The following is a 57,671-nucleotide window of genomic DNA, read 5'->3' on the forward strand; positions in this document are numbered from 1 at the left end:
CGCCACTCTTTAAAAAGGCATCTTCGGATGCCTTTTTTTATTTTCAGCGAGCGTTATCGGATAACGCTGTCATTGTCGTCATAAATACGCTGGCGTTGTCACGGTATCCCTCTACTTCATTACGCTGGTCTCTTGTTTATTCCCGCCTGCTTAATGGTATCTGTTCTCCGTCTTTCTCATCTCTTTTTTAATTCTCAGAAAACCGCCTTTTGGTGTCCATTTTTGTGCAGCCCGCGACGACCTGTTGCATCATATTCAGTGATTTACCGCCAGGTAAACTATTCCATCCGCCAGGATAATCCCCCATTGCTGATACGAATAATATTCTTAGGTAGTCAGCCGTTTTTTTCTTTTTTTTATTGGTTTTTCTTTTAGATAAATGAGGTGCGGAAAGGGCGTACAAATAAGATGGCTAAGAATTTATATATGCCAGCAAGCCGAACAAACCTGCTGATTTTTATGATGAAACACAACCTGTTTGTTATCTTTCTATGCCGTAAGGAATTATACATAAGGGAATGATATAAGGACGTTATAAAAAGTTAACGGGAATAGTGGTATCTGGCTCTGTTGTTGTGGAACAGGCTAAGGAGATTTGAGGTTTATTCGCCAGGTTAATCTGGTAGTGTGCACTCATCAATATTTACTACGTGTTATGTAATATTTGCTTATCTACCTCATTGGATTGGTTGATGAGGTCGGCCAATATGTATGGTGAGTCATTTACATCACCTGGCATTAATTTCTGGTTATTAAATTGTACTTCAGTAGTTAATTCTGAAGAGGTCAATGCTTTCTATTTTTAGTAAAGGAAGCCTGTTTCTCTGTTTTTATTACCCAATAAAAATGCGCAAACAGACCAGAGGGATTTAAAAAGATATCGAGTGTGCAATATGAACAAGATATACCGTGTTATCTGGAACAGCACCCTGATGCGGTGGGTTGTTACCTCTGAATTAGGACGCGCCAGAATCAAAAGGGCAGTCAGCAAAACGGTGAAAGCCGCAGGTCTGATGGCGGCAATGACGGCGGGTGCTTTTGCCGCCACCTGTGATGTTTCCAGTCTCAGTTGCGAGCTTGATAGCACCTGGAGCGCCGCAGCGAATAATTCCCAGAACGGCGCTGCAGTCATTTCAGATGGGAATACCTGGTCTGTTTCCGGGCTGAACACATGGGCAGCAGGAGATGCCTCATTTCGGATCATAACTACCCTCCAGGGAATTATTGACGCTGGTTATCGCGTAACGCTGGACGGTACGGCTGTGACGTCGTTATCTGACGCCGGGAATAAACTTATTTATCCTGGCCTGACCACGGCGGTGACCGTGTATGATCCGATCACCGCAAGCAACAAGACCGTCATGGTTTACAGTTCTGCGGCATTTACCGAACGGGACGCCTATACCTTCAGTCCTGGTATGAAGTTTGTTGTGGCGGATGCAGAACCCTATATTGACACCCGTCTGGCAACGGTGACCAGCGGTGTGGCAAATATCTCGTTGAATCAGAGCCAGTATAATCTTAGCGAAATCAGGGACAGTTCCCTGGTCTATGTCGATGGCACCACGGCAAATAATGCCGTCGCTAACTGGGTTTCACAACAGACCATTCGGGCCAGATTTCCTGATAATTTATCCGGGTATTCGACACCTACCACAGTAAATATCAACACTGATAGTTATTCGGGTACCTTCACCGCTTTTGACGGTACATCACATACCGTCAGTTCCCTGGACGATTTTAAAACCTGGAATAACTGGCTTGTCAGTAAGTTGTCCTCCGGAGAATTAGCTTATGCCAGTTATCAGAGTGAACTGCAAAAAGCGTACGTCTCCACTACACAGTCTTACCTGGTATCCCAGTCTCCGGATGGATTTGATGTTTCTGTCTATGGGGACCCTGATACAGCGTTCTTCCGTGCTGATGGTCAGAATGCCACGATAACCGTTGCTCAGGGTGGCTCAGTTGATTTGACGGTGAGTAGCAGCGCATTATTTAGACTTGTTCAACTGGATCATCACGCCACCTTTATTAATAACGGTACGGCGATGAGCACCGGTAAAATCGCTCAGGTATACAGTGGCTCATCCTTTATAAACAATGCTTTTCTGAGCCTTGGTGGGAATGTTACAACCGGTGAGTATCATAATATAGGTATTCACGTTGACGGTACCGGCAGCCATTTTTTAAACAGTGCGCAAGGGACGTACACCGTATCACCCCGTTACAACTACACCAATAAAGCCCAGAATAGTCATGTTGAAGGATTGATGGTAAAAAATGGCGCCAGCGCTGAAAACGCCGGAACCATTAATACCGGTTACTGGGCGAGCCCGGTCGATAAGTTTCAGACTGGGGATGTTTATGTCGCCAGAGCATATAGTGGTGCTTCTTTTGTCAACACCGCAACCGGCCATATCAATTTAGGTTACACCCAGGATGGCAGTAACGAAGCCTATCTGAATACCGAAAGTGCCGCCATCCGCACCGAAACCGGTGGCCGCGGTGATAACCAGGGGACAATTAACCTCAGCAGCCTGTCCAATGGCGTTTATGGTTTATATGCTGTTGATGGCACAACGTCGCTGACCAACAGCGGTGTCATTAACGTCAACAGCAACGGCGGAGATGGAGAGTTTGTTCCCTCTGAAAGTATCGGTATTTATTCCCTCAGTAAAACGGCGGGAACTGTGGGCAGCTCCGGCACCATCAACCTTAATGGCGTGAATAACACCGGGATAAAAGCGAGTTCCGGCGGGAAAGCGACATTATCCGGTATGCTGAATATTTCCGGTGGCGCAGAACTGTCAACCGGGCTGCGCAACTATGGCGTCTGGTCTGAAGGGGCGGGGTCACAAGTTGATATTTACGGCCAGGTTAACATGGATGGCGATGGTGCCATCGGTGTTCATGCCCGTGACGGCGGTAACGTGACCATTTCCGGTGCCGGGGCGGTGAATTTCAGTCGTGGTAGCAACCAGCTTGGCTATTACGTTTACGGGCCGACCGCCTCCATTACCAATAACGGCACCGGCGCTCAGGATGTCAGCACGCAGGATTCGGTGTTGTTCCGCGTTGACGGCGGGGCGGGTTTCACCGGCGGTGCCGGGGCGGCCTCGGTGCTGACGGCCTCCGGTCAGGGATCGACCACGGTGGTGGCTAACGGGACAGACAGCGCCAGCGGGAAGGTCTCGGCCTTTAACTCCGGCGGCATGACCCTCAATCTCTCGGGAGAAGAGACCACTGGCGTGGTCATTCAGGGCGGCGCGCAGGGCAAAATTTCGTCAGATGCCACCATCACTATGACAGCCACCGGTGCCGTCGCAGGGATTGCCGACGGCCAGGGTTACGATATCAACGGTAAAGCGGTGGGGAGTGCCATTGCTGGCGTCCTGACCGATGCCGCGCTGAGCGCCGGAGCGGCTGGCTTTGGCTCCGGTACGGTTCTGGTGACGGAAGCCGCGCTGAACTCCGCACTGGATGCGGTGACCGGGTACATTGCCCGTAACGGTGCGGAAGTCAGCAACGCCGGTAATATTGTGTTCACCGGGAATGACACCACAGGTCTGCTGGTTGAAGCGGGCGCTCGTGGCAATAACACGGGCAGCATCACTGTCGGTGCGGGCGGTACTGGCATCGTGGCGCAGGATGCGTCAGGCGCGAATACCACCGTGGTCAATACTTCCGGCAACCTGGTGCTGAACGGCGGTGACGTTTCACAGCGCACGACAGGCATCATTGCCAGCGGGGCAAACACCACAGTCAACATGACCGGCGGCACCGTGACAATGAACGGTAACGGCGCCACTGGCGTGCGGGCTTCTGAGGGGGCAACGGTTAACCTCTCCGGTACCGCCACCCCGAATTTCTCTTCCACGGCCACTGACCAGATCCTGTTTGCTATCTCTGGAGCCGGTTCCACCATCAACACCAGCGTCCCGGTGGGTACCGTGCTGGATGCATCCGGTGAGCGTTCCACCCTGTTCCGTCTCGAAGACGGCGCCGTGATGAGCGGTGACATTCAGGTTGCCGCCAGCGGCAAAGATGCCACGGCGGTGTACGCCACCGGTGCAGGTACCGATGCCGTTATCGGCAGTGGCAGTCAGATGGACATCAGCGGCAACGGTGCGACCGGGGTGTACGCCTCCGGCGGTGCCACGGCCACCATCGCAAGCGGCGCAACGCTGGCGCTGACGGGCAGTGGCGCGATAGCCGGTGTGGTGGACGGCAACACTTACGCCAGTGACGGTACGCTGATCGAAACCGGTACAGGGGCGCAACTGAATAACGCCGCCACCATTAGCTCCACGGTTGAGGGCGCGACGGCCTTTATTGCAAAAAACAGCGGTACGCTGGATAACAGCGGCAACATCCTGCTGACGGGGGCCAACTCCACGGCCATTCAGGTACTGGGGGGGAACGTTAACAATACCGGTAATATCACGGCCAGTGGCACGGCACTCTATGTCGGCACGGGTGAGCAGGGGCAGCCCTCCACCATCACCAATAGCGGAACGGTGCTGGCGACCGACGGTCGTGCCGCCATTGAACTGGCGGCAGGCAGTCTGAACCTGGTGGGCAGCGGTGTGGGTACCATTGAAGCCCGCGGCACGGCAGACGGGGTGCGGGTCAGCACTGGTGCTACCGGGCTGGATGTGACGGATGCGCACATTATTGTCAACGCAGCCGGAGCGACAGGGAACGGTATCGAAAACGCCGGCAACCTGGCGAACCTGCAACTGTCCGGTACCACCATTGATGTGGCAGACGGTGCCGGGGTACGTACTGCCGTCTCAATTGACAAAACCAACAGTGGCACGATTAACGTGAGCGGGGCAGGCGTCGGTATCGCCTTTGAAAACGCCGACGGTAGCGCCACAATCGGTGATCTTGACCTGTCCGGCTCAGCGGATCTGAACATTAACGTTACCGGCGCAGGGGGTTCCGGGATCCGCGCCAACACCATTGGCTCTGTTGACACGGCGGCAAATATCCATGTGAGCAATGAATTTGGTGGTGCAGCCCTGGTTCTCGGCAGTGGTGTCATAACGGCCACCAACCGCGGTTCGCTCAGTTCGGACAGTATGGTAGCGGCCGTGGTGGATACCGCCAATGCCGCGCACTTTACTAACACCGAGACCGGGGTGATCACTGCCTCTTCATCCGGCACTGCCGCGCTGGCGATGAACACTGACAGCGCGACGGTCGATAACGCGGGCATCATTAACGGTGACGTCATGATGCACGGTGCCAGCGGTATGGTGAACAACACCGGAGCCATCAACAAGAACATTGTGACTACCAGCGGCGATAATGCCATCACGGTGGATGGCGGTTTTGTTGCCGGGGATATTATCCTGAACGGCAGTGGTAACAACACCGTGCTGCTGACGAATGGTGCAGAGGTGAACACGGTGAGCGGCTCCGCAGGAAACGATACGGTGACGATCCAGGGGAACGGTAACACCTTTACTGCGCTCAACAGCGGCACGGGAACCTCTACGGCAGTGTTTGATGGTGTGACGGACGGCTTCCACATGGATGGCGTCAGTGCGCAAATCAACGACTACGACCAGCTCAACCTGCGTAACGGCTCGCTGCTCTTCCTCGATAGCGATTATGTCCTCGGGGGCAAACCGGCCGGGGGCGCTGGGGTCGATATCGATGCCACCTCTGTACTGGCGGTGAACGGCACGGGCAGCCGGGTGCTGGCCAACGCCCTGACTGGCAACGGGACGGTGGCGGTGGATAACAGCGGAGCATCGTTTGACTTTGCCGCCACCACCGGCAGCGACTTTGCCGGTATCGTGGACCTGAGCAATGCGACCCTGACGCTGGGCGATGTGAACACCTCCGCGCTGACCCATGCCACCCTGAAAGCCAATGCAGGGAGTATTACCACGGTAGCGGACGGTGAACAGGCCATCGGCGGCCTCACTTTCGCCGGTGGTGAGATGGTGTTTAACGGCACCGCGCCTGACCAGAAAGTGGCAACCAGCCATGTGACCACGGATACGCTGGATGCATCCGGTAGCGGTAGCGTACAGATTAACGTACCGGCGCCCTACGTGCCTGGCCATGAGACGGCGACCACCAGCTCCCTGATGACGCAGGATGACGCCAACATCGGGCTGGAGCTTATCAGTGCGGGCATGGTCACCGGCAGCGGCGGCAACCTGGTGCTGAAGGATCAGAATGGCAACACAGTGACGTCTGCAACCCAGGTGGATATTGCCCAGAGCGGCAACACCGTGGCGAAAGGCACCTACGATTATCGCCTGACCACGACAGGCGAGTCCGGCAACCAGGATGGTCTGTATGTTAACTACGGCCTGAAAGAGCTGGAACTGCTGCAGGACCAGACGTTGATCCTCGACGCGGATCCCGGCGCAACCGGCGCAGCGGCGGACCAGTCAGCCCGAATAACTGGCAATGGTAACCTGGCGATCCGGGCGGAAAACGATGGACTGCTGTCTCTGTCAAACAGTGGCAACGACTATACCGGTGAAACCACCGTTCTGAGTGGCACCCTGCGTACCGATGCGGACGGCGTGTTGGGAAATACGGCCCTGCTCGCTATCAATGATGGCGCGAAAGTTGACCTGAACGGCACGGTGCAAACGGCCGGTGCACTGGTCGGTTACAATGACTCGGTGCTTGATTTTAATGGCGGCTCCCTGACCTTGCGCAGTGGCGGCATCAGCAGCGGCAGGCTGTACGGCGGCGGCGAGCTAAATGTCGATGGCGGTGTGCTGATAATCGACGGCGCAAACGGCGATCTGAGTGTTATTACGTACATCGACAATGATGCAGAAGTGAACATCACGGATGGCCTGGCTGCGGGGACCGGCGATATCCGGGATGAGGGCGTACTGACGCTGACCGGCGTTGTGGGACAGCTTGCGAACAACATTAGCGGTGTCGGTAACGTGAATGCGACCGGCGGCACGAACGCGGCAGTTAATGGTGACAATAGCAGCTTCAGTGGCGTGTTCAGCATCGACAGCGGCAGCAACCTGACCGTCGGCGAACAGCGCAACCTGGGCACCGCCGCGGTCAACGATAACGGCATGCTGACCGTGGAGACGGGCAGCGACTGGACGCTCAACAATAGCATCAGCGGTAGCGGTAACCTCACGAAAACGGGGGCGGGCACTCTGACCCTGACCCAGGATTCAGCGGCGTATACCGGAACAACAGATATCACTGTAGGTGAACTGGCGTTGGGCGGCGACGAAGAGACGGCGGTGAATATGGCCAGCCAGCTTGTTAACGTCCACGACAGCGCATCCTTTACTGGTTACGGCAGTACCCGTGGCGATGTGAATGTCATGCAGGGCGGTGTGATGCAGATGACCGGGTTCACGACAGGCGGCAACCTGACCAACAGTGGCTCTGTTCTGCTCACTCGTCATGATGGTCAGCCTGGCAACACCCTGACTGTTAACGGCAACTACAACGGCAATAACGGTTTGCTGGCCTTCAACACCAAACTGGGCGGCGATGATTCGCCAACAGACAAACTGACGGTACATGGCGACACGGCAGGCAATACCCGGGTTAGCGTGACCAATATCGGCGGTACCGGCGCGCAGACCGTGAACGGTATCGAAATGATTCAGGTGGACGGCAGCTCAGCAGGTAACTTCGCCCTGACATCCGGTACGGTTGAAGCCGGCGCGTATGTCTACACGCTGGCAAAAGGCAGCGGTGCAGCGAATAAAAACTGGTATCTGACCAGCAAATGGACGGGTTCAACGCCGCCGCCACTGCAAGTCGTTGACCCGGACGGTCCGTCAACACCGCCTGTTGTTGATCCTCATGGACCCTCAGTCCTGAGGCCCGAAGCAGGTAGCTACATCAGTAACCTGGCCGCTGCAAATTCGCTCTTTGGTCAGCGCTTGCATGACCGTCTGGGCGAACCGCAGTACACCGATGCACTGCGTAACGGGAAGGAGAAGGTCAGCAGCATGTGGATGCGTCACGTCGGCGGCCATGAGCGTTCTTCGGCGGGTGACGGCCAGTTGAAAACACAGAGCAATCGCTATGTTCTGCAACTGGGCGGTGATATTGCCCGGTGGAGCGCTGACGGTGCTGACCGCTGGCATCTGGGCGTGATGGGCGGCTATGCGAACGAGCACAGCAATACCCGCAGCAACCGCGTCGGGTACAGCTCGGACGGTCGCATCAGCGGTTACAGCGCAGGCCTGTACGGTACCTGGTACCAGAATGACGCAGATAAAACCGGCGTCTATGTGGACAGCTGGATGCAGTACAACTGGTTTAACAGTTCGGTGGAGTCCGACAATCGTGAGAGCGACAGCTACAAGTCGAAAGGGCTGACCGCCTCTCTGGAAGCCGGTTACACCCTGAAAGCCGGAGAGTTCTATGGCAGTGAAGGCACGCTGAACACCTGGTATGTCCAGCCGCAGGCGCAAGTCACCTGGATGGGCGTGAAAGATAATGCGCACACCCGACGCGACGGCACCCGCATTGAAACTGAAGGCAGTGGCAATATTCAGACCCGCCTTGGGGTGAGAACCTACCTGAACAGTCACCACAAAATGGACGAGGGTAAAGGGCGTGAGTTCCAGCCGTTCGTGGAAGTGAACTGGATCCACAACACCGACAGCTTCAGCGTGAAAATGGACGGTCAGCGCGTGAGCCGCGACGGTGCTGCGAATCTGGCGGAAATCCGCACCGGTGTAGAAGGTAAATTGTCAGACAACCTGAGCGTGTGGGGCAATGTTGGCATGCAGGTTGGCGACAAAGGGTATAACAACACGCAGGGAATGTTGGGTGTGAAATACGGCTTCTGATGCCGTACATAAAAGGGACGGAAACAGGACCATGGAAGGTCTCTCTGCTAAGCCCAACCCGCACTGCCACCTATAAAAAACGTATCAACAAAGGCCGTAAGGCCTTTTCGTTGGTCAATCGCCAGATATAACCCCTTTTCTGCAAGCTGTTTTTCCTCTCGATCTTTCCTCCGTCGCCCACAATATTGCATAACGACAGGAACGCCTTTTGAAATCGCCCCGGCTGTGCGCCCGGTGATGTGAGGATGACAGATGCGAAGCATATTAATCAGCGTTGATAAATTTGACGCCTACACCCCCCATAGCGCCGAACTTCTTGATATCGCCGAAGCCTTGCTGGCGGCAGGCTGGCGCGTGGACGTTATTAGCTGCGCGGCAGGGCAGACGCTGACGGGTGAAATTGAACGCCTGATGGCGACAGGCCGCTTTGCGGTGATTACCGATAAGCAAGGTGAGCCGGACGCCCGCTATGACATTATCTGGATCTACCGGGGATTCTTCAGCGAAAAACTGCTTAATGCGGTGAGCGAAAACCGCCTGGCAGGCGCAATGGTGTTCCGCCATTACAGCGATTACAACGATCTCTATATCCCGTGGGGCGTGGCGCTGGAAAACCAGTTTGCCGCACTGACGCTCGATCTCTCGCCACGCACTTCTGCGCTGTTGCTGCAAACCGGTGTTGATAGCGCCCAGTTGAAAACCTTGCCCTGGTCCGTACCGGCCCGTTTCGGTCAGTTTGTTCGCACGCGCGAAGCGCAGACGTTGTCCCGCGTGCTCTATATCGCGCCGAAAATGTCTGCCGAAATGTATGAAGTGCAGCAGAAAGCGCGAGAGGCCGGGATTCAGATTGACTGGTTTGATCTCAGTCAGCAGGTGCAACGCATTGAACCGGCGTGGCTTGAGCAGTATGACGTGGTGATTGGTAATGAAGAGAGCGTGCCGAAAGCATTGACGCTGGGGATCCCGCTGTTCCTTGCCAACGAAGGGTATGTCGAAGGGTATCTGACCGACGAGAATATGGCGCGCCACGAGGCGGAACACTTCTGCGCATTAACGCTGCGTAACTGCCCGGATGCGGACGAATGGGTGGATCTGCTGAAAAATGGCTATGCCAATGCACGCGCCTGGTCACAGGCGCAACGCGCCTATTTTGCCACTAAATGGGATCTGGACAGCGCACTGGCGGCGCTTTTCGCCCAACCGCTGACGGAAAAAACACGCACGCTGGATGAAAAATCCCGCTACACCCTCAATTTTCACAGCAAAGCGGTGCTGGCACAGCAGCAAACGACGGCTTATTCCTTTAACCGTTGGCTCGACGATCGTCAGATAAGCGACGCGCGGCGCGAAGCATTACGCACGTTTGCCGGCGCATACCCGGAGAAAGCCAGCATTGGCGTTGTCATTCTCGGTGAGGATGACGCCAGCGCGCAGACCCGGGCTTCGGTAGAGAGCCAGTCGCTGGCGGCTGTCTCCATTGATGTGATTGCCAACGATACCGCGTGGCCAGCGGCGGTTAACGCGCTGTTGAGCACGCGCAGCGCTGACGCATTGTTGCTGATCCCGGCCGGTTACACGTTGCGTGACGACGCGTTGCTGCGCTTTGCTGAACAGCGCCTGCAACAACAAAATGCCTGGCTGTTTTACGCGGATGAAATGACGCGGGCGGAGAACGGCGAACCGGTGCTGACTTTGCGCCCGGACGTGAATATTGATCTGCTGCGCGGCGTGCCTTACGTCGGGCGCGTGCTGCTCTTCTCCCGTGATGTTGCCCTGCAACTGGGCGGACTGAACAGCCATTTTCCGCAGGCAGCAATGATCGATTTGCTATGGCGTTTTGTCGAAGGGCAGGGTGCTGCGGCCCTCGGGCATGTGGCGGAAGTGCTGGTAGAGAGCCCGCACCCGGCTGCACAGTGGAGCGATACGCCGGACGTTATCAGCGAATGCCAACAGATCCTGCTGGCGCATCTGCAACGCCTTGGCATCAACGCCACGCTGGAAGCGGGTCTGACGGAAAATATTAAGCGGGTGCGTTATCAGTGGGATGCCACACCGCGGGTGTCGATCATTATTCCTACCCGCGATCGTTTTGCGCTACTGAAGCGTTGTATTGAAAGCCTGATGGAGAAGACCCGCTATCAGCACTATGAGTTGCTGATTGTGGATAACCAGTCCGTGGAGGACGATGCGTGCCGCTTCCTGAACGATCTGGCGGCGCTGGGGCTTGAGCAGGTGCGTATCCTGCGTTATGACGCGCCGTTCAACTTTGCGGAAATCAACAATGCGGCGGCGCAGCAAGCGCGCGGTGATGTGCTGGTATTCCTCAACAATGACTGCGAAATCATTGATGGCGAGTGGCTCGATGCCCTGCTGGAACAGGCGCTGCGCCCCGAAGTGGGGCTGGTGGGCGCGCGTCTGGAATACCATGATGGCCGTATCCAGCACGGCGGTTACCTGCTGGGTGTTCAGCATGGTGTGGAGGTGGCGTTTGAAGGGGCAGATGGCCAGAGCAATGGCTTCCAGCACTATCTGAAAACGCCGCGCAACCTGGCGGCGGTGAGCGCCTCCTGCATGATGGTGCGTAAAGAGGTCTTTTTCTCCCTGAATGGTTTCACGCAGGAGCGGTATCCGCTCTATTTTGCCGATGTGGATCTCGGTCTGCGCGCGCAGAAACTGGGTTACCTTAACGTCTGGACCCCATACTCTCGTGTCAGACACATGGGGGGCGCAACGCGTCTGTTGGGCGACAAGTTCCAGGTTCAGGAGCGCCCGCTGCTGCATGATTATGCCGCCCTGCGCCAGGAGTGGAAACAGGGGTTACTGGCCGAGCCGTCTTACCATCCTTTAATGCAGAAAATGGGCAAAGCCTTCACCCTGAGCGACAGCAGCGCACGGTTGTTTCAGCCGTTGCCGGGCCGTCCGTTACCGGTGGTGCTGGCGCATCATATTAACTGGGTTGGCGGTGGCCATCACCGGGTGATGCAGCCGTTTAAGGCCATGGAGCGCCACCTGATGCTCGAAGGTGGGCTGATCAACACCATCCCGGGTGTAATGGAAGTGGCGCAACTGCAACCGGATGTCATTCTGCTGGAGTTGATCACCGGCAGTCGTTTCCCGGATATCTTTAAACAGCTCCGCGAAGTCAGCGAGGCGAAAATCGTGCTGGAGTATGACGACTATCTGCTGAACGTGCCGATTAAAAATGGCAACCGCCAGCACTTCCCGCAGCATATGATCAAAAGCTTCCGGAAAGTGATGGAGAGCGCGGATTGGGTCGTGGTCTCCACCGCGCCGCTGGCGGAGGCGTATAACCGTTTCCATTCGGATATCCGTATTGCGCAAAACCGTCTTGCGCCGCATCAGTGGGAGCATTTGCGTAGCGAGCGCAACACCGGGAAAAAGGTGCGCGTTGGCTGGGCGGGCGGCAGTTCGCACTCTGGCGACCTTGAGATCCTGTTGCCGTTGATCAAAGAGCTGGAAGGGCAGGTTGAGTGGGTGTTTATGGGCATGAAGCCGCGCAATGTGCAGTGCGAGTTTCACCCTGGCGTGCCGTTTGAGATGTACCCGGAGAAACTGGCGAGCCTGAATCTCGATCTGGCGCTGGTGCCGTTGCAAATTAACCAGTTCAACGAATGTAAGAGCAACCTGCGTCTGCTGGAGATTGGTACCTGCGGTGTGCCGATTATCGCCACCGACATTGAGCCTTATCGTTGCGGTCTGCCGGTGATGCTGGTGGAGAACCGCTTCAAGGACTGGATGAACGCCGTTCAGGTTTACATCAACGATCCGCTGCTGCGCCAGCGCGACGGGGATGCCTTGCGGGAAGCGGTGCTGAACCACTGGTATCTGCGCGATGCCGGGCTGGATGACTGGCGTCTGAGCTGGCTTCCGGCAGGAGCATAAAAGAAAAAGGCGCGGCAAAGCGCCTTTTTTTCCGCCGGTTAGCGTGTTTTCCAGTAATCAACGAAACCGTCTTTACCAAACAACCATGTAGTTTGCAGTTCCGCGTTGATTTTCTCCACCTGCGCCTGTACTTCGCTGTAGGGCTGGCGCAGCAGTACCCAGGCTTTACTGATCGGGCTGTAAATCGAAGACTTGTATCCCCACTGCGCCATTAACAGCTCCATGCTCTGGTTGGTGTGCACAGCAGTATGTACCGGCGTGTCAATGTAGAACCAGTTCGGATCCTTCGGTACGCGCTCCACGACCACGGTGTGAATCATCAGCGCTCCGGTATCGGAGACCAGATCGTTAACCGCATCAAGGTCGGCCCGCGTCAGCACATGTTCAAACATGGCGGAGTTGATCACCAGCGACCACGCCTTTTCAGGCGGGTTGTCGATGTAGTGCTGGATCGGGTTTTTGACGTACTTATCGTAGCAGGTGATCCTGCGGTCAAAGTATTTACGTTGGATATGACTCAGCGAACCATAACCGGCGGCATAGTCGAGAATCGCGCTGTCATCGATAATATGATTGCGCGCCAACAGTTCAATCATCATGGCCTGGGCGGCGTAAGGCGGTTGGTTAAAATCGTGCGTCTCACGGCCTTCGGTTTCAGCATAATGATGAAAGTCGTGATTCAGTTTTTCCCACGCCTTTTCGGGTAACGACTGGTGCGTTCGTGAACTCAGAAAATGGCACACCGGGCATTCATCAAATTGCACCGGGACCAATTGCTGTGTGAAGTTGCGTGTTGAAGGGGCCAAATATTCCTCCTTCTCAAAATATAACGTCATTTCCGTGTCACAAATGAGACATGCATGCTTTTGCATAAATATCCTGTTTACGTTGTCGTTCTTCCTGATGAAGTGCGGCTGAAGCCGCCGTCGGCTCAGTTGCCAGGCAGCCAGTTGCGCGCGTGATGAAGCAAATTCTCTCCCCGTAGCATGCCGTGTTCGCGGACCCAGGCTTGCAGCGCATCGCCCTGTTTCCACGTTGCTGCTAAATCGTGCAGATGCATCTCAATGGCATCACGCCATTTCTTCGGCGAGTTAGCCACGCGGGTCACCGGCAGCGTATTGCGATAGCAGATGTTGTCGCTGCAAATTACCGGCACACCGCAGGCGCCATACTCCAGCAGGCGAACGGCGCTGAGGTTACGGTTAAACAGGCTATCCGCCAGTGGCGCCAGCGCCAGGTCGAGATTCAGTGAAGCCAGCTTGTGCGCATACACTTCGCTGGCCCAGGCCGCGTGATACTCCTTCACGTGTGGGCGCAGCGCTGGCGGGCAATAGCCAAAAAAGATCCAGTCAACGCGATCGGCGAGCTGGCTTATCAACGGGTAAATCACATCCAGATCGGCGCTGCGTTCCGCACTACCGATCCAACCGACTCGCGGTTTTTGCCCCACGCCGCGCAGGCTGGTTAGCCCGGCCCACAGCGCAGGATCAAGACGGGTTTCCGCCACACGAATATCGGCATTCCAGCCCGCGCAGGTTTCAGCCAAGACTTCACTGGCCACGACGAGGCGATCTACGCTGGCTGCGGTTGCACGCAACGCGTGCTGAAGATCGGCCGGAAACTTCTCCCGAAGCGGTGACTGGGCCGGTAACGCCGGGAGGTACTCATCGATATCGAAGACGGTAAACACCGGGGCAATTTTGCGCAGGCGTTGCAGCCACTCTTGCAGGAACGGTGAGCACTGACGTGACAATATCAGCGCATCCGGTGCGTAACGCACAATCTCGGCATAGGGGGTGGCGCGATACGCGTTTTGCCCGTCCGCCAGCGCTGCGTCTTTCAGTCGGTCCAACGGTAAGACCAGACGCGATTGGGTGGCGGGCTGTTCGCTCAGCGGGTAAGTGATAAAACGCGGCAACGGTTTCCAGTGCAGCGGTTGCCAGGTATCGTGCTCGCCCAGGGTGAACTGGAAGCCTTCGCCATCCAGCGTCAAATTGGGGTTATACGCCGGGTCATTGGCAATCAGCGGCATCCATTTTTCATACATCGCATCCTGTTCACCCATAAAGCGAATGCGTTTCTTCTCCTGCGCGGTTTTATCCACTTTGTTCTGGCTGACGCTGCCTTCGTGCATCACCATGGCGTGTGGTGTCCAGACAGTGAGATAACCGGCTTCGCGAACTTTCAGGCACAAATCCACATCGTTATAGGAGACTTTAAATTTCTCTTCATCCAACCCACCAACCTGGTCGTAGACCGATTTGCGGATCAGTAAACAGGCGGCGGTCACCACGTTGTAGTTTTGGTCGACCTGTAAGCGGTTCATATACCCTGAACGTTCCAGATCGCTGCCGATAAACGGGTGATCCGCCGGGCCGCGCAGACCCAGAACCACCCCCGCATGCTGGATTTTCCCGGTCGGGTAGAGCAGTTTTGCGCCGGTAATACCCACTTCCGGGCGCAGGCCGTGGTTCAGTAAACTGTCCAGCCAGCCACCGCTGATGATGGCGGTATCGTTATTGAGCAACACCAGGTACTCGCCACGGGCTTCCCGCGCCGCCATGTTGTTGATGGCAGAGTAGTTAAACGGGTAAGGATAACGCAGCACACGAATGCGTTCCGGATCGATAGTGGCGATGCCTTCCAGCCACTGTAAGGCTTCCGGCGTTTCGCTGTTGTTATCAACAATCAGCAGTTCATAGTTACGGTAGGTGGTCTTTTCCAGCAGGCTGGTTACGCAGGGGATCAGCATGGAGAGCTGATCTTTGGTCGGGATAATGATCGACACCAGCGGCTGCTGCGCGTGGTGATAGCGCAGGGCATACAACCCCGGTTTTGGGGCTTCGACGCGGCCCTGCGGGTAACCCCGGTGATGCAAATGCTGGGTCAGGATCGCCAGTTCTTCCGGCTGCGTTACCTGAATGGGATCATGACCGATAACAAAAATCTCTGGCAGATGACCGGCGAACTGAATGCCTTTTTGTTCAATCAAGCGCACGATGTAATCAAACTGCCACGCCTGCTGATAACCGGTATTGAAACCGCCCAACTCCAGTACGGTGGCGCTGCGGAATATCCAGTGACGCGCCATCTCTGACGGGTAGCTGAGCAGCAGATCGAGATTAAAATCGGGGCGAAAAGCGGAGCCAATCAGCTCGCCATCAACAGACTGATAAAACTCATCGCCGTATACCGCATCGCAACCCGCTGCACCGTCCAGCGCCAGGTCGAACATCAACATCCCGCCGCTCTGTAAGGTTTCGCCAGCCTCCAGACACAGCATCCAGTCTCCGGGGCGGGCAGTGAGATACTGATTGACCGCCGTGGCCCACATAGCCTGTGGGCAGACCAGCGCCGGCGCGCTTGCTGGCGCTGACGGCTGATCATCGCAAATCACCACCGGGTTGAGGCTCAAGCCGAATCCCTGGTATGCCGCGATGCTGTGAAGGGTTTGTTCGCAGGCGGCAGTGTTGCCTCCCTGCTGGAAGACGAACACCGTGAGCGTCTGTGCCGTGGCGCGGGCCTGTTGAAATGCATCGATCAGTGGGCGGTATTGCGAGGGCAGGGTGCGTGCCGCCAGCCATTCGCGGATCTTTCCACTGCGAAAGTGCGTGAGCGAATGCTGAGCGGAGGTCAGCATCGCATGGTGGATATTGACCTGTTGAAACTGCTCTGGCGCGTCCATGGGCGCCACGCGCACCCACTGGTTCTGCTCCGGTGTGCCTTTGTACCAGCCCAGTTCACGGATAACGATAGGCATTCGGGTGTAGGTGCGGGTGACCTGCGCCTGGCGCGACTGGCTTAATTGACTTTGCTGGCTACCGGAAATGCGGAACGCAGAAAGCGTTTCAGCGACAAACGCCAGGTTACCCAGGGCCAGCAGCTTCAAGGAAATGGTCATATCGGCAAGGAACGGCATCGCCTCGCCTTTCAGGAAAAACAACCCCTCGTCAAAGGCGACCAAATCCTCGCGGTAGCACAGTATCACGCTGGGTTCGCCGATAAAATTGACCAGGGTGTCGGCAAAGTAGGCAATGACATCGCGGCCATCAACGATCATATCGTCGGCGAACGGGGCGGCGGTGGCGACAATATCCGCCAGCGGCTGGTCATATTCATCCACACGCAGACGGCGTGAGGTGGCGAGTCGGTTATTGGGGGCCGACGTCAGCGCGGCGACAAGACGGGTGATGCAGTGTTCAAACAGAATATCGTCGTCGTAGAGAAATTTAACGTATTTGCCTTGCGCCTCACGCACACAGCGCAGGCAGTTGTTCTCTTCACCCAGTTGTTTTTCATTTTTGAAGTATTTCACGGGTGTGTGGCTGTTGCGGGCGTAACGTTCACTGATCAGGCGAATGGTATCATCCCGGCTGTCGTCGCAGATGATCACCTCGCAATTCGGCCAGCTTTGATTGAGCGCGCTGCTCAGGGCGGTTTCAAAGAAATCGGGCTTATAAGCCGGGATGATGATACTCACCAGATCATGTTGGTTCATTGTTTTTCCAATTGAATTTCCCTTTCCGGGAAGCCATCACCGAATCGTGGTTAGAATTTGACATAATTTCAGTGCGTTCCAGCCGTCAAATATCCAGCGTTTTCACCCTCTTTTTAGGGGATAGCGCCGTCGTGGGCGCAATTGGCACCTGAAATGCCGTCTGTTTTACCGATAAGCGAATCCGCCCCCTCGCTATCATGCAATGACTCATTGATTAACGTGCAGGTCTGCATATGGGCGATAACATCTTTGTCACGAGTCCGCTTTTGCCTCCTCTTGAGGAGTTCATGCCCTACATGGAGAAGATTTGGCAAAATCGCATCCTGACTAACGGTGGCGCTTTTCACCAGCAACTCGAAGAGGAGCTGGCGAACTACCTGGGCGTAAAACACGTATGCCTGTTTTCCAACGGTACGCTGGCGTTATTGACCGCGCTGCAAGCGCTGCGCGTTACCGGCGAGGTGATCACCACGCCTTACTCGTTTGTCGCCACCTCCCATACCCTGCTGTGGAATGGCCTGACGCCCGTCTTCGCCGATATCGATCCGCAGACATTTAATATTAGTCCGGAACGCATTGAAGAGCTGATCACCCCGCAGACCACCGCCATCATGCCGGTGCATTGCTATGGCATTCCCTGCGATGTTGACCGCATTCAGCAGATTGCCGATGTTTACGGGCTGAAAGTGATTTACGACGCAGCGCATGCATTTGGCGTGCGTAAAGATGGTGTCAGCATTCTCAACCATGGCGATTTGTCGGTACTCAGTTTCCATGCCACGAAAGTGTTTAACACCTTCGAGGGGGGCGCGATCATTTGCCATGACGCCCGCACCAAGCAGCGCATTGATTATCTGAAAAACTTTGGTTTTGCCGGGGAGACGCGTGTTGTTGCGCCGGGCATTAACGCCAAAATGAACGAGATGGAAGCGGCGTTTGGCCTGCTACAACTGAAATACATCGACGGCGCACTGGCGGCCCGCTCGACGATTTATCAACGTTACTGTGAAGGGTTGCAGGGCATCCCGGGCATCAGCTGGTTTGACGCCGCCGGGCGTTTTGACTGGAACCACGCCTATTATCCGGTGCTGGTGGGCAGTGACTATTCGCTTACGCGTGATGGGTTGTACGATGCGCTGAAGGCGGAGGGGATCTACTCGCGCCGCTATTTTTACCCGCTCATCAGCTCTTTTGCCATGTACCGCCATTTAGCGACCGCTTCGGTGGATCATTTACCGGTCGCCAACGCGATTGCCGAGCAGATCCTTTGCCTGCCCATCTACCCGGATTTGACAGAAGCCGATCAGCTGCGGGTGATTGATATCATCCGTCGGCATGCGCAGAAAACAAAAAAGTCCGGTAAACCCGTTCGCCACGTTGCCTGATAAAAAAACGCCGGTCATCCGGCGTTTTTTTGCCCGCAAGCCGATTAACCAATGGCGACGGTTCGCGTCAGCATGGCGACCAGATCATAACCATCCCATTGCAGGGTGAAATCCAGCGTGCGGCCAAACGGCACCACGCGGTCAATGCCCTGTGGTCGACGTGTCGCCAGCCATGCAGTCACCGTCGCATTCTCAATGCCAAACGTCGCCAGCGTCTGGCAGCGCTCGCCGCATACCGGCACGATCTCATCCAGCGATTCGGCGACATACTCGAGGAAAAATCCGCAGTTACCGCGTAACTCCATCACTGCGCTATTCACTTCGGGCAGTTCAATACGCACTAGCAGGTTGTCGTCTGCGGAAACCTTTTTAACGCCGGGCCACGTTGCACCCAGCAGACAAAGCCGCGTCAGTTTATTGACGGCCGCAACCGGCTCCAGGTGGTAAAAGCGCGCGGCGAAGGCATGAAAGTGTTGCCAGAAGAGTTCCCGTGCGGCCTGCGTCTCTTTTCCCAGCCAGACCACCAGCGAGGGTGAAGAACAGGCGTTCTGGTCATTGAGCAGGGTGTCATTAAAGAACGCCCGCGCCAGCTTCTCTTTATCCGCATGCGCCAGATAGCGATCCGCATCAATGGCGGCAATGGAATAGCGGTCGGCAAAGGCTATCTCCCGCGCGCGTGGTTTTAGCGGCGAGCGACGGATCTGCGCGATGGTTTCATCGCCACCCCAGATAATGCGGGTATCGCACAGTGCGGAAAGGGCGTCATTGATCGACTGCTGGCGTTCATAACGCAGCAGGCAGATATACGGCGCCAGTGCCGGATGCTGCATTAAGGCGGCAGCCAGCAGGCGCACAATGATCGCCACCTGCGGGTGGTCGCGCCCCGGTAAACGGACAATATTGGCATTTCCGGTCAGCAGGCCAGTCAATAACGAGTAGGCGAAGTTAGCGGCAACATTCCCCGGTGCGATATGAAAAACGACACCGCGACCATAGCGGTTGGGCAGATCGCCGTATGCTGCCTGCATTTGCGCCAGCGAGGCTTCCCGGCACCAGAAACCGAGGCTCACCACATCCGGCCAGGCTTTTGCTTCCGCATCTTGTAATGTCAGCCGGGAAAAGGTGTGCAACAGCGCCAGAATTTCCGGGGCAAAGGCCGGATACGTTGCCCGTTCCGGCATCGCCCGTAACTGTGCTTCGTCACCCAGAATGAAGGTCAGATCGTTAAAACTCTGCTGCATATGTGTCGCTACACCCGCGTAATTCGGCTTTTTTCAGCCGACCAAGGATCCGGAAATATTTGCCTTTGCGCCCGCATGGGCAGTCATCTTCGCCCAGTAATACACCTTCATCTTCCGTCAGCAACGCGTGGCCAGGGTAAGATTCGGGCAACAACGACAGCACCTGAATAATCCCCGGCTGGCCGACGGGCGCACAGGCGAAATTGTGTGGGTCGCGAATAATCACATCCGAGAAGATCGACGCGTGCAGGTGGCCCTGCTCGCATTGCATATAGATACAGCCAGTTTGTTCAACCATGCCGTAGTAATCATGCACCGCTGGTAAGCCGCAGACATCCTGCAACCGGCGGGCGAAGTCCGCTGGCGAAACCGCTTCATGCTGCAACTTTTTCCAGCCGCCGCCGTGGATCAGCAGCGCATTGTCCAGCGCCAGTTTTTTACCGCTCGCTGCCAGCGCTTTATAAAAATGCTGCCAGACCATAAAGGTGAAACCGAACAGCAGAATGCGTTTACCCTGGTGTTTTTCCAGGAAGGCTTCAATCACCGGAATATTCAGCGCCATGTTTTCATCCAGCGCCCAGGCGCGATCGGCGCCAAACAGCGAGAAGCCGAGGATGCCCGCGCCGCGAGCGGAAAATTGCAGCCGGTCTTTCAGCACATCCGGTGAGTCGATAACCAGCATCGGTAACCGGCTGGCGCCCGTGAACTGGCTGACAATCTTCACCAGCACTTTTTGCTGGTAAGAGGCGGTGGTTTTATCAAGAAAAATACGCGATACCTGCTGGCCGGTGGTGCCGGATGAGGTCATGGTTTTGACCACCTCATCGTCCGGGATGCTTTTCAGCGCCAGCGATTTAAACAGCGACACGGGCAGAAAAGGCACATCCTCCAGCGCAACAATCGACGCCGGATTCACGGATTGTGCATCGAGCATACCGCGGTAGGCGTCACAGCGGTCGTAATGGTGCGCGGTTAACGCTTGCAAGCGCGCCAGCAACATCGCTCGCTTTTCCTCACGGGCCAACGAGTAGGGGGCAATGTTGAGGATCTCGTTAAACGGCAGGGACATGATCTTTCAGCTTATGGTAGAGCGTTTTGCCTGCCGGGTTTTTGGGGATCTCGGCGAGGGGGATCACGCGAAATGCCGACGCGTGTAGTTTGCTGATGTCTGCTGCGTATTGTTTGGCTGCTGTCGCGAGCGATGCATCGGTAATAAAGATGCACAGCAAGTCGTCGCGGCCATCGCAGGCGATTGTCGTATCCGGAAACGCCGTTTTCAGTAGCGCTTCCATTTCGTCCAGCCCCACGCGGTTGCCGAAAATTTTCAGGAAACGTTTTTTGCGCCCGACAATACGATAGAACCCGTCGCTGTCGACCGTGGCGATATCGCCGGTATGCAACCGACCGGCAAAGTCATCGCCAAGAGCCAGATCTTCACCGCGTTCGGCATAGCCCAGGGCCACGTTTTCGCCGTGGTAGATCAGCTCGCCGTGCATTCCCGGTGTGGTCACCGGCTGGTTATCATCTCCCAGCAGCAGGAATTCGCCACCGGGGATCGGTTTGCCGATAAAACCGTACCGCGCGGCGGCATCTTCCGGCGGCAGCCAGGCCATGCGCGAGGTGGCTTCCGCTGCGCCATACATCACGATAAAGCGTTTACCCTGTTGGGCGGCGAATTCGGTGTATTCCTGCTGCAATGCCGGCGCAAGTTTACCGCCTGCCTGGGTGAGGGTGCGTAAATCCGGCAGATCCATGCGCATAAACCGCAGCTTACGCAGCATCTCCCAGGTATAAGGCACCCCGGCGAAGGAGCTGGCGCGTTCCGTACGGACAAAATCCCACAGTTCACGCTGCATCACGCTATGCCCGGTCAATAGCAGGCTGCCTCCGGCATAAAGGTGGCTGTTGATGATAGAGAGCCCGTAAACGTAGTTCACCGGCAGACTCACCAGACCGCGCTCATGGCGATCAATTTGCAGATATTGTGCAATGCTGGCGGCGTTGCTTTGCAGATTGCGTTTGCTCAGGCGCACCAGTTTCGGGCTACCGGTTGAGCCGGATGTTGTCATCAGTAACGCCAGAGAATCATGGAGTGCCCATGGCGTTAGCCCGGTGGCGTGCAACTGATAACAGCCGTCTTGCGGCTGCCAGAGAAACGACGGGCGATAGGTATCGATCAACTGCTGCGCGAGGGACGTATCCAGCGCGTTGTCCAGCAATAGTGCGACGGCGTCCTGTTTCAGGCAGGCAAGATACCCAATGACGGTCTCCACCTGGTTATGGCAAAAAATAAAAACCAGCGCGCGTGGAGGAATACGCTGCGCCAGTTCGTCAACGCGCGCGGTGAGCTCGCCGTAGCTGAGGCTTATGCCGCGATCGTCTTTCAGCGCCAGCTGTGAAGCCGGGTGCTGGTGTGTATGCCAGAAAGCATTCATTGCAGTGCGTCCATGACCTGTGCTGTGAGGTTTTCCACCGTCAGACCGCTTTGTTCCAGCATCCAGCCGTAGTCACCGGCGTGCGGATAACCTTGCGGAATACCAAGGGTTAATTGTCTGGGGCGTTGTGTTTGCGCGCTAACGTATTCCGCAACGGCGCTGCCGAGACCGCCAATTATGCTGTGCTCTTCAATGGTCACCAGCAGCTTTTTCCCCAGATGCGCTGCGATAGCGGCTTCATCCAGGGGTTTAAGGGTATGCATATCAATAACGGCGGCATCAATTCCCCTGTCGGCCAGTTGCCCGGCGCTGGTCAGGGCAACATGCACCATACTGCCGGTGGCAATAATGGCGATATCTTTGCCTTCACGTAAGGTGATGGCTTTGCCGGGGATCAGCTCAAAATCGTCTTTGTAAACGATGGGCGCGCGCATGCCGCCAGTGAGACGCAGGTAGACCGGGCCATCATATTCAAGCGCCGCCTGGGTCATTTTGACGGTTGCTGTGCAGTCCGCCGGGGAAAAAATGGCGATGTTAGAGACGGCGCGGAGCATTGCCAGCTCTTCAATACCGTGATGCGTGGCACCAAACATCCCGGTTGCCAGGCCGGACGCCAGACCGACCAGTTTGACGTTTTCCTGCATATAGCCAAGATTCAGGCGTACCTGCTCGGCGGCGCGCAGCGTCAGAAAGTTAGGAAACGAGGTGGCGAAAGGCACATAGCCGCTTGCCGCCAGCCCGGCCGCGACGCCGATCATGTTCTGTTCGGCAATCCCCGTGTTGAAAAAACGTTCCGGGTACGTGGTGCTAAAGCGATCGAGGCCGGAAGATTTGCACAGGTCGCCGGACAGGGCGACGATACGATCGTTATCGTGTGCGAGTTCCAGCAGCGTCATCCCAAAGGTGCCGCGTGAACCGAGCATTGCCCAGGAGCGAATGGCGGCGGGTTTGAACTCAATCATGCTGGCCCCCATTCAGTTCACCCAGCGCATCGGTTAACTGCTGAGCAGAGACGCGATTGCGGTGGAACTCTTTATTGTTTTCCATAAACGACACGCCTTTGCCTTTCACCGTATTGGCGATGATCACCTTCGGTTTCCCATGATGCGGTGCGTTGAAAGCAGCCTGCAACGCGGCAATATCGTGGCCATCGCAAACCAGCGTTTCCCAACGACAGGCGCGCCACAGTGCTTCGAGATCCATCGACATTACGTCACGGGTAAAACCATCGGATTGCAGGCCGTTGCGATCGACAACCAGCGTCAGGTTATCAATGTTGTGGTGCGCGGCCATAAAGGCGCACTCCCAGATTGCCCCTTCGTTGCACTCCCCATCGCCGACCAGCACGTAGGTCTGCCACGCTTCACCTTTCAGGCGACGCCCCAGCGCCAGCCCGGTAGCGAAGGAGAGCCCCTGCGCCAGGCTGCCGCCAGAAAAGTCGATGCCGTACTCCGGGTGTTTGGTGGGATGAACCTGCAACACGGACCCGTTGATCTCAAACTCGTTGAGCTGCTCTTCGCTGATAATGCCGTACTCGCACAATGTGGCGTACAGCCCCAGCGCGGCATGGCCTTTACTCAGAATAAACTGGTCGCGTTCGCGGCGGGTGATGTTCTGTGGGTCATAACGCATGACGCTGCCATACAGCGTACTCAGAATGTCGGTCATCGACAGAGCAGGGGAGACGTGCACTCCGTCGCTCGGCGCGTGGTGCGCCACATTGACGATACGGGTACGAATGCGTCGGGCCGCATCCTGAATTTTTTGCGTCATTTGAGACCACCATCCACGCGAATTGTCTGGCCTGTGATATAGCTGGAGAGATCGCTGGCGAGGAACAACGCCGCCTGCGCAATTTCCGCCGGTTCGCCCGCACGGCGTAAGTCCGCGCCGTTTTTGGCATCTTCAACCACTTGCGCCGGCATGGTGAGCAGCATCTCGGTATCGGTGATCCCCGGCGCGATGCAGTTGGCGCGAATGCCTTTCTCACCCAGTTCAGCGGCAATGGATTTGGTCATGGCAATCAGCGCGGCCTTTGATGCGCCGTAGGCGGATTTGCCCGGATTACCGTCTTCACCGGCCGTTGACGCAATATTGATGATGCTGCCATGTTGATGGCGGGTCATCAGTTTGGCGATGTACTGGGTAAAGAGGTAGACAGAGAAGAAGTTCACTTCAAACTGGGCGCGTAGCTGCGCTTCGCTGGTCATCTGGAACAGACTGTTCAGCGTGATGCCGGCGTTATTCACCACGGCATCCAGCGGGCGCTTGTCGGACATAATGCGCTTGACCGCCAGTTTCATGGCCTCGTAGTCGGTCATATCAAAACCGAGCGGCCAGATTTGCACATCATGCTGTGCGGCGACCTGCGCCATTTCCTGCGTAAATGCTTCATCGGCTTCACGCGCGTGGGCGTAAATGTTCGCCCCACTGGCCGCGAACACATCCACCATGGCGCGCCCCATACCGCGACGACATCCGGTGATCAGTACTGTTTTTCCTTGCATCAACATGTTTGTTTCCTCAACCCATGCCGCCATCAACGCGGATGACCTGGCCTGTGGTGTAGCTGGATGCGTCAGATGCCAGCCACAACAGTGTGTTGGCGACTTCTTCAGCGAGTCCAGGACGCTTCAGCTCGCAGCGTGACATTTGCCGCGCCATCACCTCTTCAGACAGCGATGCCGTCATCGCCGTGCTGATGACGCCAGGCGCTACGGCATTGACGCGAACGCCTTGTGGCCCTAACTCAGCAGACATAGTCCTGGTCGCCGCAATCCACGCCGCTTTAGCGCTGGCGTAGGCCAGTTGGCCTGGATTACCGTCCAGCGCCGAAATGCTGGAGATATTAATGATGCTGCCTTTTTTCTGGCGCAGCATCAGACGGGCGATGTATTGGGTAAAGGCGATTTGCGAGAAGAAGTTGATGGTGAAGGTCTTTTGCAACTGCTCCAGCGTCACCATCTGGAAGTTGGCATCAAAATTTGCACCGGCGATATTCACCAGAATATCCACCGGTTTTTTCGCTTTCTGGATCGTCATCGCCGCCTGTTTTATCGCGTCGTTGTCGCTCAGATCGAAGTAAACCGGGATGATCTCGACCTGATAGTCGGCGCTAAGCTGCGCGATAAACTGGGTGAATTCCGGTGTTTCCGCCTGACAACAGGCGAAAACATTCGCGCCCGCTCTGGCGAAGGTTTCCAGCGTTGCCTTGCCGATACCCTGCAGGCAACCGGTGATAACGGCGGTTTTCGCTTTCAGCAACATGGCTTAGTCCTGAAGTTCAACGTCGTATTTCTTCAGGATCTCTTTGCCTTTTTCCCAGGAAGAAAATTCGATGATGTCATCGGTATCCATCATGATGTCGAAAGCGTCTTCCAGAGAGGCAATCATCGTCATATGGCCTACGGAGTCCCAGGAAGGGGTATCCTGGTATTTGTATCCGGCAAGAATCGCTTCATCCACTTCAAAGGTTTCGACAAAGATACGGTTATAGGTTGCTAAATTTGACATCGTGTTTCTCCAGAATAGCGTGGAAATTTCATTAATATCTGTGCCGCGCTATCGCTGACGACCGCGCGGTGGAATAGGTCGCTCAACGAAAGACTTTTTTGTCGTCGTTTGCGCGAATTGCTCTTGCCGGGTTCCCCATGGCAATGACGCCAGCGGCGATATTGGCAAACACGGCGGCCCCCATGCTGATGATGGCGTCTTCGCCGATGACGGTGCATTCGCGGATTACCGCGTTCATGCCAATAAACGTGCGCGGCCCCACCTGGCACTGACCCGCCAGATTGGCATAAGAAGAGATGACGCAGTCGTCGCCTATCTGGCAGTCGTGGCCGAGGCTGGCGTTGGGTTGCAGGTGCACGTTACGTCCAATCACCGTGTCGCAAGAGATAAACGTGCCGTAACAGACCACGCAGCCTTCATTAAAGGTGACCTCTGCGCTCACTTGCGCCCCAGGATGCACCAACACCGGCAAGGTAAAACCCGCGGCGCGTGCTTTGTCGGCCAGCTTCCGGCGCAAAGCAGGTTCGCCCACGGCGATCACCACTTCATGATCATTCGCCGTCAGACTCTCCAGCGTGACAACCGGGTGGCCTTTGAGTTGCCTGTCTGCGTGCAAGTCGTCGACAAAGCAGAATGCGTCCCAGCGCGGGTGGGTGGCGTTGATCTGCTTCGCCAGTTCGAGAACTTCTCTACCCAGCCCGCCTGCACCATAGATTGCCAGTTTCATCGTATCCTCGAAGTGCGATATTTCAGGGCATGACCGCCCATCTGCCTGACCATCTTGCTTGCGTCGGTGAGTCTCGCGCGGGCGTATAAGTGACAGTCGGGATCAATGCCTTAATGTAAATGACCGGGGGGTTCTGTCAGGGTGCGAATAACCATCATTTTCTCTCGCTTATTAGCGGATAGAAACGTGCAGAAACGTTGGTCAGCAGCTAAAATTTCAATTAGGGTAAAGAGGTTTGGGGCGGTTCGTTAATAACAGCGACAATGCCGGAGCGACATTTTCAATGTAAATGTGAAAAATGAAGCGTTTTAGCATTGTTCTTTTACCGCATTGATTATTCGATGTTTCTTCATTTTTGGATCCATTGAGTTCACTGCGATTCTTTTATTAATGCAAATAACCCCCCATTTCACCCATTATTCATCCGATTAAAACCACTCCAGAATCGGATAATCATGCCGATAACTCAATTAACGCAGGGCTGTTTATCGTGAATTCACTCTATACCGCTGAAGGTGTAATGGATAAACACTCGCTATGGCAGCGTTATGTTCCGCTGGTGCGTCACGAAGCATTGCGCCTGCAGGTGCGTTTGCCGGCGAGCGTGGAACTGGACGACCTGCTACAGGCGGGCGGAATCGGGCTACTGAATGCAGTAGACCGCTATGACGCCCTGCAAGGAACGGCATTTACCACTTACGCAGTGCAGCGTATTCGTGGGGCGATGCTGGACGAATTGCGCAGCCGTGATTGGGTGCCGCGAAGCGTCCGGCGTAATGCCCGCGAAGTGGCGCAGGCGATGGGGCAACTTGAGCAAGAACTGGGACGTAACGCGTCGGAAACAGAAGTGTCGCAGCGTCTTGGCATTCCTGTAGAGGAATACCGTCAGATGTTGCTCGATACGAACAATAGTCAGCTTTTTTCCTACGATGAGTGGCGGGAAGAGCATGGCGACAGTATCGAGCTGGTGACGGATGATCATCAACAGGAAAACCCGTTATTCCAGTTAATGGAAAGTAATTTGCGTCACCGGGTGATGGAAGCAATCGAATCGCTCCCGGAACGTGAACAACTGGTATTAACGCTTTACTATCAGGAAGAACTCAATCTCAAAGAGATTGGCGCCGTCCTGGAAGTAGGGGAATCGCGGGTCAGTCAGCTCCATAGTCAGGCCATTAAGCGCTTACGTACCAAGCTGGGTAAGTTATAGGTTGGTGATCCTGCATCGCCTCCTGGGGAAATGCCGTACAACGCATTGACAACCAGGAGTTATCATGACGGTGCAGCAACCTAAAAGACGGCCTTTAAGCCGCTACCTTAAAGACTTTAAACACAGCCAGACGCATTGCGCTCATTGTCACAAGTTGCTTGACCGCATCACACTGGTACGTCGGGGCGAAATCGTCAATAAAATCGCGATTTCGCGCCTCGATACGCTGTTGGATGAAGCGGCCTGGCAACAGGAGCAGAAAGAGTGGGTTGCGTTGTGTCGTTTCTGCGGCGATTTGCATTGCAAAGAGCAGAGCGATTTCTTTGATATCATCGGTTTTAAACAATATCTCTTCGAACAAACGGAAATGAGCCACGGTACCGTGCGCGAGTACGTTGTTCGTCTGCGCCGGCTGGGGAATCACCTCAGCGAACTTAATATTTCCCGTCAATTACTTGAAGAAGGCTTCCTCGACGAAAATCTGGAGCCCTGGTTACCCGCGACCAGCACCAACAATTATCGGATTGCGTTGCGCAAATACGCGCAGTTTAAAGCGCAGATGCGCTTCACGGCAGTGCAAAAAGTCGCTGTCGGCGCAATATCTGATATATATTGAAAAAGAATAACATGTAGCCGGGCCGTGCTTGAACTTACCGTCAGGCACCGCGCACTACAGTCAAATTCTTAATCGGGGTGACTATGAAACTAGCACTGTTGGGACGTCAGGCGCTGATGGGCGTGATGGCTGTCGCGCTGGTGGCGGGGATGAGCGCGAAAACCTTCGCGGCGGAAAACCTGCTCAGCAAGGTTAAAGAGCGTGGCACACTGTTAGTCGGTCTGGAAGGCACCTACCCGCCGTTCAGTTTCCAGGGCGATGATGGCAAACTGACGGGGTTTGAAGTGGAGTTCGCCGATGCGCTGGCGCAACACCTGGGCGTGAAAGCCGCGCTGAAACCCACCAAATGGGACGGTATGCTGGCGTCGCTGGATTCTAAACGCATCGACGTGGTCATTAACCAGGTGACCATCACTGATGAGCGTAAGAAAAAATATGACTTCTCCACGCCGTATACGGTCTCCGGTATCCAGGCGCTGGTAAAAAAAGGTCACGAAGCGGATATTCACTCAGCCGCCGATCTGAAAGGTAAGAAAGTGGGCGTTGGTCTGGGCACCAACTATGAAGAGTGGCTGCGTCAGAATGTTCAGGGTGTTGATATTCGCACCTATGATGATGACCCGACAAAATATCAGGATCTGCGCGTTGGTCGCATTGACGCCATTCTGGTCGATCGTCTGGCGGCACTCGATCTGGTGAAAAAAACGAAAGACACGCTTGCCGTGGCAGGGGATGCGTTCTCCCGTCAGGAAGCAGGCGTTGCGGTACGCAAAGGCAATGATGACCTGCTGAAGGCGATTGATACGGCTATCGCAGAGATGCAAAAAGACGGCTCCTTAAAAGCGCTGTCGGAAAAATGGTTCGGCGCGGATGTGACGAAGTAATCGTTGCCCGCAAAAAAAGGCGCTTAATCAAGCGCCTTTTTTATTTCATCAGTTTTAGCGTGCATAATAAAAATTAACATTCATCGTTTTCCGGTATCCGGAGGTTTTATGCCACTGCACAATTTGACCCGCTTTCCGCGCCTGGAATTGATTGGCGCACCCACGCCACTGGAGTACCTGCCGCGTTTTTCCGACTACCTTGGGCGCGAGATTTTTATCAAGCGTGATGATGTGACGCCTGTCGCCATGGGCGGTAATAAGCTGCGCAAACTGGAGTTTCTTGCCGCCGATGCCTTGCGCGAAGGTGCGGATACGCTGGTGACGGCCGGGGCGATCCAGTCCAACCACGTGCGCCAGACAGCGGCGGTGGCGGCAAAATTGGGGCTGCACTGTGTGGCGCTGCTGGAAAACCCGATTGGCACGACAGCAGAGAATTACCTGAGCAACGGTAACCGCTTACTGTTGGATCTGTTTTCTGCGCAAATCGAAATGTGCGAGGCGCTGAACGATCCCGTCACGCAACTGGATGAGCTGGCGACACGCCTCGAAGCCCAGGGGTTCCGCCCCTATGTGATCCCCGTTGGCGGCTCCAATGCGCTCGGTGCGATGGGCTATGTGGAAAGTGCGCTGGAGGTTGCCCAGCAGTGCGAAGGGGCGGTGGGTCTTTCCTCGGTGGTGGTGGCGTCTGGCAGTGCGGGGACGCATGCCGGACTGGCTGTCGGTCTGGAGCAACTGATGCCAGAGGTCGAACTGATTGGCGTGACGGTTTCCCGTAGCGTTGCCGATCAAAAACCCAAGGTGGTGACATTACAGCAGGCGATTGCGCGTGAGCTAGAGATCCAGGCCACTGCCGATATTTTGCTGTGGGATGACTACTTTGCGCCGGGATACGGCAGGCCAAATGATGAAGGCATGGAGGCAGTAAAACTGCTGGCGCGTCTGGAAGGCATTTTGCTCGATCCTGTGTACACCGGGAAGGCGATGGCCGGGTTGCTGGATGGTATTGAACAGAAGCGGTTTAAAGATAACGGCCCGATCCTGTTTGTGCATACCGGTGGGGCGCCAGCGCTATTTGCCTACCATCCCCATGTTTAACTCACTGGCAGAGCGCGCACAATGCAAGAGAGTCTGCAACTGGTTATCGATTCCGCTCCCTATCTGCTAAAGGGGGCGGTATTTACACTGCAACTGAGCATCGGCGGGATGTTCTTTGGGCTGCTGCTGGGATTTGTGCTCGCGTTAATGCGTATGTCGCCACTGTTAGCCGTACGCTGGCTCGCCCGTTTCTATATCTCCGTTTTTCGTGGCACGCCGCTTATTGCGCAGCTGTTTATGATTTACTATGGTCTGCCGCAGTTTGGTATTGAACTGGATCCGGTTCCCTCGGCAATGATTGGGCTTTCGCTGAACACCGCTGCCTATGCCGCCGAGACTCTGCGCGCGGCGATCTCTGCTATTGATAAAGGGCAGTGGGAGGCAGCGGCCAGCATTGGTATGACGCGGTGGCAGACATTACGCCGGGCAATTCTTCCTCAAGCCGCGCGTGTTGCGCTACCACCCCTGAGCAACAGTTTTATTAGTCTGGTGAAGGACACCTCGCTGGCGGCGACCATTCAGGTGCCGGAACTGTTTCGTCAGGCGCAACTGATCACCTCCCGTACGCTGGAAGTGTTTACGATGTATCTTGCTGCCTCACTGATCTACTGGGTGATGGCGACGCTCCTTTCCACGCTGCAAAACTATTTCGAACATCAGCTTAATCGGCCGGAGCGCGAGGCGAAATGAGTACGATCGAAATCAGAAACCTGGTGAAAACGTTTCATGGTCAAACGGTGCTGCACGGCATCAATCTTGAGGTGCAGGAGGGGGAGGTGGTGGTGATTATCGGGCCGAGCGGCTCCGGTAAAACGACCTTACTGCGCAGTATCAATTTGCTGGAACAACCCGATAACGGCACGATCCGGGTGGGGGACATTACCATCGATACTGCCCGCGCCATCAGCCAGCAAAAGGCGGCGATACGCCAGTTACGCCAGCATGTGGGTTTTGTGTTTCAGAACTTCAACCTGTTTCCACACCGTACGGTGCTGGAGAACATCATTGAAGGGCCGGTGATTGTCAAAGGCGAGCCAAAAGAGGAAGCGACCGCGCGCGCCCGTGAGCTATTAGCAAAGGTGGGCTTAAGCGGTAAAGAGATGAGCTATCCCCGGCGGTTATCCGGTGGGCAACAGCAGCGCGTGGCGATTGCCCGTGCGCTGGCGATGCGCCCGGATGTGCTGCTGTTTGATGAGCCTACATCGGCGCTGGATCCTGAACTGGTAGGGGAGGTCCTGACCGCCATTCGCCAACTGGCGCAGGAGAAACGCACTATGGTGATCGTCACCCATGAGATGAGTTTTGCCCGCGACGTGGCCGACCGGGCCATATTTATGGACCAGGGGCGCATTGTTGAAGAGGGCGCGGCAAAAACGCTATTTAGCGAACCGCAGCAGCCGCGTACGCGCCAGTTTCTGGAAAAATTTTTGTTACGGTAATAAGGAGCGATTCCGCCAGTGCATTTGACTGAATTGCATTAATTTAACTTAAGTTAAATTTGCTCGCGTTGGATTAATTGCATACAGATTATAAGGGCATATTTATGCCGCCCCGCATTGCGCCTGAAAAAACAGGCAGTTTTTCCTTCCTGATGTTGTTGTAAAACTCGTCAATAAATCCAATTTATTTCCAGATATCCCGATATTTTATATTCATAATTAAGTTTTATGTGTTAGTTTGTTGTATACAAAATAATGATTATTAAAACTCAGGGGTATTACCGGTCGGTATGCAGGAGAAAGCTTTTTTTACCTGGAGACGTGAAATCTTGTCACGTTTTCAGGAGATGACAACGGCGGAAGAGATTTATTCGGAGCTGCAGCGCCAGACGCAGCAGCTGGAATTTGATTATTTTGCGCTTTGCGTACGTCATCCGGTGCCGTTTACCCGGCCAAAGATTAGCGTTGAAAGTACGTATCCTCAGGCGTGGATGTCGCACTATCAGGCGGAGAATTACTTCGCCATTGACCCGGTGCTGAAGGCCGAGAATTTCATCCAGGGGCATTTGCCCTGGAGTGATAAACTCTTTCAGGATGCGATGACGTTATGGGATGCCGCGCGCGATCACGGTTTGCGCAAAGGGATATCTCAATGCCTGATGTTGCCGAATCACGCCATGGGCTTTCTGTCTGTTTCGCGTAATAATGTGTTTGGCAAAATGATGGACGAGGACGAAATTGAGATGCGCCTGCAAACACTGGTGCAGATGAGTTTGTTAATGCTTTCCCGTCTGGAGCACGAGATGGTGATGGCGCCCGAGATGAAATTCAGTAAACGTGAAAGAGAAATACTGAAGTGGACGGCGGAAGGGAAAACATCAGCGGAAATCGCGATGATCTTGTCTATTTCCGAAAATACGGTCAATTTCCATCAGAAAAACATGCAGAAAAAATTCAATGCGCCGAATAAAACGCAGATTGCCTGCTATGCGGCGGCGACCGGGATGATTTGAATTCTGCGCGTCAGACATCAGCGGCTGCCTGGTAACCCGGGCAGCCGTTTTTATTACTGGCGATAAGCCTGTTTAATCTGCTTAACAGTGCTGGAAAACACGGCAGCCTGCGTTTCATCTTCCAACTGGTCGATTTGTTTTTCCATTTTAAGAATGACGCGGCCTGCGTCAGCCTGACCCATTGCCTGCAGCATCAGTGTCATCAATGATTTCAGGCAGGAAACCTCCAGTGCCAGTTCCTTTGCATTATCAGCAGTGGAAAAATCCGGTGTGCTCAATTTATTTTCCTCATTACGTTGTCGCGCAACTGCGCGACGATCACTGTCAAAGCGGCGGAGTATACCATAAGGTCAGCAAAAGATAGCAGTGGTTGTTTTTTGATCGCCGCTGGCTGGTTTATTAAATTAAACTGCTGATGCATTAAAAACACACAGTTTTTGGGTCGCCCGAAAATATATGTTTACTTCAGGTTTAGTCAGAGTTAATTGTTGTTACAAATCCTGCGGGATAATTATCGATAGCAGAAAAACGATTTTTTGGTAACTTTATGAAAATTGGTGTTTAAATTTTTTCCCGCTGCGCTTGAGACCGGAAGAAAAGTTTCCGCTTTTTGTCGCTCTAATTTCCAGAAACGAGAGCGAAATCCGGTCGCCACTGTTTTTAGTCGTTCACTGTTAGGTAAAAAAAAGCTAATATACGGTGAATTAGTTTTCAGCAGCGTTATCCCTATTCCGGAGATACTCCTTTGATCAACGTACTACTTGTTGATGACCATGAACTGGTGCGCGCAGGGATACGACGCATTCTCGAAGATATTAAGGGCATAAGAGTCACTGGTGAGGTCTGTTGCGGTGAGGACGCCATCAAATGGTGTCGCGCCAACTCCGTCGATGTTGTATTGATGGATATGAACATGCCCGGCATTGGCGGCCTTGAAGCCACGCGCAAAATTGCGCGCGGCAATGTCGACACCAAAGTCATTATGCTCACGGTCCACACCGAAAACCCTCTGCCTGCCAAAGTGATGCAGGCTGGCGCAGCGGGCTACCTCAGTAAAGGCGCGGCACCACAGGAAGTGGTTAATGCTATCCGCTCTGTACATTCCGGTCAGCGTTATATCGCCTCCGATATCGCGCAGCAAATGGCGCTGAGCCAAATCGAACCCGAAAAAACGGACTCGCCGTTCTCCATGTTGTCTGAGCGTGAATTGCAGATTATGCTGATGATCACCAAGGGCCAGAAGGTCAACGAGATCTCGGAACAGTTGCACCTGAGCCCGAAAACGGTGAACAGCTATCGCTACCGGATGTTCAGTAAATTGAACATTCACGGTGACGTCGAATTGACGCACCTCGCCATTCGCCATGGTTTGTGCAATGCGGAGACGTTAACAAGTCAGTGACTGAAGTTTTTGATTCGAAAGCATTTCTTAAAACGGTTACCAGCAAACCCGGTGTCTATCGCATGTATGATACCGGCGGTACCGTTATCTATGTGGGTAAAGCGAAAGACCTGAAAAAACGGCTTTCCAGCTATTTTCGCAGCAACCTTGCGTCGCGCAAGACCGAAGCGCTGGTGGCGCAGATCCAGCAAATTGATGTGACCGTTACGCACACTGAAACGGAAGCGCTGCTGCTGGAACATAACTACATCAAGTTGTACCAGCCCCGCTATAACGTGCTGCTGCGTGATGACAAATCCTATCCCTTTATTTTTCTCAGCGCGGATACGCACCCACGCCTGGCGATGCATCGCGGGGCGAAACACGCTAAAGGGGAGTATTTCGGCCCTTTCCCGAATGGTTATGCGGTGCGCGAAACCCTGGCGCTATTACAGAAAATTTTCCCGGTGCGTCAGTGTGAAAATAGCGTTTATCGCAACCGTTCGCGCCCGTGCCTGCAATATCAAATTGGCCGCTGCCTTGGGCCCTGCGTTGCCGGGTTAGTGAGTGAAGAGGAGTATGCGCAACAAGTGGATTACGTGCGCATGTTCCTGGCCGGCAAAGACGACCAGGTGCTGACGCAGCTTATCGCGCGTATGGAAAAAGCCAGCAAGGCGCTGGCGTTTGAAGAAGCCGCACGTATTCGCGATCAGATCCAGGCGGTGCGCCGCGTGACAGAAAAACAGTTTGTGTCCAATACGGGCGACGATCTGGATGTGATTGGCGTCGCGTTTGATGCCGGTATGGCCTGCGTTCACGTGTTGTTTATCCGACAGGGGAAAGTACTGGGTAGCCGCAGCTACTTTCCGAAAGTGCCTGGTGGTACGGAGCTGGGAGAAGTGGTGGAAACCTTTGTCGGCCAGTTCTATTTGCAGGGAAGCCAGATGCGTACCTTGCCTGGCGAGATCCTGCTGGATTTTAACCTGAGCGATAAAACGCTGCTCAGCGACTCGCTGTCGGAGCTAGCTGGGCGGCGCGTCAACGTGCAGACAAAACCACGCGGCGACCGCGCCCGCTATCTCAAGCTGGCACGCACCAACGCTGCTACGGCGCTCAGCACCAAACTTTCGCAACAGTCCACGGTTCATCAACGTCTTGCTGCGCTGGCCAGCGTACTGGAGCTGCCAGCGGTTAAACGTATGGAGTGTTTTGATATCAGTCATACCATGGGGGAACAGACGATTGCGTCCTGCGTGGTATTTGATGCCAATGGCCCGCTGCGTGCAGAGTATCGTCGCTATAATATTACCGGGATCACGCCGGGGGATGATTATGCAGCGATGAACCAGGTACTGCGCCGCCGCTATGGTAAGGCCATTGAGGAGAGTAAAATCCCGGATGTGATTTTAATCGATGGCGGCAAGGGGCAGTTGGGGCAGGCGAAAACGGTTTTTGCCGAGCTGGACGTTCCCTGGGACAAGCATAAACCGTTGCTGTTAGGGGTAGCGAAGGGCGCCGATCGTAAAGCCGGGCTGGAGACGCTGTTCTTCGAACCGGAAGGCGAGGGCTTCAGTCTGCCGCCGGATTCTCCTGCGTTGCATGTTATCCAGCATATTCGCGATGAATCACACGATCATGCGATTAGCGGTCACCGTAAAAAACGTGCGAAAGTGAAGAATACCAGTACGCTGGAGACCATCGAAGGTGTGGGGCCAAAACGCCGCCAGATGTTGTTGAAGTATATGGGCGGCTTGCAAGGATTACTTAACGCCAGTATTGAAGAAATCTCAAAAGTGCCGGGCATCTCCCAGGGACTGGCAGAAAAGATCTTCTACTCGTTGAAACATTGAGGGCTCTGTAGCAACATAGAGCGAATATCCACGGACAACAGACAGTTAACGCCGCTATGCGATTCAATATTCCTACGTTGCTCACCCTTTTTCGCGTCATCCTGATCCCGTTTTTCGTGCTGGCGTTTTATCTGCCTTTTCAGTGGGCTCCGTTTGTGTGCGCGCTGATTTTCTGTTGTGCCGCGGTGACTGACTGGTTTGATGGCTTTCTGGCGCGCCGCTGGAACCAGAGCACGCGTTTTGGTGCATTTCTCGATCCGGTTGCCGATAAAGTCCTGGTGGCGATCGCCATGGTGCTGGTGGCCGAACACTATCATAGCTGGTGGGTGACATTGCCGGCCGCCACGATGATCGCCCGCGAAATCATTATTTCCGCGCTGCGCGAATGGATGGCGGAGATGGGGAAACGCAGCCGCGTGGCGGTTTCCTGGATCGGGAAAGTCAAAACGACATCGCAGATGGTGGCGCTGGTGTGGTTGCTGTGGCGCCCCAATGTGTGGGTGGAATATGCCGGTGTTGCGTTGTTCTTTGTTGCGGCGGTACTGACGCTGTGGTCAATGCTGCAATACCTGAATGCAGCGCGCGGCGATTTGCTTGAACAGTGATCGTTTCGTCGTAATTTTCAGCAAACGATCTGCCTTTTGAAAAATATCGTTGACTCAGTGCGTCAGGTAAGTAGAATGCAACGCATCGGAAGGCAGCGTAGCTCGTCAGAAGATAATAAAATCAAGTGATTAGAACAATACTTGATAATGCGGGAATAGCTCAGTTGGTAGAGCACGACCTTGCCAAGGTCGGGGTCGCGAGTTCGAGTCTCGTTTCCCGCTCCAATTTAAAGCATCGGCTTTATTAGCGGATGCAGGCTGAAAAGCCTGAAGAATCTGGCGCGTTAGCAAAGCGGTTATGTAGCGGATTGCAAATCCGTCTAGTCCGGTTCGACTCCGGAACGCGCCTCCAATTTCTTCCCGAAGCCCGGATGGTGGAATCGGTAGACACAAGGGATTTAAAATCCCTCGGCGTTCGCGCTGTGCGGGTTCAAGTCCCGCTCCGGGTACCATTGGGAAACATCAGAATAATCAAAGCAATAAGCAGTGTCGTTAAACCACCGAAAGGTGGTTTTTTTGTGCCTGTAATTTGCCTTTCGCCACCCAGCTTCGCCATTTGTAGAGGGCATTACTGCCCTCCGACCACCGGAACTATTGTAACCTTGCGGTTATATCGCGCGTCTGCGATGCCATTGTTGTCGCTGTTAAACACGCTTGAGGCAACCTCATTAAGTGCTGCTGCCACTTTGGTTTCGAACACGCCGCTGTCGCGTTTCCCGGAGAAGTCGGGGATATTGGTCAAACGTTCTTTATCCATTGGTCTTAACCTTATTATGGTGGAAGACTCAGTTGGTTAGTCTCTCCACAACAACACAGAAGAGCACCTGCGGTAGGACGCTGCCTGGGATGGATATACCAAAACCGGGTTAAATTTGGCCATTGTGATGATGGTGACATTCCGGAAGATATTTCAGAATCGGTTGCGCGACTTTTGGCAGATCATTGGAATACCTTGCCTGATTTAGGGATTCAGATCAGTAAAAATCCCGCACTGAAGAAATATGTTCTTCGACACATTGACTCAACACTTAATACCAACGATCTCGATAAAATCCAGAATTACGCGTCGCATCTTTGTCCTGCAAAACAGGAAGAGCTTTGTGGCGAAATCAAAGTAGCAGCAGAAAAAGCAGTACAAGAATAAATTGCTATAAGTTTGCTCGACCGGGGCCAATGGATTGGCACCGTTATTAGTTTTGGGTGATTTGTACAACTTTTCCAACAATGCGGTAATTTTCATCGATGGGAATGTGTTTAAAACCCGGATTAAGCGGCCTCAAATAAGAGAACGGATTATACCAAATTAGTTTTTTACGGTTGCTTCCAATGTTCCACCCACTTGTTTTCGAAAGTGTCCGGGTTATCCGTGGCGATTCATCATCTCTTCAATGATGTGTCGTTCTTCAGGATTGAGTTGCCGAGGCAAAGGGTCTGGCCACTGAATTTTAGGGGGCGAGACCTGCTGGTGTAGTTAACTTGTGTCATAGTAGTATCTTGTGATCTGCTAAGTGGTCGTGAATTACATCCAGGTGTTCGCATGAATGACTGACAAGGTTTTTTGCATGCAAGAGAGTATCGATGCGTGTCTAAAAGAGGAACGTGCGCCCTGGATTAACTCAGTTATCCTTTGACGACGTGGTGGCGTAAAAAAATTGGCGCAACTGAACTACGAGAAAGGTGTGCGTTATCCAGATGCATCTTATCTTTCGCAGTATCAAATCTTGCTGTCGATGTTCAGTTTGTTGTTACAGACGTGCGGTCTGCTGAAGTGCTAAGCGAGGATGAACAACAGCTAATCAATCAATTTCGTTTCGCTCCAGTTGCTGTTAAGACTGAGGCTCTTGCTGCACTCAATGCCGGAAATTTGGCGTCAGATACGGCAATAAATGTCACCGGACATGGGAAACGTGTAGCGAGTAAGGGTTACAACGAAAACAAAAAGTAAGGATACTTTATATGACGGTAAATTCTACTGGAAGCCAAAACCGCAACGCGGGTTGCGACTTTAACGAAAATAATACCCAGATGGAACGGTTTGACGCACGTTTTTGCCATATCAATTTTGGTACCGGAAGGTTTAATGATCTTACGTGCCCGCAGCTTCAAACGATGTTGTCATCGCTGGACGAAGAAAATCAAACGAAACCTGCTAATAAATCAGAAAAAATCGCTCAGATATCTCAACCTGGCTGAAATGTTATCCCAAGGAAATTATCGTCGTTTTTATTGTAGGAATGGTTATGGGTGCTCTCTTTTTTTAGAGAGTAATAATATATCACTCACCAAGAGGTGATGCGTTATGACGGAATACAGCACATTTAGTTATGTTAGAAACAGAAGCAAATTATTTGCCAATATGATAAGTATCATTGATGGCCTATTAAGTGACGGTACTCTCGATAGTAAGGAGGTGCTCTACCTTGATACCTGGCTGCTTGAGGCTGAGGCTATCAGCAGTAACTATTGCGTCAAAACAATCAAGCGCAGGCTTTCCGATATCCTTGCTGATGGGGTAATAGAAAAGCATGAATTGGAGTTTCTGAAAGCGGATTTAATTTCTATTCAAAAAGACTTGTTGGACATTCCTAATATAGATCTCTTCTCTGAAGAAGCGGATAAGCACTTACTGGAAGGTTTATGCAAGGGAATGATTGCCAATCAGGAACTTAATGATAGTGAAATTCGCTATCTTAACTGGTTCCTATCAAAAAATGCGGCATTGAAAAACAACTACCCAGGTAAAGAACTTTACGCAGTAGTTAAGCAGATTCTTGATGATGGGGTTATCACCGACGAAGAGCGCAACACCTTAAAATCTGCATTGATAGATTTTACTGGCAGCAATATTGAAGAAGGTGTCGTTGATGGTCTTGCAACAACATTACCTCTTGATGCTATTGATTCGCTAGAGCTTGATGGTGCTACGGTGTGTCTTACGGGGGAATTTTTGCATGGTAAACGAAGTGTTTGCGAAGATGAGTTCCGTGCATCAGGTGCAAAAATTAGCGCCACTGTTACACAAAAAATTGATTATCTGGTAATTGGCACGCTCTGCGCGAGGGACTGGCGCTTCCAGTCCTACGGAAGAAAGATTGAGAAGGCAGTATCTTATCGTGATGAGAAAGGCACTAAGTTGAAAATTATTAGTGAAGAGCAATGGAAGAGCTTTGCCTGAATGACCGTTCGCAAACTTTTTCAGGCAAATGGTTCTGCGAATGTTACCCATATGGCGCAACTGGAAGTTGCACAGGTAAACAGTTCGCCACACAAAAGGTGAGGCGCTCTCTTTTGAGCGCCGGTTAATGAACCGGATATCCATTGATGGGATTGGCAGCGGTTCTGGCCCTTATCTGTCGGAGCTTATTGATCGCTGGTATGAGATGTATGGAAAGGCGCTTACGTCCGGCGAAGAGCGCTAAAACAAACTGCTGGCGATCTGCGAAAGGTTGAATAACCCGTTCTGCGCTGGTTCCTGACAGGCAAAGCGGTATTTATTTGCGCCCTAATGCAAATCCATGTGTATGCATGCAGTGTTTCAGGGGGACAGATCAGCCACGCCGCATATAATTAGCGGAATCAATTTCGTTGGTTACGCATGTGTTTGGCTTCAGTACTTGTTGAATTCCTGGCTATCCGTGGAAACTCAGCCAGTTCTCAGAATCAAAGGTCGTTAAAAAAATAAGATGGCATTATCTGGAATATTAATTACATTAAAGCTACAGAAACAGCAATAGCAGAGTGAGTAAAGGACCTATTGTGATGGATAAGCTAACATTAGCGGCTAGCCAGGACACCCGCCATCAGTCTCCTGGTTCAGTCATACTGGCTGGTAGTGCTCTTGGTGTGGTTTTTGGTGATATTGGAACAAGTCCACTTTATACATTAAAAACAGTTTTATGGTTATCGGGAAACAACCCAACACCATCTGTAATTTTAGGCTTACTGTCGCTGATTATCTGGTCAATGATCCTGGTTACCTCTGTTAAATATGCCGCTTTTGCTATGCGTATTGATAATAATGGTGAAGGCGGCATTATGGCCCTGATGTCACTATTAGTAAGCAAGGGGAAAGGCAGTCGATGGGTCATTTTCTCTGCTTTATTGGGGGCTGCGCTAATCTATGGCGATGGAGCGATTACTCCTGCTATCTCTGTACTTTCAGCGCTTGAAGGTCTGAATATTGTGCTTCCAGAAGCGCAACCTTTCATTCTGCCAGCGACAGTTATCATCCTGATTTCCCTTTTTGCTATTCAGCCTTTTGGTACGGCTAAGATTGGTAAAGTTTTTGGGCCCATTATGGCGTTGTGGTTTTTATCCATTGCAGGACTTGGAATACTGGGGATCACTCAAAACCCTGAAGTGTTATTGGCTGTCAATCCTTACTATGCCATCGATTTTTTATTCTCGAATGGTTTTGCCAGCTTTGTGGTCCTGGGGGGTGTTTTTCTTTGTGTCACGGGGGCTGAAGCACTCTATGCAGATATGGGGCATTTTGGTAAAAAACCTATATGGATAGCATGGTTTGTGCTGGTGTTTCCTAGTCTGCTGCTTAACTATGCCGGACAGTCAGCACTAATCCTGTCTGGTGCAGATATAACCCAGAATATTTTTTTCCGTTTGTGTCCATCTGCAATGCAGATTCCGTTGGTTATTTTGGCAACAATTGCAACAATAATTGCCAGTCAGGCAATTATTACCGGGGCATTTTCTATGACCCGACTGACAATACAACTAGGATGGTTGCCTCGTTTGCGGATTAAACAAACCGCTGCTGATAATTACGGCCAAATATACATTGGTACAATAAACTGGTTATTAATGGTAGTAACCGTTGGCCTTGCTTTATTCTTTAAGTCTTCTGATAACCTGGCTGCAGCATATGGTATTGCTGTATCACTAACCATGTTGATGACCTCTTATCTGCTCTATATAGCAATGCGGCGAATATGGCACTGGAATTTCATCTGTAGTGTTTCGATAGCTGCAATTTTTCTCATGCTTGATACCAGTTTTCTTCTGGCAAATACAATAAAAGTGATTGACGGTGGGTATATCCCTCTACTTCTTGCTGCCTTTATTTGTACAGTTATGTTTGTCTGGAATAGGGGAGTGAAAGCAACAGTGCAGGCCATTAGTGAAAAAGGAATGAGTATTGATGAGTTTTTTGTAAAAATTCGGGAAAAGGGGATTCCTCGAGTCCCTGGTACCGCGGTTTTTTTAACGCGTACCCGAAATGAAGCTCCGCCAGTAATGCGTTGGCATGTTGCCCGGAATCGTGCATTACAAAATAAAGTGCTGGCATTAACCATTGACACTCTTAATGTGCCAGTCGTAGATCCTGAACAACGTTTGGTTGTCACTGAGCTAAGGTCTGATTACTGGCGGATCATTGCTCTGTACGGTTTTATGGAACGTCCCCATATTCCTGAATTAGTCAAATACCTTGAAAGCACGAACGGACAGTTTGGTCCTGATGATGTGACCTATTATGTTGGCCACGAGACAATAGTCGGGCGTGACAATGAATGCGGTATGGCTGCATGGCAGCGGAATAGTTTTTCTTTTATGATGCGCAATTGTACTCATGTGATTAATTACTATCAGTTACCTAACGATCAGGTCGTTGAAATAAGTCGACGGGTTGCGATTTAATTATTGGTAGATGGCTATCTAATTAATGTAATCCCGCTGATGTTAAGTTGATGCGGATTATTAGGGGCTGTTATTGTGCCTCATAAATAGAAGCGAATTTTTAAATTCCTTCTCATTTTTCATCAACAGCAGGTCTTAATTAGCCAAATACGACCGGACTGAGTCATATTGCCGTGAGCGCATACACCGGTAGAATGGTTAAAGCTATAACCAAAGCTCGCTGTAACGTACTCAGTCCAGGCTTAAGGCAAGACCGTCTAACCGGTGTGGAGGCAGTCCAGACTATCTTCGGCTTTTCGTTCATGACAACCAGTCAACTCTGGTTTCTACACACATGGCCTGTGTAATTTATTGCGGGGTTAGGCTAGAGAAAAGAGTACCCTCGTTTCATCACTGTGAGGGTGTTCTTTATTAAGATAAGTTAATGTTGAAAATTAAGATAAATTAATGTTCGGCTGGGTTCAACATTAAGTTTTATTAACGTTGAGAAAAAATAGATTAATATTTTTTTGCTGCCTTATGTTTTTGTTGGTTTTTTTTGTGGAAATCTTTTGAAACAATGGATTGGCTAACATTACTGTTTATTATGTCGATAGACTCTATGTGTGCATGAGCACACGGTCTAACTGAGGAACTAAGAATGTCTGTTAACTCTATTGGAAGCAATTTGGCAAACACACACTACCAGGCAAATAGTGCGAGTGAAAAACGCGAGTCGAAAGCCCTTCCGGATAACGACCATGACTCTGACGATGCAGCAAAATCAATAAGTAAAGCGAGTTCCCCTTCTGTAAATTCCAGTGGAAATGTTGTCGGTAGTGTTGTGAACGTTAAAGTTTAATTTTTTAATAAAACCAGCTTCACTTGCGGACTTTATTTTTGTTCAGGAATAAAAAACGCGCGAGCCATAATATGCTCGCGCGTTTTATTATTCACCCCGTCAGCCTACTTCCGGCAGTAGTCCGGCAACGATGGAAAACTGGATGGCAATAATGGCGATACCCGCGGCAAAAATCAGGCACAGCGCGGGTCTACCGCCCAGCACGCGATATTCTCCCTGCGGATGATGTTTACGGCTTTGCCACGCCAGCATTGATGGCAGCAACAGCGCAAGCACAGAGAGCGCTACGCCAGCATAGCCCAGCGCCATTACAAACCCGCGGGGATAAAACAGAGCAAATGCCAGCGGTGGCAGGAAGGTGATCAGGCCGGTTTGCAGGCGACCGACAGCATTATTGCGACGCTGGAAAAGATCGGCGAGGTAGTCGAACAATCCCAGTGAGACCCCAAGGAACGATGTTGCCAGCGCCAGATCAGCAAACAGATGCACCGCCAACTCCACATGGGGAGAGGCGACAACCTCGCGTAACGCCTGCAACAGACCGTTCAAACCTGCCTGGCTGGCCAGCAGCCCGAGAAAGGTAGACGAATCAATGCTGCCGAGCGTGGCAAGTTGCCAAAAGATGTAAGCAACCAGCGGAATGGCGCTGCCTGTAATGAAGATCCCGCGCAGTTTTCGAATATTGCCGCCCATATAACTGACGATACTGGGCACGCTGCCGTGAAAACCAAACGAAGTGAAAATCACCGGCATAGCGGACAATGCCAGACCTTTTTCCAGCGGCAGGGTTAACAAATTGGCCTGATGCACATGCGGCATCAACAACGCCAGCATGACCACCAGGAAAATGATCTTCGCGCTGAACAGAAAACGGTTAAACAGATCGACCAGCGAGGTGCCAATGCAAACCACGCCTCCGGCAATAACGGTGAACATCAATACGCCAGCGACAGGAGAGAGCTGCAAATCGAACCATTGATTAAGGCTGGAGGCCAGTAATTCACCCGCGCCGCTAATATACGCCGCCGTAAGGGCATACATCAAAAACATCATGCTGAAGCCGGTAACCCACTGCCCGTAGCGACCCAGATAGCGCCGCGCCAGTGATCCAAGCCCGGTATCCGCCGGAACGTGCTGGTAAACTTCCAGCAACAGCAGCGCGGTGTAACACATCACTCCCCACAGCGTAAACAGCAAAACCAACGTAGTGGCAAACCCCACTCCCGCTGCCGCCAGCGGCATTGCTAACATTCCTGCGCCAATGGTGGTGCCGGCAACGATAAAAACACTCCCAAGTGTCCGATTTTTCACGCTTTCCTCTGCAATAAAACGCACTGCCAATTCAATATGCCGCGCAGAGTAAGGGAATTCAGTGATTTCGTCAAACGACCGTTACAATAGGTGTAATTATTTGTTTACGCATGCGGTTTTCGGTCATTTGCCTGGTGGAATCAGGGTGTTTGACTACTTCATCAGGGGAATAGGTTTGCGCGACAATTCGCAGTACTTTAAAAAATAATGATAAATTATCAAAAAAAAGAGGAAGCGGATGCAGAGCGTCAATCCCTTCACGGCAACGTGGTCGCGCAACGGAAATTTACTTTGCCATGGGCACTGGATCATTCGCTGGATGGACAAGCCGGTCGAATTGCCGGAATCGCGGCGAGAGAAAGATATGGGCACGTGGGCCATCTATTCCATTATCGATCCCGATGATGAGACATTTGCGCAGGGACTGGAAGAAGACGCGTGGATTATTGAAAATGTCGACTGGCTAACCGATCTGTTTTATGACCATGGCATCGCGCTGGAAACGGAAAATTACCGTTATTTTTATCAGGCGGTTAATAAGCAGGACTGGCGATGCACCAGCTGCGCCGGATGCATGTAAACCTGTTTTAGCGCAACATTCGTCCCTAATGTTGTGTTTATGATGCATCTTTTGCGAGGAGGATTTATGGCATCGGTTCACGGTCACGAAGTACTGAATATGATGATTGCATCGGGCGAGCACTATTCAAATGAGAGTCTGGCGGCGGCAATTATCACCCGCTTTGGCGCGGATACGCGTTTTCACACGTGCTCAGCCGAGGGAATGACAGCGGTGGAACTGGTTGCGTTTCTTGCATCCAAAGGAAAATTTGTTCCCGTTGACGATGGGTTTTCCACTCACAAAAGTAAAATCTGCAACCATTAATAAAGCGGGCGGTAAAGGGATACCTTACCGCCCATTTTATTAGTTCTGCGCGTCGAGAGTTGCCAGCTCTTTATCGACGAAATAAAGACCTTCACCGCTTTTACCAACCAGCGATAATTTATCGATCACCGATTTAAACAGTTTCTCTTCTTCGTGCTGCTCCGCCACGTACCATTGCAGGAAATTAAAGGTTGGGTAATCCTGCGAGGTCATCGCGACGTGGGCCAGTTCGTTAATTTTTTGCGTGATCAGTTGCTCGTGTTGATATGTCGCGTGGAACAGGACATCCAGCGAAGCATAGTCTGCCACCGGTGATTCAATAGCGTTAATACGCGGGAGACTTCCGGTATCCGTCAGGTAGTCGAACAGGCGCTGCATGTGGGTCATTTCTTCTTGTGCATGACGGCGCAGAAATGCGGCCGCGCCTTCAAAACTGTGGAAGCTGCACCATGCGCTCATTTGTTGATAGAGCAGGGAAGAAAACAGTTCCAGATTCATTTGTTCATTTAATTTTTCAATCATCTCTGCTTTTAACATGGTGCGCTCCAGGAAATAAATCATTGATATAAGAGCGGCCACTATAATTTGTTATTTAATTATTTGCAAAAGGTAAAATAAAAAATACATCTCTTAAAAAAGAGAATGAGAATAACACGCATTGCGGGGCAGTAATAAATAAATGAGAATTGTTTTGATTATTAATAAAAGAAAAAGCCAGCGTAGTGTCGCTGGCTCAGGAAATTACCAGGTGGGCGTTGTGTGATTAAAAGCCATGCCGCGACACTGGTATTGCAGCGTCACTGTTTTGTTCATGCAGGCAGAACCGCTGATCAGGCTACAGGTTTCTACCGGTTTGCCATAAAAGAAGGCGGTGGCGTACCCCATCTGCTGGCACTGTTTATTCGCCGTCCTTTGCGCGTTGTCTTGATCATAGGTCGCATTCTGCATCATCTGCTGGTCAAAGCTCAGACGCACCAGCCCACTGGTGGTATCCACTTCACTGATTTTCGCCTCTTTGGTGATGGTACAGCCACTGAGCAGTACCAGTGAGGCAACTAAAGCAATTGTTTTCATAAAATCGCCCTGATTCATTTTGGCATGATCTCATCTTATCGTGTTGATTTGGAGGCAATCGGTGGAATAGCCAGCGGAACTGCCGCTATTCATGGAAACGGATATGCGATCCGTTTGCAGGTGACCTCTACGGGACGGCAAAACTGTGAGCGGCATTTTGCTTTTTAAAACCATTTTTCATTAAATTTGAAAGTATGTTTGCCAGGTAGTAAGGTTTACTCAACCTTTGCTATCTGAAGCATGCTTACAGGAGATCAAAAATGAAAATTGCACTGATGATGGAAAACAGCCAGGCGGCGAAGAACGCCATCATTCTCAAAGAGCTGAAAACCGTTGCTGATGAGAAGGACTTCCCGGTATTCAACGTGGGCATGAGTGACGAAAATGACCATCATCTGACCTACATCCATCTGGGGATTATGGCCAGCATTCTGCTTAATTCTAAAGCGGTTGATTTTGTGGTGACCGGCTGCGGTACCGGGCAGGGTGCGCTGATGTCGCTGAATATTCATCCTGGTGTGGTGTGCGGCTACTGTATCGACCCGGCGGATGCGTTCCTGTTCGCGCAGATCAACAACGGTAACGCGCTGGCGCTGCCATTCGCCAAAGGCTTTGGCTGGGGAGCAGAACTCAATGTGCGCTTTATCTTTGAAAAAGCGTTCACTGGCCGTAAAGGTGAAGGCTATCCGCCAGAGCGTAAAGAGCCGCAGGTACGTAACGCTGGTATTCTGAATCAGGTTAAAGCCGCTGTGGTCAAAGAGAATTATCTTGATACCCTGCGCGCGATTGACCGTGAACTGGTGAAAACCGCCGTTTCGGGTGAACGCTTCCAGCAGTGCTTCTTTGAAAACTGCCAGAGCAAAGAGATCGAAGCGTTCGTTCGCGAAGTTCTCGCCTGATAATCAGCAGGCCGCAATGCACCATTGCGGCCTGTTTTACGCTGCTTTTTTCTGCGATACCGCGCTGCCTGCATTTTTTGTCAGCCGTAGCGTGTCCACCATCCCGACCAGGCAAATCAGTGCGATAAAGACGAACGCCAGTCGAAAACTGATCCCTTCAACCGCCGTAATATGCAACCACTGGCTGACGTACTCTCCAATGCGAATGCCAATCGCGCCAAGTGTAATGCCTAACCCTACGGCCAGTTGTGTGGCGGTGCTGAACAGCGTGTTGGCATAACTCATCTGCGATGCGGGCACATCCGCAAAGGCCAGCGTGCTGACGCCGGTAAACTGTACGGAACGGAAAACGCCGCCGAGATAGAGGATCACAAAGGTCAGCCATACAGGCGTATGCGACGTTAGTAATGCACAAGCCAGTAGCCCCAGCACATTCAACCCACCATTGATCAGCAGCAGCTTCTTAAAGCCCAGCCAGCGGATAAGCGGCGTTGTGGCGGGTTTGATACTGAGATTCCCGGCAAAGACCGCCAGCACCAGCAACCCGGCGTGAAAAGGATCCATTCCAAACCCTACCTGGAACAGCAGTGGTAACAAGAACGGTACCGCACTGATGGAGGCGCGGAACAGCGAGCCGCCATACATCGTTACCCGAAACGTGGCGACCGCCATCGCATCCAGACGAATCATTGGCCATTGGGCGCGCCGGAAATGACGCAATGTGAAGGCAAGCGTCACCGCACCCAGTGCCAGCAGACCCAGCGTTAACATGCCCTGAGGATGCTCGGAGCCTAAGGCTTCCATGGCATAGACCAGGCTCACCATTGCGATCGCCGTGGCGATAAAGCCTGGCAGATCGAACGGACGACGCTCCTCTTCGCGAATATTGGGGATAATACGCAGCGCCAGCGCAATGGCCAGTACGCCCAGCGGCACATTAATAAAGAAGATCCAGCGCCAGTCTGCATAGTGAGTAATAAACCCCCCTAACGGCGGGCCAATGATCGGTGCGACCAGTGCGGGCCAGGTCAGCGTGGCGATGGCCGTAATTAATTGATGTTTTGGCGTAGTGCGCAGTACGGCAAGCCGGCCAACGGGCACCATCAGCGCGCCGCCAATGCCCTGTAAGATACGCATTGACACAAACATATCGACGCTGGTAGACAACCCGCACAGCACCGATGCAACGGTGAAAATCAATAACGCCAGCGAGAACACATTGCGTGCGCCAAAGCGGTCTGCAATCCAGCCGCTGGCCGGGATCAGAACGGCAAGGGTTATCAGATACGCGCTAATACCAATATTCAGCGCCACCGCTTCCACGCCGAAGGTTTTTGCCATATCCGGCAGCGCGGTGGCTATCACCGTGCCGTCGATAAACTCCATAAAGAAAGCGCCGGCTACCAGTAGCGCAGCGGGAGAAAGACCTCCTGTCTTCCGCGAAAGGGTGCTTTCAGTCATTTATGTGTCTGCCATTTGCAAAAATATTTGATAATGCCAAAGAAGTTTTTAGCATCCTAACTGCAGGATTTATAATTGAATTTTTAACAAAGCTACTGCATATGTGTTTTTTGAAACGTGATTTCTATCACATATAGCTTGATTTCTGTGATGAAGGTCATATTATGTACGCATAGAGACGTAACACCTGCATAACAAATCGCCGGAGCAACAAATGAAACTGCGTAAAATTCTGAAGCACATGTTCGAAACCTATTGCAAAACCTTCAAAGACGTACCGCCAGGCGCTATGTTCTGATGATAAAAAAACCTGCTGAAGCAGGTTTTTTTATGCCCGCAATCCGCTACGCCTGACCAGCAAAACTACTTTTACCCGGCAATTCCCGGTACTATGACGCCCTTTATAAAAGGAGCTTCCTATGTCGCAAAATCTCTCGGTTGACCAGGAGCTGGTATCGGACGTTGTAGCCTGCCAGTTAGTGATCAAACAAATCCTTGATGTCATTGACGTTATCGCGCCGGTTGAAGTGCGTGAAAAAATGTCTAACCAGCTAAAAAATATTGATTTTTCCAATAATGCCGCCGCTGCCGACCCGGTTACGCGCCGCGCAATCCAGAAAGCCATTGCATTGATTGAGCTGAAGTTCACCCCGCAAGGCGAAGCCCACTGATTCATCACCCAACAATATCGCCATCATACGTGCTGACTGCCTGGGTTGTGACGAAACGAGGATTTTGAAACATCGTTTTGATCAACAATACCCTCCGTTTGGTTAACTAACCTTCAACGTGAGGAGTCAGAGATGAAAAAAGTGGCGGTGTTGTTGGCGCCCGGTTTTGAAGAAGCGGAAGCGATTATTACCATTGATATTTTACGCCGCCTGAATATTGAGGTGGAAACTCTGGCCTGTGCAGGATCCCGTGCGGTTGTCAGTTATCACGCGATTCCCATGGTCGCAGACAGCACACTTACTGAACGTATGGACGCGCTTTACGACGCTGTGGTATTGCCTGGCGGCCCGCAGGGCAGTGTGAACCTTGCCGCCAGTAAAGAGGTGGTGCTTTTTGTTGAGCGCCATGATGCGGCAGGCAAACTGATTTGCCCGATCTGCTCGGCCGCCGCCCGCGTGCTTGGCGGCAATGGTTTACTGAAAGGTCGCCGCTATGTGTGCTCAGGCGATCTGTATGAAACCGTGGCGGATGGGGTGTACGTCGATGCACCGGTTGTGGAAGATGGCAACCTGATCAGCGGAAAAGGGTTAGGGCTGGCTTTCGATTTTGCTTTCACCGTCGCTGCCCGTTTACGGGGGGACGAAACGCCGGCGCGAGATCACGCCGATCATATCTACTATAGCTGGTAATTTTTCCGCCCGGATGAGACCTGCATTCGGGCACAAGGATAAGCTGGCTGACCTTATGGATAATTCTGCTTTTACCCTTTCGATTTGTCCGACAAAAACCTCCGTTTTTATGTGCAATATCGCTGAATTTATGTACGGAATTACTGTAATTCAGCGGTGTGATGGCGCTCTCCTATGGAGAATCAATTTCCCGCTAAAACTATTTCCAGCACAGAGGTCCAGGGATACATGGACTCTAATGCCTTGTTTTATGAACTTTTAAATATGCCGATTTTTAATTTTCCCTACATAAAAGAAAGCTGAAGCTGGAGTTTACCATGCACAAATTCACTAAAGCGTTGGCGGCCATCGGTCTGGCTGCCGTTATGTCACAATCCGCTATCGCTGAAACAATGAAGCTGGGTTTTCTGGTGAAACAACCGGAAGAACCCTGGTTCCAGACAGAATGGAAATTCGCTGATAAGGCAGGTAAAGATTTAGGCTTTGAAGTGATTAAAATTGCGGTGCCGGACGGCGAAAAAACGCTGAACGCTATCGATAGCCTCGCAGCCAGCGGTGCGAAAGGGTTTGTTATCTGTACTCCGGACCCGAAACTGGGCTCGGCAATTGTCGCGAAAGCGCGCGGATACGATATGAAAGTCATCGCCGTGGATGACCAGTTCGTGAACGCCAAAGGCGAACCGATGACCAGTGTTCCGTTGGTGATGATGGCGGCGAGTGAAATTGGCGCCCGCCAGGGTCAGGAACTCTATAAAGAGATGCAAAAACGCGGCTGGAACGTGAAAGATACCGCAGTTATGGCTATTACCGCCAATGAGCTGGATACTGCTCGCCGCCGCACGACCGGTTCCATGGATGCGCTGAAAAAAGCCGGTTTCCCGGAAAAACAGATCTACCAGGTTCCCACCAAATCTAACGATATCCCGGGCGCATTCGATGCCGGTAACTCCCTGTTAGTTCAACACCCGGAAGTCAAACACTGGCTGGTGCTGGGGATGAACGATAACACCGTTCTTGGCGGTGTGCGCGCAACAGAAGGGCAGGGCTTTAAAGCAGCCGATGTGATTGGTATCGGTATTAACGGTGTTGATGCGGTAAGCGAACTGTCGAAAGCGCAGGCCACTGGCTTCTTTGGTTCTCTGCTGCCAAGCCCGGACGTACACGGTTATAAAACCAGTGAGCTGCTGTACAACTGGGTAACCAAAGGCGTTGAACCTGCGAAATTTACAGCGGTGACGGATGTTGTACTGATCACCCGCGACAACTTCAAAGAAGAGCTGGCGAAAAAAGGACTGTAATTCTCTGTTGGTTGTGCTCCCCGCGCTGGCGGGGGGCCAGACGTACAATGAACTGCTTTACGGAGACGGTATGCAACAGTCTACCCCTTATCTCTCTTTTCGCGGCATCGGCAAGACATTTCCCGGTGTGAAAGCGCTCAGTGAGATCAGTTTTGATTGCCACGCCGGGCAAGTCCACGCCTTGATGGGTGAAAACGGCGCAGGTAAATCGACACTCTTAAAAATTCTTAGCGGCAACTATGCGCCGACCACCGGAACGTTGGCCATCAAAGGTGAAGAGGTCTCTTTTGCTGATACCACGGCGGCGCTTAACGCCGGGGTGGCGATTATTTACCAGGAATTGCACCTGGTGCCGGAAATGACCGTTGCCGAGAATATTTATCTCGGGCAACTCCCCCATAAAAGCGGCATCGTAAATCGTTCGCTGCTGAATTACGAAGCGGGCTTGCAGCTTCAGCATCTGGGTCTGGATATCGATCCGCAAACTCCGCTGAAATATCTCTCCATTGGGCAGTGGCAAATGGTGGAGATTGCCAAAGCGCTGGCGCGCAATGCCAAAATCATCGCTTTTGACGAACCGACCAGCTCACTTTCGGCGCGCGAAATCGACAACCTGTTCCGCGTGATCCGCGAACTGCGCAAAGAGGGGCGGGTGATCCTGTATGTTTCGCACCGCATGGAAGAAATTTTCGCCCTGAGCGACGCGATCACCGTCTTTAAAGATGGTCGCTATGTGCGCACCTTCACTGATATGCAGCAGGTCAACCATGACCAACTGGTGCAGGCGATGGTCGGGCGCGAGCTGGGTGATATTTACGGCTGGCAGCCGCGGGAATATGGCGAGGAACGCCTGCGTCTCGAACAGGTAAAAGCACCGGGCGTGCGAACGCCGATTAGCCTGAGCGTTCGCAGCGGTGAAATTGTCGGCCTGTTCGGGCTGGTGGGCGCCGGGCGCAGCGAATTGATGAAAGGCTTGTTTGGCGGCTCGCGCATCACCGAAGGGCGCGTGTTCATTGATGGTGAGGCGGTGGATATCCAGAAACCGGCGCATGCCATCCATGCCGGCATGATGCTGTGCCCGGAAGATCGCAAAGCGGAGGGCATCATCCCGGTTCATTCCGTGCAGGAGAACATTAATATCAGCGCCCGACGCAAATATATCCGCGCCGGTTGCCTGATCGACAATGGCTGGGAAAGCCAGAATGCCGAGCACCATATTCGTTCACTCAATATCAAAACGCCGGGCGCGGATCAGCTGATTATGAATCTCTCCGGGGGAAACCAGCAGAAAGCCATCTTGGGCCGCTGGCTCTCTGAAGAGATGAAAGTCATTTTGCTGGATGAGCCAACCCGCGGCATTGATGTCGGGGCGAAACATGAAATCTATAACGTGATTTATGCGCTGGCGTCCCGGGGGGTTGCGGTGTTGTTTGCCTCAAGCGATCTGCCGGAGGTGCTGGGCGTTGCCGACCGCATTGTTGTGATGCGCGAAGGCGAAATCGCCGGTGAGCTGTTACACGGTCAGGGCGATGAACAGCAGGCGCTGAGCCTCGCGATGCCTAAAGTTAGCCAGGCTGTCGCCTGAGTGAGGAGAAAATGATGTCATCTTTAACTACGTCCCGCGCATCAAAGTCGACTTTTAGTTTCGGTCGCATCTGGGATCAGTTTGGCATGCTGGTGGTCTTCGCCGTGCTGTTTATTGGCTGCGCCGTTTTTGTGCCGAACTTTGCCTCTTTCGTCAATATGAAAGGGCTGGGGCTGGCTATTTCCATGTCGGGCATGGTCGCCTGCGGTATGTTATTTTGCCTGGCTTCCGGGGATTTTGACCTGTCTGTTGCCTCCGTTATTGCCTGCGCCGGGGTGACCACGGCAGTGGTCATTAACGTGACAGAAAGCCTGTGGATTGGCGTCTTTGCCGGTTTGCTGCTTGGCATCGTCAGCGGGTTAATCAACGGCTTTGTGATTGCACGCTTAAAAATCAACGCCCTGATCACGACGCTTGCCACCATGCAGATTGTGCGCGGGCTGGCGTATATTATCTCCGATGGTAAAGCCGTGGGCATCGAAGACGAACGCTTCTTTGCGCTGGGCTATGCCAACTGGCTGGGGCTGCCTGCGCCGATTTGGTTGACCGTCGGATGCCTGATTATTTTTGGTTTCCTGCTCAACAAAACCACCTTTGGCCGTAACACTCTGGCGATAGGCGGTAATGAAGAGGCGGCCCGTCTGGCGGGGGTTCCGGTGGTCAGAACCAAGATCATCATCTTTGTGCTGTCTGGTCTGGTGTCGGCAGCGGCGGGCATTATCCTTGCCTCGCGCATGACCAGCGGCCAGCCGATGACCTCGATTGGTTACGAGCTGATCGTGATTTCAGCCTGTGTGCTGGGGGGCGTGTCTCTGAAGGGGGGGATTGGTAAAATTTCTTACGTGGTGGCGGGGATTCTGATTCTCGGCACGGTGGAAAATGCCATGAACCTGCTGAATATTTCGCCTTTCTCGCAATATGTGGTGCGTGGTTTGATTCTGCTGGCGGCCGTTATTTTCGACCGCTACAAACAAAAAGCCAAACGTACCGTCTGATACATCCCGCATAAATTCCCGACACAGTCTTTTAGTTTACGTCTACTCCTTACCAGCCGCTAATCCGGCTGGTAAGTCATGCTTAAAATGGCGAGCAGCGTCACACTGTCTATACTTACATGGCTAATGAAAATGAGATGTTTTTGAATAAAGACTCTCATCATGACTGTAAGGAGGAAACCAGGGTGGAAAACGCATTATCTGTACCGCCTCTCTTTTCCGGTAATTTTGCCTTTTTTTTCGATTTGGATGGCACCCTCGCGGACATTAAACCGCATCCGGACGATGTCTGTGTCCCGGATGAGGTGCTGGCGAGACTTGCATTGCTTGCAGAGATGAACGACGGTGCGCTGGCGTTGATTTCAGGGCGTTCAATTGCCGAGCTGGAAAGGCTCGCCAGGCCGTATAGCTTCCCCCTCGCCGGGGTGCATGGGGCGGAACGCCGCGATATCAACGGTCAAACCGAACGGGTGACGTTACCGGAAAATGTATTGTTGCCGCTGGAACGTGAGCTCCGGCAAGGTGTATCAACGCTAAGCGACGTTGAATTGGAAGCCAAAGGGATGGCCTTTGCGCTGCATTACCGCCAGGCACCGCAGCATGAGGACGCGGTGTTTGCACTGGCGAAAAAAATGGTCGCACGCTTCCCGCAACTGGCTATGCAACCGGGAAAATGCGTGGTGGAGCTGAAACCGTCCGGTATTCATAAAGGCGCGGCGATTGAGGCTTTTTTACAAACTCCTCCGTTTTGCGGCAGAAAGCCAGTGTTTATCGGGGACGACCTTACCGATGAGCATGGTTTTATCGTCGTCAATCGGCTGGGAGGCGTGTCGATTAAAGTCGGTGCCGGGGCAACCCAGGCAAAATGGCGGCTGGGAAGCGTCAGCGATGTGCACCAGTGGCTTGAACGTCTTGCCGACTATCAACAACAAGAACAACGGGCGCTAACAAACAGGAGAGATGACTATGAGTCGCTTAGTCGTAGTATCTAATCGTATTGCACCGCCTGATAATAAAAAAGCCAGCGCTGGCGGGCTGGCTGTAGGGATTCTGGGCGCATTAAAAGCCACCGGTGGATTGTGGTTTGGCTGGAGCGGTGACATTGGCGACGAGGACAAACCGCTAAAAAAGGTCACTAAGGGCAATATCACCTGGGCCTCTTTTAACCTAAGTGAAGCACATTACGAGCAATATTATTCGCAGTTTTCCAACGCCGTATTATGGCCCGCATTTCATTACCGCCTGGACCTGGTGAATTATCAGCGCGAAGCCTGGGAAGGGTACCGGGAGGTGAATGCCCTGTTAGCGGATAAACTCCTGCCATTGCTGAAGCCTGATGACATTCTGTGGATCCACGACTACCATCTGCTGCCTTTTGCCAGTGAACTGCGCCAGCGTGGGGTCAATAACCAGATTGGCTTTTTCCTGCATATTCCATTTCCGACGCCGGAGATCTTCAACGCCTTGCCGCCGCATGCGGAATTGCTGGAGCAGATGTGCGATTACGATCTTATCGGCTTCCAGACGGAAAGCGACAGACTGGCGTTTCTTGATAGTTTGTCGGTCCAGACTCGCCTGACTACGCGCAGCGGTAAAAACCATGTGGCGTGGGGCAAAAACTTCCGTACCGAAGTCTACCCTATCGGGATCGAGCCAAAAGAGATCGCGCAGCAGGCCGCCGGACCGCTGCCGCCAAAACTGGCGCAACTGAAGAACGAACTTAAAAATGTGAAGAATATCTTTTCGGTAGAACGTCTGGATTACTCCAAAGGGCTGCCGGAGCGTTTTCTTGCCTATGAAACGCTGCTGGAGAAATATCCTCAGCACCACGGCAAAATCCGTTATACGCAGATTGCGCCCACCTCAAGGGGGGAAGTTCAGGCGTATCAGGACATTCGTCATCAACTGGAAACCGAGGCCGGGCGGATTAACGGCAAATACGGTCAGCTTGGCTGGACACCGCTCTACTATCTGAATCAGCATTTTGACCGTAAGGTGCTGATGAAAGTGTTCCGCTATGCGGAAGTCGGGCTGGTAACGCCCCTGCGTGATGGCATGAATCTGGTGGCGAAGGAGTATGTTGCGGCTCAGGATCCTGCCAATCCGGGGGTGCTTATTCTGTCGCAATTCGCTGGTGCGGCAAATGAGCTCACCTCGGCGTTAATTGTGAACCCGTATGACAGGGATGATGTGGCCGCAGCGATGGACTGCGCGCTCAGAATGCCGCTTGCTGAGCGCATTTCACGTCATGCGGAGATGCTGGAGATCATCAAGGACAATGACATAGACCACTGGCAACAAAGGTTTATTAGCGATTTAAAGCGCATCACGCCACGTAGCGCGCAAAGCCAGCTACAAAGTAAAGTGGCGACCTTTCCTAAGCTGGCATAAGGATACAGGCTCCCGTGTTGACGGGAGCCTGTTAGCGGGCTAATGCCACCAATAGCACATCGACTTCACTGGCGCTGACAATACTCTTCGCGGAACAGGCGGCACGCGAGAAAAACGTCTGGTTATGGTTGCCGCACAGCACCAAATCGACAGCCTGTTTGCGGCAGGTATGCAGGATATGTTCGCTTAGCTCACCTGAGGCAATGATCACGCGTTCAATCGGATAACCCGCACTACTGACAAGTTCATCCATAAACTGTTGCGTCTCTTCCTGTAAAACTTCACGCACATTCTCCATCATCGGTGCGGCGAGTTGATTATACAGTTCCGGGTCGGCTGCGAGGGTAATGAGGGTGATGCGGGCGTTGAAAGGACGGGCGATATCAATAGCTTTCGCCAGCAGTTGCCGGCTTTCTGGCGTGACCGCCACTGCGACCAGAAGATGAGCATAAGACATGTCTCTCTCCCCGATTTGAATCAAATTTTTCTCACCATTACTCCCTTTCTGCAGGCAGTGCAACCCGGAAATATTGCTGCGATGTGAAGGTTATCATAAATATTCATTAATTATTCTTACGTAATGGCATGGTCGCGGTTTGAGCGGGTTAATCGAATTTAAAATCTTATCTAAAATTAAGAGAATTTAAGATCAAATTGTTAAATTATTGATAGCGCTGACTAAGTGTATCTGAATGATAACGTACCTTTATTATGTAGCGGTGCTTAAAGCGTAATTTGTTGTTTTGTATTGGTTTTTGTTTTTGTGTCTTTTGTAGATACATTTGTCTGAATGTAAATGACGCAGCAGGGTAAACCTCCGACCAGTTAACAATGTTTAGGCGCAGGGTTGCATGAGTATTCGTCAGAAAGGAATAGAAAAGGTGGTCAATCGGATAAAAAAACATCAAATATGAAGCGTGACTGATAGATTTATTGTCCGGAATCACTTAAATTATGTGACGTGGATCACAAAAATTTCAAAATTTCGCACGAGTCAGATTGTATGTGGCAGCACCTACGAGTACAGTTGCGTCGAATTAGGAAAAATCTTAGTTCTTTGTAAGAAATGATTAAGAACTTAGCAGGGCAATAACATTTGAGCGAAGCGCCCTTGCACATGTGATCCTAAGTCAGTTATGCATTTAGCCTTTCTTTTTTTATACCGGGTTTTTTCCCGGCGACATCACGGGGTGCGGCTTAGCCGCATAAGATACAAGTTGGTTATTCGGGATGGGAAAAATGCATACATCCGAGTTGCTGAAACATGTTTACGACATCAACCTGTCGTATTTACTCCTTGCTC

General features: G+C 52.6%; 50 protein-coding genes, 3 tRNA genes and 3 pseudogenes (1 of these 56 running past the window's edge). 36 read left to right on the plus strand and 20 right to left on the minus strand.

Annotated elements, in window-relative coordinates:
* The 4 genes and pseudogenes from ACQ3G7_RS10245 to ACQ3G7_RS10260 all read left to right on the plus strand — a co-directional run.
* On the plus strand, window positions 1-191 hold a 191-nt coding region (locus ACQ3G7_RS10245; protein ID WP_430889740.1), incomplete at its 5' end, for a hypothetical protein.
* Window positions 192-932: 741 nt separating this feature from the next.
* Window positions 933-977 (plus strand): annotated as a pseudogene (locus ACQ3G7_RS10250) (hypothetical protein); the annotation flags it as partial.
* 285 nt (window positions 978-1,262) lie between these two features.
* The gene (locus tag ACQ3G7_RS10255; RefSeq protein WP_430890125.1) at window positions 1,263-8,819 is read left to right on the plus strand and encodes an autotransporter outer membrane beta-barrel domain-containing protein; all 7,557 of its coding nucleotides are present in this window, start codon (window positions 1,263-1,265) and stop codon (window positions 8,817-8,819) included.
* Between the two features lie 252 nt (window positions 8,820-9,071).
* Window positions 9,072-12,722 carry a glycosyltransferase gene (locus ACQ3G7_RS10260; RefSeq protein ID WP_430889741.1) on the plus strand — a complete coding sequence of 1,217 codons (3,651 nt, stop codon included), beginning with the start codon at window positions 9,072-9,074 and terminating at the stop codon, window positions 12,720-12,722.
* A 38-nt stretch (window positions 12,723-12,760) separates the two neighbouring features.
* Here the strand turns inward: ACQ3G7_RS10260 and ACQ3G7_RS10265 are convergent, their stop codons facing one another.
* A complete protein-coding gene (locus ACQ3G7_RS10265; RefSeq protein ID WP_430889742.1) occupies window positions 12,761-13,528 on the minus strand; it encodes a class I SAM-dependent methyltransferase in 768 nt (255 codons plus the stop codon).
* 125 nt (window positions 13,529-13,653) lie between these two features.
* Window positions 13,654-17,220 (minus strand): glycosyltransferase, encoded by a 3,567-nt coding sequence (locus ACQ3G7_RS10270; RefSeq protein ID WP_430889743.1) that lies wholly within the window; start codon window positions 17,218-17,220, stop codon window positions 13,654-13,656.
* A gap of 233 nt (window positions 17,221-17,453) precedes the next feature.
* Here ACQ3G7_RS10270 and ACQ3G7_RS10275 point away from each other — a divergent pair, with 233 nt between their 5' ends.
* Window positions 17,454-18,605 (plus strand): DegT/DnrJ/EryC1/StrS family aminotransferase, encoded by a 1,152-nt coding sequence (locus ACQ3G7_RS10275; RefSeq protein WP_263100401.1) that lies wholly within the window; start codon window positions 17,454-17,456, stop codon window positions 18,603-18,605.
* Between the two features lie 44 nt (window positions 18,606-18,649).
* Here the strand turns inward: ACQ3G7_RS10275 and ACQ3G7_RS10280 are convergent, their stop codons facing one another.
* From ACQ3G7_RS10280 to ACQ3G7_RS10320, 9 genes are all read right to left on the minus strand, one after another.
* On the minus strand, window positions 18,650-19,846 hold the full coding sequence (locus ACQ3G7_RS10280) for an acyl-CoA reductase (protein ID WP_430889744.1): 1,197 nt from the start codon (window positions 19,844-19,846) through the stop codon (window positions 18,650-18,652).
* Window positions 19,830-20,915: a LuxE/PaaK family acyltransferase gene (locus tag ACQ3G7_RS10285; protein ID WP_430889745.1), complete on the minus strand. Its 1,086-nt coding sequence runs from the start codon at window positions 20,913-20,915 to the stop codon at window positions 19,830-19,832. The genes ACQ3G7_RS10280 and ACQ3G7_RS10285 overlap by 17 nt, the downstream gene beginning before the upstream one ends.
* A complete protein-coding gene (locus tag ACQ3G7_RS10290) occupies window positions 20,899-22,281 on the minus strand; it encodes an AMP-binding protein (protein WP_430889746.1) in 1,383 nt (460 codons plus the stop codon). The genes ACQ3G7_RS10285 and ACQ3G7_RS10290 overlap by 17 nt, the downstream gene beginning before the upstream one ends.
* Complete coding sequence (locus ACQ3G7_RS10295; protein WP_430889747.1) at window positions 22,278-23,243, minus strand: transketolase family protein; 966 nt, start codon at window positions 23,241-23,243, stop codon at window positions 22,278-22,280. The genes ACQ3G7_RS10290 and ACQ3G7_RS10295 overlap by 4 nt, the downstream gene beginning before the upstream one ends.
* Entirely contained in the window at window positions 23,236-24,054 is an 819-nt protein-coding gene (locus ACQ3G7_RS10300; RefSeq protein WP_430889748.1) for a transketolase, read from the minus strand. Before ACQ3G7_RS10300 ends, ACQ3G7_RS10295 begins: the two co-directional genes overlap by 8 nt.
* Complete coding sequence (locus tag ACQ3G7_RS10305; RefSeq protein ID WP_263100407.1) at window positions 24,051-24,794, minus strand: SDR family NAD(P)-dependent oxidoreductase; 744 nt, start codon at window positions 24,792-24,794, stop codon at window positions 24,051-24,053. The genes ACQ3G7_RS10300 and ACQ3G7_RS10305 overlap by 4 nt, the downstream gene beginning before the upstream one ends.
* 10 nt (window positions 24,795-24,804) lie before the next feature.
* Window positions 24,805-25,548, minus strand: coding sequence for an SDR family NAD(P)-dependent oxidoreductase (locus tag ACQ3G7_RS10310; protein WP_430889749.1), 744 nt, complete (start codon window positions 25,546-25,548; stop codon window positions 24,805-24,807).
* A gap of 3 nt (window positions 25,549-25,551) precedes the next feature.
* The gene (locus tag ACQ3G7_RS10315; RefSeq protein ID WP_061494317.1) at window positions 25,552-25,794 is read right to left on the minus strand and encodes a hypothetical protein; all 243 of its coding nucleotides are present in this window, start codon (window positions 25,792-25,794) and stop codon (window positions 25,552-25,554) included.
* Between the two features lie 82 nt (window positions 25,795-25,876).
* On the minus strand, window positions 25,877-26,521 hold the full coding sequence (locus tag ACQ3G7_RS10320) for an acetyltransferase (RefSeq protein ID WP_430889750.1): 645 nt from the start codon (window positions 26,519-26,521) through the stop codon (window positions 25,877-25,879).
* A 490-nt stretch (window positions 26,522-27,011) separates the two neighbouring features.
* Between ACQ3G7_RS10320 and ACQ3G7_RS10325 the strand changes: the two genes are divergently transcribed.
* The 7 genes from ACQ3G7_RS10325 (at window position 27,012) to sdiA (ending at window position 32,778) form a co-directional block, all read left to right on the plus strand.
* Entirely contained in the window at window positions 27,012-27,731 is a 720-nt protein-coding gene (locus ACQ3G7_RS10325) for an RNA polymerase sigma factor FliA (RefSeq protein WP_061494319.1), read from the plus strand.
* Window positions 27,732-27,795: 64 nt separating this feature from the next.
* Window positions 27,796-28,347 (plus strand): flagella biosynthesis regulatory protein FliZ, encoded by a 552-nt coding sequence (fliZ, locus tag ACQ3G7_RS10330; RefSeq protein WP_263100410.1) that lies wholly within the window; start codon window positions 27,796-27,798, stop codon window positions 28,345-28,347.
* Window positions 28,348-28,430: 83 nt separating this feature from the next.
* Window positions 28,431-29,231, plus strand: a complete 801-nt coding sequence (gene tcyJ / locus ACQ3G7_RS10335; RefSeq protein WP_430889751.1) for a cystine ABC transporter substrate-binding protein — start codon at window positions 28,431-28,433, stop codon at window positions 29,229-29,231.
* A gap of 108 nt (window positions 29,232-29,339) precedes the next feature.
* Window positions 29,340-30,326, plus strand: a complete 987-nt coding sequence (gene dcyD, locus ACQ3G7_RS10340; RefSeq protein ID WP_430889752.1) for a D-cysteine desulfhydrase — start codon at window positions 29,340-29,342, stop codon at window positions 30,324-30,326.
* A gap of 21 nt (window positions 30,327-30,347) precedes the next feature.
* Window positions 30,348-31,016: a cystine ABC transporter permease gene (gene tcyL, locus ACQ3G7_RS10345; protein WP_430889753.1), complete on the plus strand. Its 669-nt coding sequence runs from the start codon at window positions 30,348-30,350 to the stop codon at window positions 31,014-31,016.
* Window positions 31,013-31,765 carry an L-cystine ABC transporter ATP-binding protein TcyN gene (gene tcyN / locus ACQ3G7_RS10350; RefSeq protein WP_430889754.1) on the plus strand — a complete coding sequence of 251 codons (753 nt, stop codon included), beginning with the start codon at window positions 31,013-31,015 and terminating at the stop codon, window positions 31,763-31,765. Before tcyL ends, tcyN begins: the two co-directional genes overlap by 4 nt.
* A 290-nt stretch (window positions 31,766-32,055) precedes the next feature.
* Window positions 32,056-32,778, plus strand: coding sequence for a quorum-sensing transcriptional regulator SdiA (sdiA, locus tag ACQ3G7_RS10355; protein WP_430889755.1), 723 nt, complete (start codon window positions 32,056-32,058; stop codon window positions 32,776-32,778).
* A 53-nt stretch (window positions 32,779-32,831) separates the two neighbouring features.
* Here sdiA and ACQ3G7_RS10360 read toward each other — a convergent pair whose 3' ends face one another.
* Both ACQ3G7_RS10360 and ACQ3G7_RS10365 read right to left on the minus strand, forming a co-directional pair.
* Window positions 32,832-33,056 carry a DUF2594 family protein gene (locus ACQ3G7_RS10360; RefSeq protein WP_263100416.1) on the minus strand — a complete coding sequence of 75 codons (225 nt, stop codon included), beginning with the start codon at window positions 33,054-33,056 and terminating at the stop codon, window positions 32,832-32,834.
* Window positions 33,053-33,199 (minus strand): hypothetical protein, encoded by a 147-nt coding sequence (locus tag ACQ3G7_RS10365; RefSeq protein ID WP_430889756.1) that lies wholly within the window; start codon window positions 33,197-33,199, stop codon window positions 33,053-33,055. The genes ACQ3G7_RS10360 and ACQ3G7_RS10365 overlap by 4 nt, the downstream gene beginning before the upstream one ends.
* 324 nt (window positions 33,200-33,523) lie before the next feature.
* On the opposite strand from ACQ3G7_RS10365, the gene uvrY reads away from it, so the two are divergent.
* The 6 genes from uvrY to ACQ3G7_RS10395 all read left to right on the plus strand — a co-directional run bounded on the left by uvrY (window position 33,524) and on the right by ACQ3G7_RS10395 (window position 37,066).
* Complete coding sequence (gene uvrY, locus ACQ3G7_RS10370) at window positions 33,524-34,180, plus strand: UvrY/SirA/GacA family response regulator transcription factor (protein ID WP_430889757.1); 657 nt, start codon at window positions 33,524-33,526, stop codon at window positions 34,178-34,180.
* Complete coding sequence (gene uvrC, locus ACQ3G7_RS10375; protein ID WP_430889758.1) at window positions 34,177-36,009, plus strand: excinuclease ABC subunit UvrC; 1,833 nt, start codon at window positions 34,177-34,179, stop codon at window positions 36,007-36,009. The genes uvrY and uvrC overlap by 4 nt, the downstream gene beginning before the upstream one ends.
* A 56-nt stretch (window positions 36,010-36,065) precedes the next feature.
* A complete protein-coding gene (pgsA, locus tag ACQ3G7_RS10380) occupies window positions 36,066-36,614 on the plus strand; it encodes a CDP-diacylglycerol--glycerol-3-phosphate 3-phosphatidyltransferase (RefSeq protein ID WP_263100419.1) in 549 nt (182 codons plus the stop codon).
* A 149-nt stretch (window positions 36,615-36,763) separates the two neighbouring features.
* A tRNA-Gly gene (locus tag ACQ3G7_RS10385) sits at window positions 36,764-36,839 on the plus strand.
* 53 nt (window positions 36,840-36,892) lie between these two features.
* A tRNA-Cys gene (locus tag ACQ3G7_RS10390) sits at window positions 36,893-36,966 on the plus strand.
* A gap of 13 nt (window positions 36,967-36,979) precedes the next feature.
* A tRNA-Leu gene (locus ACQ3G7_RS10395) sits at window positions 36,980-37,066 on the plus strand.
* Between the two features lie 116 nt (window positions 37,067-37,182).
* Here the strand turns inward: ACQ3G7_RS10395 and ACQ3G7_RS10400 are convergent.
* Window positions 37,183-37,371 (minus strand): hypothetical protein, encoded by a 189-nt coding sequence (locus ACQ3G7_RS10400; RefSeq protein ID WP_430889759.1) that lies wholly within the window; start codon window positions 37,369-37,371, stop codon window positions 37,183-37,185.
* 174 nt (window positions 37,372-37,545) lie between these two features.
* Here ACQ3G7_RS10400 and ACQ3G7_RS10405 point away from each other — a divergent pair, with 174 nt between their 5' ends.
* Window positions 37,546-37,758, plus strand: a complete 213-nt coding sequence (locus ACQ3G7_RS10405) for a hypothetical protein (protein WP_430889760.1) — start codon at window positions 37,546-37,548, stop codon at window positions 37,756-37,758.
* Between the two features lie 46 nt (window positions 37,759-37,804).
* Here the strand turns inward: ACQ3G7_RS10405 and ACQ3G7_RS10410 are convergent.
* A pseudogene (locus ACQ3G7_RS10410) lies at window positions 37,805-37,927 on the minus strand (LexA family transcriptional repressor); the annotation flags it as partial.
* Between the two features lie 643 nt (window positions 37,928-38,570).
* Between ACQ3G7_RS10410 and ACQ3G7_RS10415 the strand changes: the two are divergent.
* The 5 genes and pseudogenes from ACQ3G7_RS10415 (at window position 38,571) to ACQ3G7_RS10435 (ending at window position 43,107) form a co-directional block, all read left to right on the plus strand.
* Window positions 38,571-38,807, plus strand: coding sequence for a hypothetical protein (locus tag ACQ3G7_RS10415; protein WP_430889761.1), 237 nt, complete (start codon window positions 38,571-38,573; stop codon window positions 38,805-38,807).
* Between the two features lie 106 nt (window positions 38,808-38,913).
* Window positions 38,914-39,789: a BRCT domain-containing protein gene (locus ACQ3G7_RS10420; RefSeq protein ID WP_430889762.1), complete on the plus strand. Its 876-nt coding sequence runs from the start codon at window positions 38,914-38,916 to the stop codon at window positions 39,787-39,789.
* Window positions 39,790-40,030 (plus strand): annotated as a pseudogene (locus tag ACQ3G7_RS10425) (site-specific integrase); the annotation flags it as partial.
* Window positions 40,031-40,373: 343 nt separating this feature from the next.
* On the plus strand, window positions 40,374-42,266 hold the full coding sequence (locus tag ACQ3G7_RS10430) for a potassium transporter Kup (RefSeq protein ID WP_430889763.1): 1,893 nt from the start codon (window positions 40,374-40,376) through the stop codon (window positions 42,264-42,266).
* Window positions 42,267-42,906: 640 nt separating this feature from the next.
* The gene (locus ACQ3G7_RS10435; RefSeq protein ID WP_430889764.1) at window positions 42,907-43,107 is read left to right on the plus strand and encodes a hypothetical protein; all 201 of its coding nucleotides are present in this window, start codon (window positions 42,907-42,909) and stop codon (window positions 43,105-43,107) included.
* Between the two features lie 99 nt (window positions 43,108-43,206).
* Here ACQ3G7_RS10435 and tyrP read toward each other — a convergent pair whose 3' ends face one another.
* Window positions 43,207-44,418, minus strand: a complete 1,212-nt coding sequence (gene tyrP / locus ACQ3G7_RS10440; protein ID WP_430889765.1) for a tyrosine transporter TyrP — start codon at window positions 44,416-44,418, stop codon at window positions 43,207-43,209.
* A 238-nt stretch (window positions 44,419-44,656) separates the two neighbouring features.
* Between tyrP and ACQ3G7_RS10445 the strand changes: the two genes are divergently transcribed.
* On the plus strand, window positions 44,657-44,998 hold the full coding sequence (locus ACQ3G7_RS10445) for a PM0253 family protein (RefSeq protein WP_430889766.1): 342 nt from the start codon (window positions 44,657-44,659) through the stop codon (window positions 44,996-44,998).
* 66 nt (window positions 44,999-45,064) lie between these two features.
* On the plus strand, window positions 45,065-45,304 hold the full coding sequence (locus ACQ3G7_RS10450) for a YecH family metal-binding protein (RefSeq protein ID WP_430889767.1): 240 nt from the start codon (window positions 45,065-45,067) through the stop codon (window positions 45,302-45,304).
* A 39-nt stretch (window positions 45,305-45,343) separates the two neighbouring features.
* Here the strand turns inward: ACQ3G7_RS10450 and ftnA are convergent, their stop codons facing one another.
* On the minus strand, window positions 45,344-45,841 hold the full coding sequence (gene ftnA / locus ACQ3G7_RS10455) for a non-heme ferritin (protein WP_263100425.1): 498 nt from the start codon (window positions 45,839-45,841) through the stop codon (window positions 45,344-45,346).
* Between the two features lie 204 nt (window positions 45,842-46,045).
* A complete protein-coding gene (yecR, locus tag ACQ3G7_RS10460) occupies window positions 46,046-46,378 on the minus strand; it encodes a YecR family lipoprotein (protein ID WP_263100426.1) in 333 nt (110 codons plus the stop codon).
* 260 nt (window positions 46,379-46,638) lie between these two features.
* Here yecR and ACQ3G7_RS10465 point away from each other — a divergent pair, with 260 nt between their 5' ends.
* On the plus strand, window positions 46,639-47,277 hold the full coding sequence (locus tag ACQ3G7_RS10465) for an RpiB/LacA/LacB family sugar-phosphate isomerase (protein ID WP_263100427.1): 639 nt from the start codon (window positions 46,639-46,641) through the stop codon (window positions 47,275-47,277).
* Window positions 47,278-47,313: 36 nt separating this feature from the next.
* On the opposite strand, the gene ACQ3G7_RS10470 is transcribed toward ACQ3G7_RS10465, so the two are convergent.
* Entirely contained in the window at window positions 47,314-48,738 is a 1,425-nt protein-coding gene (locus ACQ3G7_RS10470) for an MFS transporter (protein ID WP_430889768.1), read from the minus strand.
* A 214-nt stretch (window positions 48,739-48,952) separates the two neighbouring features.
* Here ACQ3G7_RS10470 and azuC point away from each other — a divergent pair, with 214 nt between their 5' ends.
* The 8 genes from azuC (at window position 48,953) to otsA (ending at window position 56,368) form a co-directional block, all read left to right on the plus strand.
* Entirely contained in the window at window positions 48,953-49,036 is an 84-nt protein-coding gene (gene azuC, locus ACQ3G7_RS10475) for a stress response protein AzuC (RefSeq protein WP_017458329.1), read from the plus strand.
* A gap of 121 nt (window positions 49,037-49,157) precedes the next feature.
* Window positions 49,158-49,409: a DUF2766 family protein gene (locus tag ACQ3G7_RS10480; protein ID WP_263100429.1), complete on the plus strand. Its 252-nt coding sequence runs from the start codon at window positions 49,158-49,160 to the stop codon at window positions 49,407-49,409.
* A 132-nt stretch (window positions 49,410-49,541) separates the two neighbouring features.
* A complete protein-coding gene (locus ACQ3G7_RS10485; RefSeq protein WP_430889769.1) occupies window positions 49,542-50,099 on the plus strand; it encodes a DJ-1 family glyoxalase III in 558 nt (185 codons plus the stop codon).
* A 317-nt stretch (window positions 50,100-50,416) separates the two neighbouring features.
* Window positions 50,417-51,397, plus strand: coding sequence for an arabinose ABC transporter substrate-binding protein (locus tag ACQ3G7_RS10490; RefSeq protein WP_061494336.1), 981 nt, complete (start codon window positions 50,417-50,419; stop codon window positions 51,395-51,397).
* 70 nt (window positions 51,398-51,467) lie between these two features.
* Window positions 51,468-52,982, plus strand: coding sequence for an L-arabinose ABC transporter ATP-binding protein AraG (gene araG, locus ACQ3G7_RS10495; protein WP_430889770.1), 1,515 nt, complete (start codon window positions 51,468-51,470; stop codon window positions 52,980-52,982).
* Window positions 52,983-52,996: 14 nt separating this feature from the next.
* Window positions 52,997-53,977 carry an L-arabinose ABC transporter permease AraH gene (gene araH / locus ACQ3G7_RS10500; protein ID WP_430890126.1) on the plus strand — a complete coding sequence of 327 codons (981 nt, stop codon included), beginning with the start codon at window positions 52,997-52,999 and terminating at the stop codon, window positions 53,975-53,977.
* A gap of 185 nt (window positions 53,978-54,162) precedes the next feature.
* Window positions 54,163-54,969, plus strand: a complete 807-nt coding sequence (gene otsB / locus ACQ3G7_RS10505; protein ID WP_430889771.1) for a trehalose-phosphatase — start codon at window positions 54,163-54,165, stop codon at window positions 54,967-54,969.
* Window positions 54,944-56,368, plus strand: a complete 1,425-nt coding sequence (gene otsA, locus ACQ3G7_RS10510) for an alpha,alpha-trehalose-phosphate synthase (RefSeq protein ID WP_263100433.1) — start codon at window positions 54,944-54,946, stop codon at window positions 56,366-56,368. The genes otsB and otsA overlap by 26 nt, the downstream gene beginning before the upstream one ends.
* A gap of 31 nt (window positions 56,369-56,399) precedes the next feature.
* Here otsA and uspC read toward each other — a convergent pair whose 3' ends face one another.
* A complete protein-coding gene (gene uspC, locus ACQ3G7_RS10515; RefSeq protein WP_263100434.1) occupies window positions 56,400-56,825 on the minus strand; it encodes a universal stress protein UspC in 426 nt (141 codons plus the stop codon).
* 782 nt (window positions 56,826-57,607) lie between these two features.
* On the opposite strand from uspC, the gene flhD reads away from it, so the two are divergent.
* A protein-coding gene (gene flhD / locus ACQ3G7_RS10520; protein WP_263100435.1) for a flagellar transcriptional regulator FlhD crosses the window boundary here: on the plus strand, window positions 57,608-57,671 show its beginning. 287 nt of this gene lie beyond the right edge of the window; 64 of the gene's 351 nt are visible here — the first part of the coding sequence; the start codon lies at window positions 57,608-57,610; its stop codon lies off the right edge, out of view.

Origin of the sequence: Kosakonia sp. N21 (assembly GCF_050587465.1) — a bacterium.
Lineage (GTDB): Bacteria > Pseudomonadota > Gammaproteobacteria > Enterobacterales > Enterobacteriaceae.

Coding starts and splice junctions, on each gene's coding strand:
- ACQ3G7_RS10260 (WP_430889741.1), top strand. CDS start 9,072: ATGCGAAGCATATTAATCAGCGTTGATAAATTTGACGCCTACACCCCC.
- ACQ3G7_RS10270 (WP_430889743.1), bottom strand. CDS start 17,220: ATGAACCAACATGATCTGGTGAGTATCATCATCCCGGCTTATAAGCCC.
- ACQ3G7_RS10275 (WP_263100401.1), top strand. CDS start 17,454: ATGGGCGATAACATCTTTGTCACGAGTCCGCTTTTGCCTCCTCTTGAG.
- ACQ3G7_RS10280 (WP_430889744.1), bottom strand. CDS start 19,846: ATGCAGCAGAGTTTTAACGATCTGACCTTCATTCTGGGTGACGAAGCA.
- ACQ3G7_RS10285 (WP_430889745.1), bottom strand. CDS start 20,915: ATGTCCCTGCCGTTTAACGAGATCCTCAACATTGCCCCCTACTCGTTG.
- ACQ3G7_RS10290 (WP_430889746.1), bottom strand. CDS start 22,281: ATGAATGCTTTCTGGCATACACACCAGCACCCGGCTTCACAGCTGGCG.
- ACQ3G7_RS10295 (WP_430889747.1), bottom strand. CDS start 23,243: ATGATTGAGTTCAAACCCGCCGCCATTCGCTCCTGGGCAATGCTCGGT.
- ACQ3G7_RS10300 (WP_430889748.1), bottom strand. CDS start 24,054: ATGACGCAAAAAATTCAGGATGCGGCCCGACGCATTCGTACCCGTATC.
- ACQ3G7_RS10305 (WP_263100407.1), bottom strand. CDS start 24,794: ATGTTGATGCAAGGAAAAACAGTACTGATCACCGGATGTCGTCGCGGT.
- ACQ3G7_RS10310 (WP_430889749.1), bottom strand. CDS start 25,548: ATGTTGCTGAAAGCGAAAACCGCCGTTATCACCGGTTGCCTGCAGGGT.
- ACQ3G7_RS10315 (WP_061494317.1), bottom strand. CDS start 25,794: ATGTCAAATTTAGCAACCTATAACCGTATCTTTGTCGAAACCTTTGAA.
- ACQ3G7_RS10320 (WP_430889750.1), bottom strand. CDS start 26,521: ATGAAACTGGCAATCTATGGTGCAGGCGGGCTGGGTAGAGAAGTTCTC.
- fliZ (WP_263100410.1), top strand. CDS start 27,796: ATGACGGTGCAGCAACCTAAAAGACGGCCTTTAAGCCGCTACCTTAAA.
- tcyJ (WP_430889751.1), top strand. CDS start 28,431: ATGAAACTAGCACTGTTGGGACGTCAGGCGCTGATGGGCGTGATGGCT.
- dcyD (WP_430889752.1), top strand. CDS start 29,340: ATGCCACTGCACAATTTGACCCGCTTTCCGCGCCTGGAATTGATTGGC.
- tcyL (WP_430889753.1), top strand. CDS start 30,348: ATGCAAGAGAGTCTGCAACTGGTTATCGATTCCGCTCCCTATCTGCTA.
- tcyN (WP_430889754.1), top strand. CDS start 31,013: ATGAGTACGATCGAAATCAGAAACCTGGTGAAAACGTTTCATGGTCAA.
- sdiA (WP_430889755.1), top strand. CDS start 32,056: ATGCAGGAGAAAGCTTTTTTTACCTGGAGACGTGAAATCTTGTCACGT.
- ACQ3G7_RS10365 (WP_430889756.1), bottom strand. CDS start 33,199: ATGCATCAGCAGTTTAATTTAATAAACCAGCCAGCGGCGATCAAAAAA.
- pgsA (WP_263100419.1), top strand. CDS start 36,066: ATGCGATTCAATATTCCTACGTTGCTCACCCTTTTTCGCGTCATCCTG.
- ACQ3G7_RS10400 (WP_430889759.1), bottom strand. CDS start 37,371: ATGGATAAAGAACGTTTGACCAATATCCCCGACTTCTCCGGGAAACGC.
- ACQ3G7_RS10415 (WP_430889761.1), top strand. CDS start 38,571: ATGACGGTAAATTCTACTGGAAGCCAAAACCGCAACGCGGGTTGCGAC.
- ACQ3G7_RS10420 (WP_430889762.1), top strand. CDS start 38,914: ATGACGGAATACAGCACATTTAGTTATGTTAGAAACAGAAGCAAATTA.
- ACQ3G7_RS10430 (WP_430889763.1), top strand. CDS start 40,374: ATGGATAAGCTAACATTAGCGGCTAGCCAGGACACCCGCCATCAGTCT.
- ACQ3G7_RS10435 (WP_430889764.1), top strand. CDS start 42,907: ATGTCTGTTAACTCTATTGGAAGCAATTTGGCAAACACACACTACCAG.
- ACQ3G7_RS10445 (WP_430889766.1), top strand. CDS start 44,657: ATGCAGAGCGTCAATCCCTTCACGGCAACGTGGTCGCGCAACGGAAAT.
- ACQ3G7_RS10450 (WP_430889767.1), top strand. CDS start 45,065: ATGGCATCGGTTCACGGTCACGAAGTACTGAATATGATGATTGCATCG.
- ftnA (WP_263100425.1), bottom strand. CDS start 45,841: ATGTTAAAAGCAGAGATGATTGAAAAATTAAATGAACAAATGAATCTG.
- yecR (WP_263100426.1), bottom strand. CDS start 46,378: ATGAAAACAATTGCTTTAGTTGCCTCACTGGTACTGCTCAGTGGCTGT.
- ACQ3G7_RS10465 (WP_263100427.1), top strand. CDS start 46,639: ATGAAAATTGCACTGATGATGGAAAACAGCCAGGCGGCGAAGAACGCC.
- ACQ3G7_RS10470 (WP_430889768.1), bottom strand. CDS start 48,738: ATGACTGAAAGCACCCTTTCGCGGAAGACAGGAGGTCTTTCTCCCGCT.
- azuC (WP_017458329.1), top strand. CDS start 48,953: ATGAAACTGCGTAAAATTCTGAAGCACATGTTCGAAACCTATTGCAAA.
- ACQ3G7_RS10480 (WP_263100429.1), top strand. CDS start 49,158: ATGTCGCAAAATCTCTCGGTTGACCAGGAGCTGGTATCGGACGTTGTA.
- ACQ3G7_RS10485 (WP_430889769.1), top strand. CDS start 49,542: ATGAAAAAAGTGGCGGTGTTGTTGGCGCCCGGTTTTGAAGAAGCGGAA.
- ACQ3G7_RS10490 (WP_061494336.1), top strand. CDS start 50,417: ATGCACAAATTCACTAAAGCGTTGGCGGCCATCGGTCTGGCTGCCGTT.
- araG (WP_430889770.1), top strand. CDS start 51,468: ATGCAACAGTCTACCCCTTATCTCTCTTTTCGCGGCATCGGCAAGACA.
- araH (WP_430890126.1), top strand. CDS start 52,997: ATGTCATCTTTAACTACGTCCCGCGCATCAAAGTCGACTTTTAGTTTC.
- otsA (WP_263100433.1), top strand. CDS start 54,944: ATGAGTCGCTTAGTCGTAGTATCTAATCGTATTGCACCGCCTGATAAT.
- uspC (WP_263100434.1), bottom strand. CDS start 56,825: ATGTCTTATGCTCATCTTCTGGTCGCAGTGGCGGTCACGCCAGAAAGC.